The sequence below is a fragment of the Pseudoalteromonas sp. 0802 genome, from assembly GCF_013350085.1.
Taxonomy (GTDB): Bacteria; Pseudomonadota; Gammaproteobacteria; order Enterobacterales; family Alteromonadaceae; genus Pseudoalteromonas.
Genome location: NZ_JABVXE010000022.1, coordinates 1 through 46,987 on the forward strand (window position 1 = coordinate 1; position 46,987 = coordinate 46,987).

General features: G+C 41.7%; 43 protein-coding genes, 5 tRNA genes and 1 pseudogene. 32 read left to right on the plus strand and 17 right to left on the minus strand.

The window, feature by feature from the left end; translation table 11 throughout:
- Positions 1-138 precede the first annotated feature (138 nt).
- The 6 genes from HUS61_RS18800 to HUS61_RS18825 all read left to right on the plus strand — a co-directional run bounded on the left by HUS61_RS18800 (position 139) and on the right by HUS61_RS18825 (position 11,100).
- Positions 139-215, plus strand: a tRNA-Met gene (locus HUS61_RS18800).
- Positions 216-653: 438 nt separating this feature from the next.
- Positions 654-4,640 carry a two-component regulator propeller domain-containing protein gene (locus HUS61_RS18805; RefSeq protein WP_175083386.1) on the plus strand — a complete coding sequence of 1,329 codons (3,987 nt, stop codon included), beginning with the start codon at positions 654-656 and terminating at the stop codon, positions 4,638-4,640.
- 296 nt (positions 4,641-4,936) lie between these two features.
- Positions 4,937-8,440: a PKD domain-containing protein gene (locus tag HUS61_RS18810; RefSeq protein WP_175083387.1), complete on the plus strand. Its 3,504-nt coding sequence runs from the start codon at positions 4,937-4,939 to the stop codon at positions 8,438-8,440.
- Positions 8,441-8,493: 53 nt separating this feature from the next.
- Positions 8,494-8,865, plus strand: coding sequence for a hypothetical protein (locus tag HUS61_RS18815; RefSeq protein WP_062564682.1), 372 nt, complete (start codon positions 8,494-8,496; stop codon positions 8,863-8,865).
- A gap of 70 nt (positions 8,866-8,935) precedes the next feature.
- Positions 8,936-9,550, plus strand: coding sequence for a trimeric intracellular cation channel family protein (locus HUS61_RS18820; protein ID WP_175083388.1), 615 nt, complete (start codon positions 8,936-8,938; stop codon positions 9,548-9,550).
- 38 nt (positions 9,551-9,588) lie between these two features.
- On the plus strand, positions 9,589-11,100 hold the full coding sequence (locus tag HUS61_RS18825; protein ID WP_175083389.1) for a YifB family Mg chelatase-like AAA ATPase: 1,512 nt from the start codon (positions 9,589-9,591) through the stop codon (positions 11,098-11,100).
- 8 nt (positions 11,101-11,108) lie between these two features.
- On the opposite strand, the gene HUS61_RS18830 is transcribed toward HUS61_RS18825, so the two are convergent.
- Together HUS61_RS18830 and HUS61_RS18835 are read right to left on the minus strand one after the other, a co-directional pair.
- Positions 11,109-11,813, minus strand: coding sequence for a response regulator transcription factor (locus HUS61_RS18830; RefSeq protein WP_062564684.1), 705 nt, complete (start codon positions 11,811-11,813; stop codon positions 11,109-11,111).
- 165 nt (positions 11,814-11,978) lie between these two features.
- The gene (locus tag HUS61_RS18835) at positions 11,979-14,474 is read right to left on the minus strand and encodes a S9 family peptidase (RefSeq protein ID WP_175083390.1); all 2,496 of its coding nucleotides are present in this window, start codon (positions 14,472-14,474) and stop codon (positions 11,979-11,981) included.
- 144 nt (positions 14,475-14,618) lie between these two features.
- Here HUS61_RS18835 and HUS61_RS18840 point away from each other — a divergent pair, with 144 nt between their 5' ends.
- Positions 14,619-15,683 carry a hemolysin family protein gene (locus HUS61_RS18840; protein ID WP_054563948.1) on the plus strand — a complete coding sequence of 355 codons (1,065 nt, stop codon included), beginning with the start codon at positions 14,619-14,621 and terminating at the stop codon, positions 15,681-15,683.
- On the opposite strand, the gene HUS61_RS18845 is transcribed toward HUS61_RS18840, so the two are convergent.
- The gene (locus HUS61_RS18845; RefSeq protein ID WP_062564686.1) at positions 15,680-16,900 is read right to left on the minus strand and encodes an EAL domain-containing protein; all 1,221 of its coding nucleotides are present in this window, start codon (positions 16,898-16,900) and stop codon (positions 15,680-15,682) included. The genes HUS61_RS18840 and HUS61_RS18845 overlap by 4 nt on opposite strands.
- Before the next feature lie 175 nt (positions 16,901-17,075).
- Here HUS61_RS18845 and HUS61_RS18850 point away from each other — a divergent pair, with 175 nt between their 5' ends.
- Positions 17,076-18,092 (plus strand): metalloprotease, encoded by a 1,017-nt coding sequence (locus tag HUS61_RS18850; RefSeq protein ID WP_058583707.1) that lies wholly within the window; start codon positions 17,076-17,078, stop codon positions 18,090-18,092.
- 50 nt (positions 18,093-18,142) lie between these two features.
- On the opposite strand, the gene HUS61_RS18855 is transcribed toward HUS61_RS18850, so the two are convergent.
- Both HUS61_RS18855 and HUS61_RS18860 read right to left on the minus strand, forming a co-directional pair.
- Positions 18,143-19,456, minus strand: coding sequence for a short-chain fatty acid transporter (locus HUS61_RS18855; RefSeq protein WP_175083391.1), 1,314 nt, complete (start codon positions 19,454-19,456; stop codon positions 18,143-18,145).
- Between the two features lie 115 nt (positions 19,457-19,571).
- Positions 19,572-20,525, minus strand: coding sequence for a chemotaxis protein CheV (locus tag HUS61_RS18860; protein ID WP_062564690.1), 954 nt, complete (start codon positions 20,523-20,525; stop codon positions 19,572-19,574).
- A gap of 145 nt (positions 20,526-20,670) precedes the next feature.
- Between HUS61_RS18860 and HUS61_RS18865 the strand changes: the two genes are divergently transcribed.
- The 3 genes from HUS61_RS18865 to HUS61_RS18875 are packed head-to-tail and all read left to right on the plus strand — an operon-like array spanning position 20,671 to position 22,616.
- Positions 20,671-21,735 (plus strand): potassium channel family protein, encoded by a 1,065-nt coding sequence (locus tag HUS61_RS18865; protein WP_063529762.1) that lies wholly within the window; start codon positions 20,671-20,673, stop codon positions 21,733-21,735.
- A gap of 43 nt (positions 21,736-21,778) precedes the next feature.
- Positions 21,779-21,991 carry a hypothetical protein gene (locus HUS61_RS18870; protein ID WP_054554498.1) on the plus strand — a complete coding sequence of 71 codons (213 nt, stop codon included), beginning with the start codon at positions 21,779-21,781 and terminating at the stop codon, positions 21,989-21,991.
- 19 nt (positions 21,992-22,010) lie between these two features.
- Positions 22,011-22,616, plus strand: a complete 606-nt coding sequence (locus HUS61_RS18875) for a hypothetical protein (RefSeq protein WP_175083392.1) — start codon at positions 22,011-22,013, stop codon at positions 22,614-22,616.
- Positions 22,617-22,687: 71 nt separating this feature from the next.
- Here HUS61_RS18875 and HUS61_RS18880 read toward each other — a convergent pair whose 3' ends face one another.
- Complete coding sequence (locus tag HUS61_RS18880) at positions 22,688-23,719, minus strand: cytosolic protein (protein WP_175078864.1); 1,032 nt, start codon at positions 23,717-23,719, stop codon at positions 22,688-22,690.
- 79 nt (positions 23,720-23,798) lie between these two features.
- Positions 23,799-24,260, minus strand: coding sequence for an EVE domain-containing protein (locus HUS61_RS18885; RefSeq protein ID WP_175083393.1), 462 nt, complete (start codon positions 24,258-24,260; stop codon positions 23,799-23,801).
- 79 nt (positions 24,261-24,339) lie between these two features.
- Here HUS61_RS18885 and tesB point away from each other — a divergent pair, with 79 nt between their 5' ends.
- On the plus strand, positions 24,340-25,197 hold the full coding sequence (gene tesB, locus HUS61_RS18890) for an acyl-CoA thioesterase II (protein ID WP_054552365.1): 858 nt from the start codon (positions 24,340-24,342) through the stop codon (positions 25,195-25,197).
- Here tesB and plsB read toward each other — a convergent pair.
- Positions 25,194-27,644: a glycerol-3-phosphate 1-O-acyltransferase PlsB gene (plsB, locus tag HUS61_RS18895; protein WP_175083394.1), complete on the minus strand. Its 2,451-nt coding sequence runs from the start codon at positions 27,642-27,644 to the stop codon at positions 25,194-25,196. The two genes, tesB and plsB, sit on opposite strands and share 4 nt — an antisense overlap.
- Positions 27,645-28,075: 431 nt before the next feature.
- Between plsB and rpsJ the strand changes: the two genes are divergently transcribed.
- The 11 genes from rpsJ to rpsQ are packed head-to-tail and all read left to right on the plus strand — an operon-like array spanning position 28,076 to position 33,043.
- A complete protein-coding gene (rpsJ, locus tag HUS61_RS18900) occupies positions 28,076-28,387 on the plus strand; it encodes a 30S ribosomal protein S10 (protein ID WP_002957900.1) in 312 nt (103 codons plus the stop codon).
- A 27-nt stretch (positions 28,388-28,414) separates the two neighbouring features.
- Entirely contained in the window at positions 28,415-29,050 is a 636-nt protein-coding gene (gene rplC / locus HUS61_RS18905; protein WP_036974218.1) for a 50S ribosomal protein L3, read from the plus strand.
- Positions 29,051-29,067: 17 nt separating this feature from the next.
- Positions 29,068-29,673, plus strand: coding sequence for a 50S ribosomal protein L4 (gene rplD, locus HUS61_RS18910; RefSeq protein ID WP_054552367.1), 606 nt, complete (start codon positions 29,068-29,070; stop codon positions 29,671-29,673).
- Positions 29,670-29,972 (plus strand): 50S ribosomal protein L23, encoded by a 303-nt coding sequence (gene rplW, locus HUS61_RS18915; protein ID WP_054552368.1) that lies wholly within the window; start codon positions 29,670-29,672, stop codon positions 29,970-29,972. The genes rplD and rplW overlap by 4 nt, the downstream gene beginning before the upstream one ends.
- A 17-nt stretch (positions 29,973-29,989) precedes the next feature.
- On the plus strand, positions 29,990-30,814 hold the full coding sequence (gene rplB / locus HUS61_RS18920) for a 50S ribosomal protein L2 (RefSeq protein ID WP_058583716.1): 825 nt from the start codon (positions 29,990-29,992) through the stop codon (positions 30,812-30,814).
- A gap of 16 nt (positions 30,815-30,830) precedes the next feature.
- Complete coding sequence (rpsS, locus tag HUS61_RS18925) at positions 30,831-31,109, plus strand: 30S ribosomal protein S19 (protein ID WP_010376377.1); 279 nt, start codon at positions 30,831-30,833, stop codon at positions 31,107-31,109.
- A gap of 14 nt (positions 31,110-31,123) precedes the next feature.
- The gene (gene rplV / locus HUS61_RS18930) at positions 31,124-31,456 is read left to right on the plus strand and encodes a 50S ribosomal protein L22 (protein ID WP_004588690.1); all 333 of its coding nucleotides are present in this window, start codon (positions 31,124-31,126) and stop codon (positions 31,454-31,456) included.
- A gap of 11 nt (positions 31,457-31,467) precedes the next feature.
- Positions 31,468-32,169: a 30S ribosomal protein S3 gene (rpsC, locus tag HUS61_RS18935; RefSeq protein ID WP_054552370.1), complete on the plus strand. Its 702-nt coding sequence runs from the start codon at positions 31,468-31,470 to the stop codon at positions 32,167-32,169.
- A 12-nt stretch (positions 32,170-32,181) separates the two neighbouring features.
- Complete coding sequence (gene rplP, locus HUS61_RS18940; protein ID WP_036974208.1) at positions 32,182-32,595, plus strand: 50S ribosomal protein L16; 414 nt, start codon at positions 32,182-32,184, stop codon at positions 32,593-32,595.
- Positions 32,595-32,786 carry a 50S ribosomal protein L29 gene (rpmC, locus tag HUS61_RS18945; RefSeq protein ID WP_054552371.1) on the plus strand — a complete coding sequence of 64 codons (192 nt, stop codon included), beginning with the start codon at positions 32,595-32,597 and terminating at the stop codon, positions 32,784-32,786. Before rplP ends, rpmC begins: the two co-directional genes overlap by 1 nt.
- Positions 32,786-33,043: a 30S ribosomal protein S17 gene (gene rpsQ, locus HUS61_RS18950; protein WP_054552372.1), complete on the plus strand. Its 258-nt coding sequence runs from the start codon at positions 32,786-32,788 to the stop codon at positions 33,041-33,043. The genes rpmC and rpsQ overlap by 1 nt, the downstream gene beginning before the upstream one ends.
- A 178-nt stretch (positions 33,044-33,221) precedes the next feature.
- Here the strand turns inward: rpsQ and HUS61_RS18955 are convergent, their stop codons facing one another.
- The 8 genes from HUS61_RS18955 to HUS61_RS18990 form a co-directional block, all read right to left on the minus strand.
- The gene (locus HUS61_RS18955) at positions 33,222-34,106 is read right to left on the minus strand and encodes a hypothetical protein (protein WP_175083395.1); all 885 of its coding nucleotides are present in this window, start codon (positions 34,104-34,106) and stop codon (positions 33,222-33,224) included.
- A 129-nt stretch (positions 34,107-34,235) separates the two neighbouring features.
- Positions 34,236-35,429 carry a dipeptidase gene (locus tag HUS61_RS18960; protein WP_054563921.1) on the minus strand — a complete coding sequence of 398 codons (1,194 nt, stop codon included), beginning with the start codon at positions 35,427-35,429 and terminating at the stop codon, positions 34,236-34,238.
- A 60-nt stretch (positions 35,430-35,489) separates the two neighbouring features.
- A complete protein-coding gene (locus HUS61_RS18965; RefSeq protein WP_054554495.1) occupies positions 35,490-35,747 on the minus strand; it encodes a YheU family protein in 258 nt (85 codons plus the stop codon).
- Positions 35,744-36,724, minus strand: coding sequence for a hydrolase (locus tag HUS61_RS18970; protein WP_054563919.1), 981 nt, complete (start codon positions 36,722-36,724; stop codon positions 35,744-35,746). The genes HUS61_RS18965 and HUS61_RS18970 overlap by 4 nt, the downstream gene beginning before the upstream one ends.
- A 142-nt stretch (positions 36,725-36,866) precedes the next feature.
- Positions 36,867-37,007 carry a DUF3149 domain-containing protein gene (locus HUS61_RS18975; RefSeq protein WP_119852677.1) on the minus strand — a complete coding sequence of 47 codons (141 nt, stop codon included), beginning with the start codon at positions 37,005-37,007 and terminating at the stop codon, positions 36,867-36,869.
- 236 nt (positions 37,008-37,243) lie between these two features.
- A complete protein-coding gene (locus HUS61_RS18980; RefSeq protein ID WP_175083396.1) occupies positions 37,244-39,400 on the minus strand; it encodes an ATP-binding protein in 2,157 nt (718 codons plus the stop codon).
- A gap of 117 nt (positions 39,401-39,517) precedes the next feature.
- Positions 39,518-40,174, minus strand: a complete 657-nt coding sequence (locus HUS61_RS18985) for a response regulator transcription factor (protein ID WP_054563917.1) — start codon at positions 40,172-40,174, stop codon at positions 39,518-39,520.
- A 230-nt stretch (positions 40,175-40,404) separates the two neighbouring features.
- A complete protein-coding gene (locus HUS61_RS18990) occupies positions 40,405-40,776 on the minus strand; it encodes a histidine triad nucleotide-binding protein (RefSeq protein WP_054563916.1) in 372 nt (123 codons plus the stop codon).
- Positions 40,777-40,881: 105 nt separating this feature from the next.
- Here HUS61_RS18990 and HUS61_RS18995 point away from each other — a divergent pair, with 105 nt between their 5' ends.
- The gene (locus HUS61_RS18995) at positions 40,882-41,511 is read left to right on the plus strand and encodes a DUF2057 domain-containing protein (RefSeq protein ID WP_055199355.1); all 630 of its coding nucleotides are present in this window, start codon (positions 40,882-40,884) and stop codon (positions 41,509-41,511) included.
- A gap of 52 nt (positions 41,512-41,563) precedes the next feature.
- Here HUS61_RS18995 and HUS61_RS19000 read toward each other — a convergent pair whose 3' ends face one another.
- A complete protein-coding gene (locus HUS61_RS19000) occupies positions 41,564-43,408 on the minus strand; it encodes a M1 family metallopeptidase (RefSeq protein ID WP_175083397.1) in 1,845 nt (614 codons plus the stop codon).
- Positions 43,409-43,553: 145 nt separating this feature from the next.
- Between HUS61_RS19000 and murB the strand changes: the two genes are divergently transcribed.
- From murB to HUS61_RS19040, 8 genes and pseudogenes are all read left to right on the plus strand, one after another.
- A complete protein-coding gene (gene murB / locus HUS61_RS19005; RefSeq protein WP_175083398.1) occupies positions 43,554-44,561 on the plus strand; it encodes a UDP-N-acetylmuramate dehydrogenase in 1,008 nt (335 codons plus the stop codon).
- Positions 44,561-45,553 (plus strand): bifunctional biotin--[acetyl-CoA-carboxylase] ligase/biotin operon repressor BirA, encoded by a 993-nt coding sequence (birA, locus tag HUS61_RS19010; RefSeq protein WP_175083399.1) that lies wholly within the window; start codon positions 44,561-44,563, stop codon positions 45,551-45,553. The genes murB and birA overlap by 1 nt, the downstream gene beginning before the upstream one ends.
- Entirely contained in the window at positions 45,550-46,248 is a 699-nt protein-coding gene (locus tag HUS61_RS19015; RefSeq protein ID WP_175083400.1) for a type III pantothenate kinase, read from the plus strand. The genes birA and HUS61_RS19015 overlap by 4 nt, the downstream gene beginning before the upstream one ends.
- A gap of 117 nt (positions 46,249-46,365) precedes the next feature.
- Positions 46,366-46,441 (plus strand) — tRNA-Thr (locus HUS61_RS19020).
- Positions 46,442-46,481: 40 nt separating this feature from the next.
- Positions 46,482-46,566, plus strand: a tRNA-Tyr gene (locus tag HUS61_RS19025).
- A 44-nt stretch (positions 46,567-46,610) separates the two neighbouring features.
- Positions 46,611-46,685, plus strand: a tRNA-Gly gene (locus HUS61_RS19030).
- Between the two features lie 13 nt (positions 46,686-46,698).
- A tRNA-Thr gene (locus tag HUS61_RS19035) sits at positions 46,699-46,774 on the plus strand.
- A 136-nt stretch (positions 46,775-46,910) separates the two neighbouring features.
- A pseudogene (locus HUS61_RS19040) lies at positions 46,911-46,987 on the plus strand (elongation factor Tu); the annotation flags it as partial.

The window sequence follows — 46,987 nt, forward strand, 5'->3', positions numbered from 1 at the left end:
CGGGATGGAGCAGCCTGGTAGCTCGTCGGGCTCATAACCCGAAGGTCGTCGGTTCAAATCCGGCTCCCGCAACCAATTCTTTGAATTGGCTGACTTCTTAAATTAAGTGAGAAGTAAAATAAACTTAATAATTTCAGGCGCGGGATGGAGCAGCCTGGTAGCTCGTCGGGCTCATAACCCGAAGGTCGTCGGTTCAAATCCGGCTCCCGCAACCAACTGAAATTAAAGATTAAAATTAAATGAGTTTGACAAGCAGGCACGCGAAAGCGTGTTTTTTTATGCCTGAAAAAGCTGGAAGCTTTAAGCTTTAAGCTATAAGTTTTAAGTAGAATGAGAGTGTTGTTTAGTGCAGTGTTTTCACTCGGGTTCACCCAGTTCATTCTTTGGGTAGGTTGGTTTGAGCGTAGCGAAACCCAACATAAACAGAGCTATCAGCTTTCAGCCGTCAGACGTCAGTTGATCAGAGCGATAGGCTTGACTTAGAACGTTTAAACTTTACCATCGCTAACTCGCTAACTCGCTAACTCGCACCTAAATCCAACTCCTTGATATCTATCCAAGTTATTCATCCCTAAATTGGGAAATGATTATGAATGTTAGCTGAACTGAACTACGCTTGATTAATAACTAATAATAAATGTGTAGATTTAGGGATGATCCGTTTTTTAATAGCGCTGTTAGCACTTCTGTTCTTACCTTCAGCTTTGTGTGCATTTCAAAACTACGATATTGATGATGGTCTATCGCAAAGTGTTGTGTTTGATATTGTACAAGACCAGCAAGGTTTTATCTGGATTTCAACACAGGCAGGTTTAAACCGTTTTGATGGTAATGAGTTTACTGTATTCACTGCCTCTGATGAGACGAATAGTCTAGCGAATAACTATATTTACCCATTGGCAATAGACAACGAGTCAACGCTGTTTATAGGCACTCGAAATAGTGGTGTAAACCAACTCGCATTACATAATTATCAATTTTCTGAGCCGCTTTTAAAAGAGCGCCGAATAACCAGCTTATTAGTAGCGCAGCAGCAAGTTTATATTGGCACTTACGACGGCAGCCTGTTTCGTTACGATAAGCGAGCAGAGCAGCTTGAAACGTTAATAACAGGGTTAAAAAAACCTATTTATGCGCTATCAAAAATCGCTGACATCCTTTGGATAGGAACGCATGGAGCTGGGTTACTTCATTATGATCTTATTAATAATCAACAAATCAATTCGGTTTTTTCTGGCTTTGCTGAGCCTGTAGATATTCATGCTAGTATCTTTGCTATCAAACAGTCTGCTGATGGCAGTATTTGGTTGGCAAGCCAGGGCGGCGGCTTATATAAAATTGCGTTAAGCACCCAAACAATGACGCAGTGGTTGACTTCTAATGATGATAATTCTGGGCTTAGTAGTAATGAAATTCGTGATATTGAGTTTGATAGCCAAGGCCGAGTTTGGCTAGCAACGCGAGGCGGCGGAATTAATGTTTACGACCCTATTGATGCAAGCTTCACCGTTTTAGCGCATGACCCGTTTGATAAATATAGTCTTGCTCATGACCGGGTATATAGTATCTACCGAGACAGTAGCGACATTATGTGGTTTGGTACTGCACATGGGATCAGTAAGCTCGACCCAGCATCATTGCAATTTAGTAAGTTAAAAAAGCCAACGCCACTTTCAAGTAATGATGCGTGGGCGTTATTTGAAGACTCAAAGCAACGTATTTGGTATGGCAGCTGGGGTGGCGGTATCGATATTCTTGATCAGCAATTAAATCGTTTAGAACGCATAACCACGGAAAGTTCACCGTATTCAATCAGTAGCAATGCAATTAAAGCCATCGCCGAAGATCGTAATGGCGATATATGGATTGGTAGCTGGCAGCAAGGGATTGATGTTTTGCATACCGATGGCAGCATCAGTCACTTTCGAGCAGATGAAGGCGAGCATGGCTTAACTGAAAACAGTATATATGCCCTTTTAGTCGATGAGAAAAATAATGTTTGGGTCGGCACTAATGGAGGGGGGTTGTTTTGCTTTGATAGGCAGCGCGGCAAATTTATTAGTTTTGCACAGCCTGTAGCGAATACACAACTTGTAATTCCAACGGCGCGGGTGACGAGTTTACACAAAACCTCGCAAGCAGAACTGTGGATAGGCACTGATGGTGATGGGGCTTATCACTACAACGCAGCAACCGATACCCTCACTAATTATCGAAAAGGCGACTTGGCTTTATCTGATAATACAGTGCGAGCGTTTTTAAAAATTGATCAGCAAATGTGGCTCGCAACATCGAACGGCTTAAATATTATTGATATGAGCAACCAGCAAGTTCATCAGCTTAATGTCGCTCAAGGCCTTCCTAATCAAGTCGTTTATGCGTTGCTAAAAGACAATGAAGATAGGGTCTGGCTAAGTACCAACAATGGCCTCGCTAAAATAGACCCTGTAACCATGAGCATAAAAAATTATAAAGCTCGACATGGCTTACAAGGTAATGAATTTAATGCCGGTGCTTATTTAAAAACCCGTGATGGCCGCTTGATGTTTGGTGGCACTCAAGGGGTTAGTGTCATTAATCCTGCTGATCTTGAAGTTAATACTATTGGCGGGCAATTAGCACTCACTAGTTTGCAGTTTGATGATGAGGATGTGGTAAATCAGGGAGTCAGCCGTTTAGGCAGTTTATACCAAATAGAAAAAAGCCGTTCAGTGACTATTCCTGCGGGAATTAAACGGGTTCATTTTCAGGTTAGTTACCTACACTACTCTGAGCCACAGACTAACCAGTACTCCTATCAGTTAGCTGGCTTTGAACAGCAATGGCGAAAAGCTACAGGGTCGTTTTTATCTGTTGACTACACTAATCTTCCTGCTGGTAAATATCAGTTGAAAGTTAATGCTAGTAGTGAAAGTGGGGCGAATGCGCTCACCCCATTACTATTAAACATAACGGTTCTTGCGCCTTGGTGGCAAACAAGTGAGTTTTATTTGCTAGCAGCTATGCTGATTTTGGCGATGGTGTGGTTATTCACAGTGCTTTGGACTCGCCGTATACGCAAACAAAAATATTATCTAGAGCAAATTGTTAGCGAACGCACTGACGAAATCGCAGAGCAAAAAATGCTAATCGAACAGCAAGCTGATGCTCTGAGTGACTCACTCGAAAATAAAGTGCGTTTTTTCACACATGCATCCCATGAATTACGTACTCCTTTGAGTTTGTTAATTGCGCCGTTGCAAAAGCTCATAGCAGATGAGCGAAATACTGAAAAGCGTGAGCAACTGAATTTGGTATTGCGTAATAGTAGGCGTTTAGAAAACTTGGTCGATAAGCTACTAACCTTGACACGCTATGATGAGCGCCATGAAGAGATTATTAAAGTTGTATCATTATCGGCAATAGCCAGAGAGGTCGCGGGGCAGTTTGCTGTGTTAGGTGAAAAGCCTATCGACTTTAAGGTTGATATTGAAGAGGCTGTCTTTATTGAAAGCACCCGAGAAGGGGTGATCACGATTCTTACTAATCTATTAAGCAATGCTTTTAAATATACTCAGCAAGGCCAAGTCAGCTTAATCGTAAGCGCATCAGGTGAGCTTGCCTACATAGAAGTAACAGACACAGGTAAAGGCATCGCAGACGCTGAAAAAGACAAGGTGTTTGATACTTTCTACAGAGTAAGTAGTCATGCAAATGTTGAAGGCAGTGGCGTAGGTTTAGCTATCGTTAAACGTCTGGTCGATAAATACAAAGGCAATATTGTGTTGGCAAGTCGTTTAGGAGAAGGAACCAACTTTAAACTCGCATTTAAAACAGCACAATTTGCAGAGCAAGTTCCTGTTGATAGTACAAGCCTAAAATCAAAAGTGAGTCATGACAAAGCGAGTGTATTAATTATTGAAGATAATGACGAGCTACGTCATTACCTAAAAACAGAGTTACAGCACCGCTATCAAGTATTATTAGCTGAAGATGGTCAGATCGGTTTGCAAATAGCGCTGAGCCAAGTACCAGATTTAATTATTACTGATTTAATGATGCCAAAAGTCGATGGCTTTACTGTTTTAGATTCATTACATAATTCGCCCGTTACTTGTCATATTCCGGTGATTATTTTGACCGCCAAGGGAGACTATGAAACCCGAGTAAGTAGTTTGCAACAGCATGCGCTAGATGTGATCACTAAACCATTTGATAGAGAAGAGCTCTTTTTAAAGGTTGAGAATTGGATACATTGGGTCAATTTATATTCTCAACAGCAAACTATGGATGCACCTGATCATATTGAGACAAAGCAACCGGTTGTGGTTGATCCTCGTGACAAACAGCTGCTTGAAAAGCTTGAGTTGTATGTTGCTGAGCATTACCAGCAACAAGGTTTCTCTATGGTGAATTGTGCGAAAGAATTAGCGCTTAGTGAGCGTCAATTACAACGTAAGTTAAAAGTTCTATTAAACATTACTCCTAGTGAATATTTGCGTAATTATCGACTGAGTAAAGCAGCTGAATTACTAAGACAAGGGCGACAAATAAGCTTAGTAATAGATGATGTGGGCTTTTCGTCACGCTCGTATTTTTCTAAATTTTTTAAAGCAAAATATGGCATGACAGCGAAAGAGTACCAATGTCATTACATATAACATGCTGTTTATATAGGAAATGTCGCATTTGAGTACATTTTTGTCGGCATTCAGCATACTTATTTCTTATAACTAATCTACCCTTGAACCTTAACGTAAAATGAACCGCTTTGATGGGATCTCGGGTGTTCATATTTGACGGGCAAACATGACTGAATTCAGATTATGGTTAAGGACGAAACTGAGATCCCGCCTTTATTCATGTTCAAAATAGGTTTTGCTTCCCTTGAGTTATGGCAACTGTGCATGCAGTTGCCTCTTTTTAAGGGAATACAACACACAATGTAAGGATTAGCATGATGAGCCCCCCTAATTTTCATTCCATAAAGTATCTAAAGCAATTATTACTAGCGACAAGTTTGGTCGCTTTAACCGCTTGTGGTGGAGGCGGTGGAGGTGGTGATGACGATGATGATACCCCTCCTGTCGTTACAAACAAAAATCCCACGGTATCTATTAGTAGTGATAGCAGCGTAACAGAAGGTGGCGATTTAGTCCTACAAGCGACGGCAACAGACAGTGATGGCACAATTGCAAGTTACGCATGGCAGCAAACATCAGGTCCAGATCTAACACTTACCGGCAGCGATACAAGTACACTTACGATCACCGCGCCTGAGATCGAAGATGATGCAGATGTCGTTGTTTCACTGACAGTCACCGATGATGATGGTGCAACCGCCACAGCAACAGTAACTATTGAGCTTAAACGTAAAGTTCTCAGCGTAACGATCACCGGTATTGTAACCGATGAGCCGATTATCAACTCAAGTATTGTGGTGCAGATTGGTGATGAACAATTTGAGATTACCGCTGATGCACAAGGCCGCTATAGCGTAAACATTGAGGTTGATGACTCAGATGCTGATGAACTGGTTAAGCTGGTGGCGTTGGGTAATAACTCCATTGATCCGGGCGTTGAATTTGTATCCCAACTGAAGTCTATCGCAACGCTTGTTTCACAAGCAGGAGCCGATGGTACATTAAGCAAAGATGAAAACTTTGGCGTAAACATTACTAATGTCAGTACTGCAGAGTTTGCGCTTTTAAGCCGCGACGGTACAAACATCGATTCTGAACAAGCATTAGATGAAGCTTTACTCGCTGTTGATGCTGACGAAAAACTGCTACTTGCAGCGTTAATCAAGATCATTGTAGATAATGATGACTACGAACTACCTGAGGGTGTCGATTCGACCCTTGATTTAATATCTAGCGCTGAACAAATTGATGACTTTATAAATACAGTTGAAAGCCAAGACCCAGGATTAATCGACTCTACAAAAGAAGAGATTAAAGATGATGATGAACTAGTTGATCAAACAATCAATAATCTGACCGGCAACTATTTATTAATGCAGCCGCAATATTATCGAACTTCAGTTGGGCAGTTTGAGTTTAATAATGATGGTACCGGGTATGTCAGTTTACTGGATGTTGATACTGACTTTAGTTGGTCGCAACAAGAGCAAGACATCACAATTACTTTGGCTGAGCCAGCATTAATGAGTTGCTTTGTGGTTACTGATGGAAACGATGAACAGCTAGATGTTTGTGAGTACTTAGTTGAGTTAGACCTAACTATTCTTCTTGAAAACGATGCAAACAGAACGGTTGAGTTTTTCCGTAAAAGCGAAACACGCATAACCAGTTCAGATGTTGTATATAGAACTACAGAATCGAACTATAACGCCACCCTTATTGAACAACAGCAAACACTTGCTGTGACAGCTGATGAACTTATTGGTAATTGGGTTATTGATAACCTAAGCGAGTTTGGTGGATATAGTAGTGCAGTAAGTGTTGAGTTGCTTTCTGGTGGAACAGGAACGCTCATTGATAACGATAACGCGCCTGTTAGTGTGACTTGGCAAGTTGATGGGAATCGACTGCTTATAAGCAATAGTGCAGAAACTATTAGTTATGACATCGCTATTTGGCTCGTTAAAAATGTACAAGTGGGGTATCAATTTGCGGCATCACTCGAAGCTAAAGCGGACGATAGCTCACGTACGGTAACTGGTTTAATGGTGAGAGATAATCAGCTTTCATTTACTAAGCCAGACCTATTGGGTAAATGGACTGTTTACCAAGGCTATAACTCACCTCAAACAGACCTCCACTATGATGTGTATGATGATGGTTTAATGAACTTTAACTTGAATCAAAACTTCCGTTCTTGGCAAGTAAACAGTGAGGGAGTGTTCTTAAGATATAACTATTTTACGAGCAATGGTGTTCAGCCAATTTGTCCTGAAGGGGAAGTTTGCCAAGTATACAGTGAGTTCTCGCAGCGATTATTAGCCACTAACAATGGTCAAAACTTTACCTATCGTAAATATCGCTTTTTTAACTATGATGGTTCGGAGCGTGTCGAAGATTATTCATCTCATCTACGTAACTTCTCTGTGTCAGATGAGTATGGGGTAACTAAATTCGCACCTTATTGGTTAGAAGAAAACGCAAGTTTTGATAATAATGGCTACCCAATTACAACTAACTACATTGAACTTTATTCACCAAGAGAGTTAGGTGTAGAAACCATTAAAATAGCGACTATTTATGATGAGATGACGGCTGAGTATAGCCATCAAATCACCTTCACTTACCTTGGAGTGGTCAATCAATACGACTACAGTTTAGCGTCAGGGAAATTACTATTTGATAGCATGAAGGCTGAAGTGAGTGACTTTGATCGAAACTTCTTAACTATTTGCGTGTATGAGCAAGCAGGTAGTTGTACTGAAGATGCTAAACAAGCGTGGTACTTTGATAAGGCAATGGCTGAAGAGCAAGTTGTTGTAGAGCGTCCAGCAACGGATCATCCATTAGATGGGGCTTGGCAGCTTGCTGATGAGCCTGATGTCGCGGTAATTATTCGTGATGGAAAATGGTTACAAATTCAAGGAATGGACGACCCTGATGATGATACCGCATTCCCTGGTTTTGAAATTGGTGACTTTACTTGGGATGAAACAACAGGCGCTTTTGATGTCACTATTACGGAAGATACCAATGGTAGTTTCGGTATAGATGATGCTGGCAGTATTGTTGCCAGTGTTGATGGAGATACGCTGACATTCGATATCGAAGGTGAGGGTATTATTACGCTAAGTAGAATCTACAGTGAATCAAACCCGCTAATAGGGGGTTATACATATGGCTCTTACGATGGAGATTTCTTCATTGCTGTATTTAAAGAGGATGGCACTTTCTTAGAGCTTGCTCATGATACTGAGTTTGATGAGTTAGGTATATCAGGTGGTTACTACACCTATGATGCAGAAACTCAAAAGGTAGTGGTTGATTTCTATGTAAAAACCTATGGTGACCCAATTGAATTTGCTGACCCTTACTTTATTGTGAAGCCACAAGGTAACTTTATACAGTTCAAAGACGGCGATGATTTTGGCCTCTTCGAACGCGTTACACGAGTTATTGATCAAGCAGCTTTCACTGAAGCAGATCTTATTGGCTCACATGTATTTACCTTTATGGCTGATGATGGCAGTGGTTTAGAAACCTCTAATGTCGTTATAAGTAATGATGGTACTGCAACATTTGAGTTAGATGGTGAAGTACGCTCAGCAGAGTGGGCATTAGATCTTGGATCGTTGATGATGTATAGCGAACCAACAGCTACGCAAAATTATGGCTATGGTGTGACTATGACACCCGTAATAACCATTGAAGGTGGTTTTAGTGTAGCAACGCTAGGTTTCGAAGTACCTGAAACCTACGATGATAATGATGATCCCGAGTTACACACTTTTGTATCGGGCAGTTTAATTAAGCAGTAATTTTCTGAGCCCAGTAGCAGCAATGCTACTGGGCTTTTTTGAGGAGTTAGTTTATGAAAGCGTTATATTTCTCAGTATTACTTCTTACCCTTAGTGGGTGCCAAACGATGGATGCAATGCAAGAAGACATTAGTGATTTAAGTAATAGCTTGTTTTCAAGTGAAGATATGAGCGAAGAATCACAAGATGCATTCTTAAAAGCACAAGAGGCATTTTATGAAGCCGACAATGTTCGTAAGAAACATGCGCAATTAAATGCTCAAGAACGAAGCTTATGGGTTGAGTTAGAAGATGATTACAACATCTTATTAGCTGCGCCAAGTAAAGCCACTGAGAAGGAATCTTACTTTTCAGACTCCACACTTGCAGACAGCGTTATGATGCAGAGTTTAAAATTTATTGAGCTGGTCGAAAAAGGCGAGTAATCGAAACTTCGCTTAAAAGATTGAAAAGTTTATGTTACAACGGCACTAACATTACTTTTTAGTTACAAACATGACTGAACTTTACCATTGGTTTGATTTATTCGGCGTAGCCGTGTTTGCAGTTTCTGGAACGCTACTGGCGTACAACAAAAAAATGGATGGCTTTGGGGTTGTTGTGTTAGCCACAGTCACTGCTATTGGCGGTGGGACTGTGCGCGACGTTATTTTAGATGTTCCTGTATTCTGGCTACATGATCAAAGCTATTTCTGGGCTATATTACTTTCTGTATTTGTTACCACCCGTTTAATCAATAAACAGCGATCGATTTCACTCAATGCACTACAAGTGGCAGATGCTTTTGGTTTAGCATTTTTTGCTGTGATGGGGGCACAAAAAGCCATGCTCGCAGGGATGCCTGATACCACCGCAATTATTATGGGGGTGATCACAGGCTGCTTTGGTGGCGTTATCCGTGATGTGCTCGCTGGAAATATGCCGATGCTATTAAAGGGCGAGCTCTATGCAATTGCTTGTATCGCTGGTGGCATTGTTTATACATTAAGTATTTCGCTGGGTTTAGTGACCGAAGTAGCTATGATATTAGCCATGCTAATGACCTTATCACTGCGTTTAGCTGCAATGAAATGGAAACTGACATTACACGTTTTTAAATATCCCGACTAAACTTAATTTAAGGATGAATGATAGGGACATCATGGATCGTGTCTTTAGCTAGAATATTTTCACGTGCACAAGTGGGTGTGCAAGCTCCTGAAGTGATAGTAGAAGTACACTTAGGAAATGGCTTGCCAGCTTTTCATATCGTTGGCTTGCCTAAAGCGTCAGTCAAAGAATCAAAAGATAGAGTGCGTAGCGCACTCGAAAACTCTCAGTTTGGTTTTCCAGATCAACGAATAACCGTCAACCTTGCGCCTGCTGATTTACCTAAAGAAGGTGGCCGTTTTGATCTGGCTATTGCTGTGGGGATTTTAGTCGCCTCTGGGCAAATAAACTGCCCTGATATTCATCGTTATGAGTTTTACGGAGAGTTGGCTTTAAATGGTGAGGTAAGAGGGGTTAATGCTATTTTACCTTCGGTGTTAGGAGCGAAAGAGCAGGGTCGCTGTTGTTTCTTACCCGCTGAAAACGATAATCTCGCAAGCCTTGTTTCGGGCGTCGCTCGAAAAGCTGTTTACTCCTTACAAGATGTTTGGAATGACTTATTAAATCAGCAACCCCTGCCACTTAATATTTGTTATCCAGAGCAGCAGTCGCAGCGTGACACGCTACTCGATTTAAGTGATGTGAAAGGCCAACCTGGCGCGAAAAGGGTACTCGAAATAGCAGCCGCTGGTGGCCATAATTTACTGTTTCTTGGCCCTCCAGGTACAGGCAAGTCAATGCTTGCCCAGCGTATGCCTACGATTATGCCAACCATGTCGGATGATGAAGCAATTAGCACTGCCGCGTTATATTCGATAATTGGTCAATCGGTTGATTTATCGAATTGGCGTGAACGACCCTTCAGAAATCCACATCATACTTGCTCTGCTGTTGCCCTTGTCGGTGGCTCTTCGAACCCTAAGCCGGGAGAAATCTCTCTTGCTCATAATGGCGTATTGTTTTTAGACGAGCTGCCCGAGTTTGAAAGAAAAGTGCTCGATTCACTGCGTGAACCAATGGAAACGGGTGTGGTGACTATATCGCGAGCGGCTCGACAAATGGAATTTCCATCGCAATTCCAGCTGATCGCCGCATTAAATCCAAGCCCTACAGGAAGTCATACTGATAAGCGTGCAACGCCTGATCAAGTATTGCGCTATTTATCTCGAGTATCTGGACCATTTATCGATAGGATTGATTTACAAATTGAGCTGCCTAGACTCACCAGTAGCCAATTACAGAGCACGCAAGTAGAAGAAAGCAGTGAACAAGTAAGAGCCAGAGTTGAAAGAGCTTATGCAATTCAACTTAACCGGCAAGGCAAAGTGAATGCGCGCTTGAATAATAAAGAAATGAGCATTCATTGTGAGTTGGCAGCTGCTGAGCTGCAGTTTTTAGCAAAAGCCAGCGAAAAACTGGCTTTATCACCACGCTCATATCATCGTGTTATTAAAGTTGCGCGTACCATTAGCGACTTGAAAGTACAGCCCGCAATTACCTTAAATGAATTAAAAGAGGCGCTGAATTATCGCGCCTTTGAGCGGTTAATTAGTCAATTAACGCAGTATTAGATAACTTGCTAAATAGACAGCATGTAACCTTTGCCGCGAACGGTAACGATACGTTTTTGGTCTTTTTCATCGCTTAATTTTTTACGTAAGCGGCCAATAAGTACATCAACGGTACGATCGCTTGGGCTCCAGTCAGGTTGACCAATTTCTTCGGAAATTTTTTCACGCGATGTCGCTTTACCTGCATTTGCAATAAGGCAAATAAGTACCTTGTGCTCTGCTTCGGTAAGACGAGACTCTTCACCATTAGGGGTCACTAATGTGCGGTTATCTGGGTGCAGTTTAAAGTCGGCATATTCAATAAACTCTTCACTCTCATCATCTTGCTGAGAGCCTTTTATGCGCTTAAAAAGAGCGCGCATTCTTAGTTCAAGTTCAAGTAAGTCAACCGGCTTGCAAATATAGTCATCGGCACCTTGTGCAAGACCTGCAATACGGTCAGCTTGCGAGTCACGACTAGACAGCACAATAACGCCAATATCAGTCAGTGCATTAAGTTCTTTGGCAAGCAAAAGCCCATCGCGTTTTGGTAACACAATGTCGATAACGGCTAGAGAAACTGCTTCTTTAGTTGAAGCACGCGATTGCACAATGCTTAATGCATCGGCCCCCGTTGAATCTACCTCAATATTAAACTCAGTTTCTTTGAAATGATTAAGAATGCGTTTAACGAGTAGTTCGTCGTCTTCAACCAATAAAACTTGAATAGTCATTCGCTTTAATTTCACACTTGATTTGTTGTTATGTTAGCACTGTATGGCAAAGGCTGAGAAGTGTATTGGCGAGGTTTGTAACTATTTCTTACAATTTAATGGCTTAGCTATAGTTGAAAAGGGTGAAAGCTGAGCACTCGCACAGTACTCAGCCAAGTGATTAAACTACTTTTCAGGATAAAGATATTGCCACCATTGTGGCTGATCTTTTAAGTTTTTATCGAAATAAGCCAACATGGTATTCCACCAGTCGAAGCGTTTATCTCGAGCAAAAATTTGGTGATCTGCACCTTTGTACTCAATCAGGTCAACATCTTTACCTAATAACTTTAATGCCGTGTACATATTGTGGCTTTCACCAACAGGTACGTTGGTATCTGAATCACCATGAAGGAGTAATAACGGCGTTGTTACTTTGTCAGCATGAAACACCGGGCTGTGTTGGCTATAAAGTGTAGGATTGTTCCACGGGTAGCTATTTTTAGATGCCTCTGCTGAGTATAAGTAACCCCACCAACCTTGACCCCAATACGAGGTGATATTTGAAATCCCTGCATGGGCAATTGATGCACTGAACATATCTGTTTTAGTTGCGAGTAGCATGGTCATAAAGCCACCGTAAGAGGCTCCTAAATTACCCACACGTTTACTATCTACAAAGCTATATTTATCTAAAAAGGCTTTTGTGCCGTCGATGATATCGTTGGCGGTGTATTCACCCCACGCGTTGACGTGTTTAGCTGAGAACTCTTGGCCAAAGCCGGTTGCGCCAGTAGGTTGTAAAACGTAAACAACATAGCCATGCTCAGCCCATAGGTTAAATGGGTAGCGACCGGTAAAACCACGAGTTACTGGCGAAGTGCCACCATAATAATAAACCAGCGCAGGATATTGTTTATTGCTATCTAAATCATGGGGTAAATAAACGCGACCCTTAATTTCAATGCCATCTTTATTAGTAAAGTTAAACTCTTCCAATGAGGCTACTTGCGTATTTTCATAGCCAATTGGCTTAGAGTCCCACATTACTTTAGCGCGGCTCTTACCTAAGCTTAGTTGTTTTAACTGCTGAGGTGTTGACGCTGTGGTGCCGGTAACCAAAATGCGCGGGGTGCGTTCGTGTGAGTAGCTAACTTGCTCAACAACATCAAAACCCGTATTCACTTTATTAAAACGCTTTTTGCTTAAGTCGAATTGATAAAGTTGTACGGTATCTTGCTCGGTAACTTTAATAAGCGCATCACCGTTTTTAAGCACATTTAACTGGCCGATAGCCGGGTTAAACTCTTTACTTAAAGCGGTTGCTTTTTTACCGTCACGGCTGAGTAAATAAAGTTGACCGTCATAGTTATTAGCAAGCATCCCTTCAGGAAGGTTACGACCTAAGCCATTATTAAAATCTGGTCCGGCAGTGACATAAATTCCGTCGTCAGTATATTTAGCCTGATTAAATGTATTGTATTGACCAAGTACCGTAAGAGCCGATGTAGCTAGGTTTAACTCAACAAGTTCTGTTGCTGGCTGTGGTGATAGCTGCATTGCTTGTGCTGAGCGGCTCATTAAGACGCGACCGCTTTTAGCGTCAAAATCTTCAAGTGAATGGCTAAGTGGGCCTTGGCTTAAGATTTTGCTAAGACCTGTTGGTATATCGAGTAAATATACTTGCGATGTAGTACGAGCATAAGACCAACGGTCTTGCAGGCCTTGGTAATGCTTAGTGAGCTTGCCATTGTCTGTTGGAGACTTTGACCAACTAAAAATTAAGCTGTTGTTATCAAAAAACTGAAAGCCATTTGCACCAGCTAGATTTTTAGCAATGACGCTAAGTTGCATGGTTTTTAGGTTTAAACGCTTAAGCTCGCCATTTAATAAATACACTAAACTTTTGCTATCTGGGCTCCAAGTAATGTTACTTGGTTGGGCTGACTCAAAGCGATAAAGTGTATTGTTTTTTTCGTCTTTAAGTTCAGTAACATATTGTGCTTGATTAGCGGTTGTATCTTCGTAATGACGTTGGCTAGTAATGAAGTAATCACCATTTGGTGCCATTGAAATATAACTGACTGTTGGCGCATCAAATAATTGCTTAGCAGACAAACCGTGTTGTTGTTTAGCGCTAAATTGCACAGTATCTAGTTCTGACTTAGCCGTAAAATCAAGTTCAACCTCATTCCAGTTGGCTACTTGCTCAGTGATGATAACAAACTGATGATCGCCTTGGCTTAAAGCTAGCTCATAGCTTTTATTTTTTTCTGTTTGCTTTTCACCATCAATAAATAGCTGTGCGTTCTCAATGCCTTTAAGTGTTAATGAGCCTTGGCTAAAACGTTCAGTTGAGGCGGTAAATTTGAGTGCCTGTAAACCACCAAGTGTTAGCGCACTCACTTTGTCGAATGATTGCCAGTCAAGCTCATTACCAAAAACGCGTATGCTATCGGTGCTTTTTTGCAAGCTAGGTAATAGGTTAGCAATAATGGCATCGCGATGATCCGTTTGATATGGCTTAAGTTGCATATCTGCGCCAAGAGGGCCAATAAATTGCACCGCTGATTTATTAATGGCAGCGGCCATCGCTGTATTACTTAACGCACATAACGCTAAGGCACTGAATGTTGTTTTTAGCTTGGCTGATTGGCTTAGCCAAGTAGTTGAAAGTGTCATAGTTTCGCCTGTTGAAGGTAATTTAAACCAATATAGCACGCTGCAAATTACCCAAAAAGTGCTCTGCGTTAGATTGCAGTCGGGTTTGAGCTTGTGGTTTTCAATTGCTATGGTGAGCAGGTTAACTTTTTAAGAGGGCTTACAGTGACATTGTTACTTGTTTATATGTTTGTTGCCATTGCGGTTTCGTTTTTGTGCTCAGTGATGGAGGCAGTACTGTTAAGTATTACACCAAGTTATGTTGCCATGCTCAGAAAACAGCAACCACAATTGGCAAAACGTGTTGGTAAGCTTAAAGACAACATAGACCAACCGTTGGCGGCAATACTCACGTTAAATACCATAGCGCACACTGCTGGTGCCGCTGGCGTTGGCGCACAAGCTGCGGTGGTGTTTTCAGATGCTGCGGTTGGCGTTGCCTCTGCAATTATGACGTTATTGGTACTGGTGCTTTCTGAAATTATTCCTAAAACATTAGGAGCTAATTATTGGCGAGGATTAACACCCATTGTTAGTGTGAGCCTAATTTGGTTGGTGTTTATTCTAAAACCCTTTGTGTGGTTTGCAGACATTTTAACGCGCTTTTTGGGGCGTAATTACGATGAAGCCTATTATATTCGCCAAGAGATTGAAGCCATGGCTGATATTGGCACTGAATCAGGAGCCCTTGGGCAAGATGAATCTGAAATCATTCGTAGCCTGCTGCACTTTCGTCATGCCAAACTCGATACCTTAATGACACCACGTACGGTACTTTTTAAAGTGCATAAAGACTTAACCGTAAACCAATACTTGGCGGAGCACGGTTCTTCTTCGTTCTCTCGAGTATTGGTTTATGACAAAAATGGTGATGATATTATTGGTTTTGTGCATAAAAATGACATTATGCTGGCATATCATCGTTTAGGTGAAGACTATAAAATTAGCAAGCTCGTTAAGCCTATTTACACCGTACCAGAAACCTTGCATGTGCCGACCTTACTCGAAACCTTACTATCTGAGCGCACGCATATTTGTTTAGTCGTGGATGAATATGGTGATGTACAAGGTATTGTCACTCTTGAAGATTTAATTGAAGCATTAATGGGGCTCGAAATTGTTGATGAGCATGATCAATCAGCTAATATGCAAAAAGTCGCCAAACAGCGTTGGCGACAACGTTTAGCATCGAGTAATACCATCGTCAGTGACGATAAGCGTAAACCTTAGCGGCGATGTCCTGCTGCAGTTTTTACCATTTGCCGCCATGAAAGTGACCAATTTAAAAAGTCTTCTTTGGCTTTCGGGCGGCACAGCAAAAAGCCCTGCATTAAAATAAACTCTTTGTAGCGGTCGAGGTATTCAAGTTCTTCAACTCGTTCAATGCCCTCGGCCACAATAGCGAGATCTTCTTGTATCGCTATATTCACCAAGCTACTAACAATCACTTGAGAAAACTGATCGGTTTCAATATTACTGATCAGGGTGCGATCGATCTTAATTTCGGTAAATGGCAGCGTTTTTAGCTGCTGAACGTTAGTAAAGCCAGTACCAAAGTCATCAAGTGAAATACCAAAACCGCGCATTCGTAAACGGTTGAGTGTTTCGAGTTGTGCAGTGCTGCGAAGAGCATACTGTTCGGTAATTTCTAAAATCACTTCACTGGGTGTTAGGTTGTTAAGATGCAGTATTAAAGCCAGTTTATCTGGGCAGCTTAAGTCCTCGAGCTGCGAAGGGGATAAGTTAAACGCCAGTTTTAAATTAGGATCAAACTGCTCTTTGATTTCTGCAAAATCGTTAGTGGCTTTTTCAAACAATTGAAAAGTAATAAGGTTTATTAAATCTAGGTCTTCAGCGATACAAATGAAGCGCTCCGGTAAGATAATTTCCTCTTCTTGGCTTGTGTTGATACGGGCAAGCACCTCTATACTTTCAACCCGATTATCGTGGCGATTTATCTTAGGTTGATAAAACGGAATAATCTCATTATGACTGATGGCATGTAGTAGCAGTGACTCAGAAATAGGGGTTTTTGTGCGCTCAACATGAATGGCAAAGTGCTCAAGCTTTTGCAGTAGTAAATACACTTGATTAAGTTGCACGGGTTTAGTGACGTTACCAATTAAGTGAGCGTTATGCTTACGAGCAAGGTCTGCGGCAAGGTCTATAACTTTAGGATCCATCTCAGAAATAATGGCAATTGCACCTTGGTACTTCATAGCGCCTAAGTGGCGAATAAGCTCCATACCATCCATATCTGGCATATTGAGATCGGTAAAAATGGCATCAAAGAATCGAGGTGCTTTTTTAATTTTTTCTAAAGCTTCTTCTGCACTTAGGCAGGTTGTGATGTGCGGAACCTCAAGCTCATTCAAAATGGCATGCATAACAATCAGGATGGCTTTTGAGTCATCCACTACGAGAATGTGTCTGTTTGACTTCACCATATTCACTCCATGAACAAGAACGCTATAGTTAAAAGTAGTAGATAAACGGTATTTCGTCATGTTTTTTGCTTGTTTTGTGGGGCGAAAAATATACCTCCTTGTACCTAAAGGAAATTCGTAATTTTGTAAGGCCTCAGTATAATAGCCGCACTTTTTATTCGTATTTATAAGAACTATGGTCAGACTTCAGCTGAGCCTCGCAGACGAAACCTTTATTTTGCATTTAAACGGCTCACAGTTAATTCAGCTTTTTCATCAACAACAAGCAATTGCCTTCGATAATCCAGAGTCAGAACTTTATGAGTTTGATTTTCAGGGGCAGCGTATTGGCCTTGATACTAGTAAAGTGCACGAAAAAAGCTTAGCAATCTTTGTTAACCAGCAGCAGGTGAGCCAACTTGCTTTACCTGAGTTACAAGAAGCTGAACCAAAACGCGGCATTATTGGTTTGCTGGCACTGGGCTTTAAATTATTCAAAAGTGCAAAAGTCGTGAAAGCGGCTTTAGCGGGTGCTTCGGTGGCAGGCTATGCGTGGTTATTTTCCATTGAATTTGCCTTGATGCTAATTGCTTGCTTGGTGGTGCATGAATATGGTCATGTGCGCGCTATGAAATATTTTGGCATTAAAACTAAAGGTATTTACCTTATCCCCTTTGTCGGTGGTTTGGCTGTTTCTGATGATAAGATTACCACCAGATGGCAAGACGTGGTGATCTCACTCATGGGGCCCGCTTTTGGCTTAATTACCTCTGTGCTGGGAGTAGTGCTTTACTACGCCACTGAAATGGAAATATTCGCCGGGGTGGCGGTACTCAGTGCACTGTTAAACCTATTTAACTTGTTACCTATTTTGCCCTTAGATGGCGGCCATGTACTTAAAAGTATTAGTTTTTCGATGCGTTCATGGATAGGCCTTAGTGTGTGCTTATTAGGTGTGTTATTTGGCTTGTGGTTAAGTTACACCTTTGGCTTGATGCTACTGGTGTTCTTCTTATTTGTAGGGGCACTTGAGATTATCTTTGAGTGGCGCGGACGTCACTACTCACACCTCATCCCTCTCGATACTTATGGGCAAGGTTTTTCAGCGGTAATGTACGCACTGGTTGTTGCAGGTCACGTTGCAGTGATGATGCATTTTGCTGATTCAGAAAGCCCAATCCTCAGCTTACCAATGAAGATTTTAGCAAGCTAGCATGCACAGCCAGTTATTAGGAAGTGTTTTTAACACTTCCTAATTTCGTTTTAAGGATAAAAGCTCAGCATTAACGATATAAACACGCCGGTGATGATCAGCTGCACAAGGCAAAAGCCCATGATGTCTTTGGCTTTTAAGCCGGCAATAGCAAGTACGGGGAGTGCCCAGAACGGTTGAATAAGGTTAGTCCAAGCATCGCCCCATGCGACAGCCATAGCAACCCGTGGCATATCCGCGCCAAGTGTTTGTGCTGCAGGAATGACAATCGGCGCTTGCACTGCCCATTGGCCGCCGCCTGATGGCACAAATATATTTACAAACCCAGCACTCAAAAAACTCCAAAAAGGCAGCGTTTCGGCTGTTGCAATGGCAATAAATCCTTCAGAGATTTGTTGAGCAAGTCCTGTTTTTACCATAATAGCCATGATCCCGGCATAAAAGGGAAATTGAATCACAATACCAGCGCCACTAGGGATTGCTTGCTGTAAGCTGCTAAGTAAATTATGCGGTGTTTGATGCAGTAAAATTGCGCTAAATAAGAAAATAGCGATCACGCTATTTAAGTTTAAGCCGCCTCCGCTTAGCACAAAGTAATAAAATAAATAGGCAAGACCAAAGGCACCTATACCCATACCTAGCAAACGGCTATGTTCAATTACTTCGGCGGGGCGGGTAGGTGTATCTGCTTGCTTTGATTTATCTTCAAGCTTTGCGGGGTCAACATAAACGCTGTCTTTTTCGCTTGGCAACATATAGCGATTTACCAGCGGCATGATAATAAACAAGCCCACAACAATAGCGATGTTAAATGCCGAAAAAATCGTGTTTTCGGTGCCTATTACCCCAATACTTTGCTCTGCAAAGTGGCCATCGGTTGCGATTGTCAGCGGCACTGAACCGGCTAAGCCGCCATGCCAAACAATAAAGCCCGAATAGGCACTGGCCACTAACAAACGGTAATCAACGCGGGTTTGCTTCGCAATTGCTTTGGCGAACAAAGCGCCAATCACTAAACCAAAGCCCCAATTTAGCCAACTTGCTAATAAAGACACGAGCGTAACGAGTATGATCGCTTTAGCAGGGCTGTTGGCAAGAGTCGCGAGTTTGTTGAGTATACTGCGCATCACCGGGGTACTTGCTAGCATGTAGCCCGTTAGCAGTACTAGCAGCATTTGCATGGCAAATTGTAATAGGTTCCAAAATCCACCACCCCAAGCCGCGAGCACTTGCGTGGGCGTTGAGGGCGTAAAGAGGCTCGCAACGATAAAGCTCAGCAAGGTGAGTAATATAACAAATACAAACGGGTCGGGTAGATAACGCTCTACTAGTTTAGTGAATGGCTTAGCAACGCGATTTAGCATAGTTTTTATTGTTGTCGTCGAATCGATAATGCCAATAAATCATGAATAACGATGATTGGCAAATTGCGACGTCGTTGCTTTAGCTTATGCCTTTAAAAACTGATGCTAAATGCGCTTACTGTGAATCTTGCTCTAGCACTGCTTTTAAGCGGGCTTGAACTTCTTCTACTAACAGTATTGGCTGGAATTTTGATAAGAAGGCATTACAACCAACCTTCTCAACTAAAGCTTGGTTAAAGCTACCACTCAAAGATGTATTAAGCACAATATGTAGGTTCTTCATGCGGCTATCGTTACGAATTTCGTGTGTTAAACGGTAGCCATCCATTGCTGGCATTTCAGCATCGGTGATCACCATGAGTAGCTCTTTCTCAACATCTTTGCCTTGATCAGCCCAGCCTTTTAGCATTTCGAGTGCTTCAAGTCCGTTACGAGCAGGTATGATTTCGATGCCAAGTTGCGACAAGGTATCGCTTACTTGCTTACGAGCAGTTGGCGAATCATCGGCGTGAAGAATTTTGCGGCCTGCAAACTCGTTCACGATGCTTTTATCTAGAATGTCTTCAGATATTTGGACTTCGTACTCAACGATTTCGGCGAGCACTTTTTCTACGTCGATAATTTCAACCAGCTGCTCTTGGCCATCGCGTTTTACTTTAGTTAAGGCTGTTAGATAGTGATTTTTACCAATTGCAGTTGGTGGCGGCATAATATCTGACCATGTCATATTAATGATTTGATCAACTTTACCAATTAAAAAGCCTTGCACGGTACGATTGTACTCGGTGATAACGAGGTTTGTATCTTCGATGTGTTTAGCTTCAGGCATGTTTATCGCTCTGCGCAAATCAATCACCGGAATTGATTCGCCACGAATATTTACAACCCCAGAAACTTTTGGGTGAGCGTGGGGAATTTTGCTAATTTGCGGTAACTTCACCACTTCTTTAACTTTAAACACATTGAGAGCGAATAAGTGGCGACTGTGTAGGTAAAATAGTAAAAGCTCTAAGCGGTTTTCACCGACCAGTTGCGTACGCTTATCGACGGAAGCAAGAACACCTGACATATTTCACCCTAAACACCTAATACAGAGATAGTATAGTCTACTATCATTTTTCATCGACATGCATTAGTAATTTTCCATCAGTTGCCAAAATGCAAGCATTACAGTACCGTATCGATAATTTCCTCCACTATAAATCGCAAGGATTATGCATCATATATTTAATCGTTTAGTGGTACTTATTCGCAGTCACATTGATCAAGTAAGTTGGCAGGCTGTGGTATTTACTACGCTTTTGCATATGCTACTTATTTGGTGGCTGCTTATGCTTGCAGGAGAGCAAGCGCTCACACCACTTAGTACTTATTTTTATTATTATGTAGTAACTACATCTACAGTTGGCTATGGCGATTTTAGCGCAAGCACCGAGCTTGGCCGTTGGATTGTCGCATTGCTGCAAATACCTTTTGGTTTAGCATTATTTGGCGTTCTGTTAGGAAAAACAGGGCAAACAGTAACTTATTTAATTAGGCGCGCTATGACGGGTGATAAAAGCTTCGCACATATAAACAATCACATTATTATCTTTGGTTGGCACGATACACGTACTAAAAAGATGGTTGACTATATCTTGGCCGATCATAAACGTTTAGACCGTCGTATTTTATTGGCGGTTACTGAGCAAATGGAACATCCGTTTTTAGCAAATCCTATGGTTGATTTTGCTCGTCTAAGTAGCTTTACTGACTTAGATGAGTTGAAAAGAATTGCCATTGATCGCGCCGATAAAATTATTATTGATGGCCAAGATGATGACCAAACGTTTACAACAGCCCTGCGTATTAGCAAGTTGGTCAATAAACAGTGCCACATTAGTGCACACTTCACTGATGAAACTAAAATCGAAATGCTACATGAACATTGCCACAATGTAGAATGTAGCAGTGCTAAGTCAGCCGAGATCTTAGTGCGTTCAATGCAAGACCCAGGTTCAAGTCGTGTGCAAGAAGAGCTGTTATCGACACTACATGGGGATACTCAATTTAGTTTACCAATTCCAAAAGGCGTGCAAGCAATGGAGTTTGGCAAGCTGTTTCATCACTTTAAATATAGTCATGATGCTATATTACTGGGTGTCGCACATAATTTGAGTGCAAAAAATATGGACTTAAACCCGCCACTTGATTACGTGGTAAGTGAAGGAGATATTTTGCATTATATTGCTGCGGAGCGTGTTTTGAGTGACGAAGTTGATTGGTCTGCGTTGGTATAGTACCAATCCGCAATAATACTTTTAATTAAGCGAATTGGTATTTATGAACGAAGTTGTGTTTTTAATTATTGTACTCAGTGCCTACATTTTACCTGTGGTCATTGTGCTAAATAGTAAACGCACACAGGGCCACGAAAAGAATGCTTGGTTAATCGGCATCATCTTCTTTTCGTGGTTAGCTTTAGTAATGTACTTAACAATCATCCCAAAACATGGACGGGTCAAAAAGCACCGTAAAGTTAAACCTAAGAGCTAGTATTTAATAAGGAATTGTATTGTCAAAAAAACAGCACTTATTTATCGCGCTAACCTTATTATTTGCAGGTGCTTTATCGACAAGCCTAATAAGTAAACCTTTAATTGAAATTATTAATTTTATTTCCGCCCTTGGGGGAGGCATTAGCGGTGTCTGTGCACTATATGCTTTATTTATTTGGCGAAAGCAGATCAATTACTCAAAGAAGCTAGAGGTTTTAGAGGCTTTAGAAAAAGTTCATATTACTTGCGGGAGTCTCACATCTATTGGCAATGATGTTTATTCACTCCTTTATAGTTCTAATAATATAGAAAATGGTGAAACTAAAAAATATTACGCTAAGTTAAGTAGCTTGTATTTTGATAAGGTTGAAACTCTCAAAATGTTGAACGTAGAGTTTTTGACAAAAGCTCGTATGTTGGAAGTCATTATGAAAAGTAATGAACTTCGTACCTTGAAAAATGATGTAGTTTCTTCTACTAATCAGTACATAAACTTTAAACTCCCTATTGATTTGAAAAGAGAAAATAGTGTTTTTTTACTGATAAATGAGTTAACGCATAGTCTTAGCAACCGCAACAATGAAGTGTGTGCAAATTATAGAAATTATATAACTCCACAGTAAAATTTTGAGTTTACATATATAAGTGCTGTTTATATTTTGTGTGATCTGACGGCTGACGGCCTACTGCTGTATCACTTCAACTGTTTTAGTTTATGATCTATCACAGGATCATCGGGTGAGAGTTGCTGCGCTACTTCTAAGACCTTTATTGCATCGTTTGGGTGCTCATCTTGATGCTTGATTGCAACATCAATCAGCGGTTGCACATCAATCGCATCTTTTTGCTCTTGCATATGCTCAGCTTTTTCTTCAGCTAAAATTGTATGCGCGGTGCTCAGTAAGGCTAAACGATGTGGCGAACTCTTGTTTGCCTTATTTAGACGACGATAATAGTCTTCTTTAAAGCGCAGCGTTTTGGTTTGCTGGCGGAATTGGGCTACATCAACTTGCTGGTGGCTAATAAAATCAACAGCAACATCTTTATAAAAGCCAAACTTATTTAAATATGTTGCATGAACACTATGGCCCATACCAAACACGCGTAAGTGGGTTAGTTGTGGGTAACGTTTAGCATGAGCTCGGTCGATACGATTCGTTGGGTCGTAAATAATATAACCCTTTGCATGGCCTAAATCTAAATCGTGGTAGTCACCGTTCCAATCAAATTTTTGCGCGATGTCGGTACTTGAACGATCATCCCATGGCGCTTTTTCTTTATTTTTTGTGCTAACTGGGTGAAAGAGTAAAACCTTGTCTAGCTTTAATAGATTGGCAAAGGCGCCAACGGCAAAGCCTCCTCGACTCAATCCATAACCTAACCGCTCTTTGAACCCGCCAATCAGTGGTGCTAGCTGTTCAATAAAAAACAACAGGTTACGGTGCCTAAACCAGTTGCTAATGCCTAAATGTTGAAAGGCGATGATATTCACATCTTGCTTTTTCGCGAGCTTATAAGCCCAAGGCGAAAAATCATCAGTGATATCATGTTCTTGATAATTTGTTCCAGCAGGAGAGAAGGTAATTAGCAGGGGCTTATTGGCATCAATGATATGGTATTTCACATAAACATCACCGAGCAAATCACCACCAGTCATAGGCACAAGGCTTTGTTGCTCATCGCGTGGCAGGTTGGTCCATTCCTCTAACCAATACAATAATTTCATACATCCCCCACGCTACCTCTAAAATAAAGGTGCAAAATTATAGCAAAAATAGCAGCTAATTAAAAATGGCCGCATATGCTTATCGCTCGCTCATTGCGATGATCTGTTGCCAGTCATGTTCGGTGACAGGCATTACTGACAATCGGCCGCCTTTTTTAAGAGCGATTTCGGTAATTGACTCATTGGCTTTAATCGCCTGCAGGCTAACTAGTTTTTTAAGGTGTGCTTGATATTGCACATCGACTACAAACCAGCGCGGGTTATCAGCAGTGGCTTTAGCATCGTAGTAATCGCTATTTAAATCAAACTGTGTTGGGTCGGCATAAGCTTCGCGAGTCACCGTAGCGATACCTGCAACACCCACTTGTTTACAACTTGAATGATAAATCATTACCAAGTCACCATGCTTGATACCATCGCGAAGAAAGTTGCGGGCTTGATAATTACGCACGCCATCCCACATAGAGGTTTGCTCAGGTGCGTTTTTTAGATCATCAATTGAAAATGCATCGGGTTCGGTTTTAAAAAGCCAATAAGCCATAATGAGGTGCTCTTACAAAGATTTACTTCCAATTAGTCTATAGTATCATTAAACGCTTGTCGGGATTGAGGATAAATAAATGAGCCAAGTATTAGATGACCTACTGTCATTAATGTCGTTAGAAGAGATTGAGCAAGGCTTGTATCGCGGGCAAAGCCAAGATTTAGGATTTAGAGCTGTATTCGGTGGTCAAGTAATGGGCCAAGCTCTATCTGCCGCAAAAGAAACATTACCACAAGGGCGTATTGTTCACTCTTTACACTCTTACTTTTTGCGCCCAGGTGATGCTGCAAAGCCGATTGTCTATGATGTAGAAAATATCCGTGATGGTAAAAGTTTTAGTACTCGCCGTGTAAAAGCAATTCAATATGGTAAGCCGATTTTTTACATGACAGCTTCTTTCCAAGGTGAAGAAGAGGGCTTATCACATCAAGCGCAGATGCCTGATGTACCACAGCCTGAAGAATTAAAGTCATCGCTTGAATTTTACCAAGCAAATGCAGAACTTATTCCTGAACCAATTCGAAATAAGTTCATCCGAGAAGTACCAATTGAAATGCGTCCTGTGACCTTTCATAACCCATTCAAACCACAAGTGATGGAGCCCGTTAAGCATATTTGGTTTAAAGCTAATGGTGAGATGCCTGACGATCAGCGTATTCATAATTACTTACTTGCGTACGCATCTGACTTTGAATTTTTACCAACTGCATTACAGCCGCACGGGGTATCGTTTATGCAGCCGAATATGCAGGTTGCAACAATTGACCATGCAATGTGGTTTCACCGCCCGTTTAGACTAGACGATTGGATTTTATATTCGATTGATAGCCCAAGTGCGAGCTCTGGTCGTGGTTTGGTGCGAGGTCAGTTCTTTGACCGTCAAGGCAATTTAGTTGCCTCAACGATCCAAGAAGGGGTCATGCGTCAGCGTTAATTTTTTGTGTGCTGAGCTTGGCTTTGCACTATATCGTCAATTGACTGCCAGACCCGTGCTGGCAGCAATGCTTTAAGGTATAAATACACTTCACATAGCTCATTGCTACCCGTTAAGCCTTGCTCTGTTTCGGTAATTAGCTTTTGCTCTCGCAAGCTTGAAATAAAACCAATAAGTACTTTTTTGTCGAAGAACTCTGGGGTTTTAATGCCGTGCAAGGTACCTAAGCGCTCTGCTAACACTTGGCTTTCGTGTTCAAGTTCTTCACGCTCAATACCACTGCTAGTTTGAATAAAACCAACCACGATAGCGTAGCGTTGTAGTGTTAAACTTAAGGCGCGACCGAGCATTTCGAGTTTCGCTAAACAGTCGTTGCTGTTTGTGATCTTGATATTATCGCCATCAATTTCAATCAGGTCTTGATCAACGAAGCTTGCGAGTACGCGAGTAATGTAGTTTTCATCTAACTCATGCAAAAACCACTCTTTGGCAAACAGTGGGTAAAAACGTGCGATCAAGGCTTGGCAATCAGCCATGGTAGTTTGATGTGCTTTGAATAAATGCAGCGCCAATAAGCTCGGTACTGCAAATAAGTGCAACACGTTATTACGGTAGTAGTTGAATAGTGTTTTTTCTTTATCGTTAATCGCGATAATTTCGCCAAACTCATCACTGATCACATCAAACTTATTAAGTTTTAGTGCATGCTCTAGCAGCTGCTCGGCGCTTTCGTCTGGTGTGGTCACCTTTTCGCTGTAGCTTGCGCTTCGCTGTAAATGTAAATAAAACTCAAGCTGAGCAATCAGCTTAGGTTTACTTAACGCGTGTTTATCATTTACCAGTAATATCATCGCAAGTAGATTCACTGCATTGAGTGCAGCGGCGCTATTAATATTAACCATTACCTTATCAGCGAGGTTAGCGACTTGTGGTCCAAGCCATTGTGGTTTCTGAACATCAGTTGGGTGAATCGACTCTCGCCAATCAGGTTGTTGATCATTGAGATATTGGTTTATCGATATAGGGTCGCCAAAGTTTAAATAACCACGACCATAGTTTTTAAGGTTTTTAATTGCCTTAAAGATACCTAATACCGACTCACCTTTTTTATCGTTACCGGCAAGCTCTTTTAAGTAAGTATTAATTTCCATTACGTGCTCATAACCAATGTATACAGGCACAATTGAAATAGGGCGGTCTATGCCACGTAACATAGCTTGTAATGTCATGGCGAGCATACCTGTTTTTGGCGGTAACAAGCGACCAGTACGGCTACGACCACCTTCAGTGTAAAACTTTACTGAATAGCCTTTGATAAATAACTGGCTCAGGTACTCTTTAAATACTGACGAATACAGTTTATTGCCCGCGAATGAGCGGCGAATAAAGAAAGCACCACTGCGACGGAAAATTCCCCCTGCCGGGAAGAAATTTAAGTTGATACCCGCAGCGATATGCGGCGGAACTAAGCCTAAGTGGTAAATAGAATAGGTCAGCAATAAGTAATCCATATGCGATCGGTGACATGGCATATAGATAATTTCGTGGCCTTTATCTGTAAGCTCATGCACTTGCTCAGAAAACTTAATATCAATCCCGTTATAAAGCTTATTCCACAGCCAAGTTAAAATACGGTCTGCAACACGAATGGTGGCATCGCTATAATTGGCAGCAATCTCATCAAGTAGCTTCAGCGCATTTTGGCGAGCTTGCTCTTGGCTGATGTTTTTTTCTTTCGCTTCTATTTGAATTGCTTTTTTTATTGTTGGTGAGGCAAGTAGCGAATTAAATAACTGCTCACGTGATGGCATTTTCGGGCCTGTCGCTGCCAATTTTTGGCGACGAAAGTGTACGCGGGCTACACGTAAAAGCTTATGTGGTAGTTCATCAACCTCAGCTTTTTCATTGACCAATAAAGATAAATCGAGTGGCTGACTAAAGCGAATAAAGTTATCGCGCCCAGAAAATAGCAACACAAAGAATTTACGAAACCAGCTGGGTGTTAATGAATGAGACACCAAAGTACCTAAACCAGGCTTTTCTTTACCAGGATTACGACCCCATAAAATCGTCACCGGGATCACTTGGACGTTTTTCTCACCTGATTGCATCAGGTGGTCAATAATTTGTTTGCCTTGCTGCAGGGCATTGCTTGGTTTGCTTTTATTACCAAATAGCGGTGGTGGGTTTTGAATACCGATAAAGCGATCAAGTTCTGCATTACCTAATAACTGCTCTTCGGTCGGGTTAGGTAAGCCGTATTTTTTACATACCCTCGCCAGTGCCGCTAAATCAGAGCGTGCATTTAGCCTAACAATATAAAAAGTAGGGTTGGCTGGGTTTAGGTTGTATTGTTCAATCGGATTTTCTGGCAGCACCTTACTTTTTACAAACAAGCGGTTCATACCGGCAGAAATGAAATTTAAACAACGATTAATGATACGCATCAACTCACCAAAGTTATTAGTAGATATTAAATAGACCGAGTCTGGTCAAAAATAAGCGACATAGAATAACAATTATTAACTGGACTGACCATTTAAAAGCGATTTTCTAGCCTCTTTACTCGCACAAGTATAATTTAAAGACGCTAATGTTATTGATAAAGTTCGAAAATTAAACAAAATTTAATTTAGACCTTTGAGATTTTCAAAATAGTTGTTGCATTTATCACCAATCTATCTATAATACGCAGGCTTTCAAAATTCCCTCGGGAACTTGGAAGGAAAGATTAAGCTTGGATTTCAAGCTAATAAACAGGAATTCCGATTTGGAATTCATCGTAGATATAAGAAAGCAGCCGACATCTTAGTTATTAAGATTGTTTCGGTCGTTTTTTTATGCTCTTTTTAAATGCTCTTTATATTGAGGTTTAAGAATGTCAAATCAACGCATTCGTATTCGCCTAAAAGCTTTTGACCACCGTTTGATTGACCAATCAACGGCGGAAATCGTGGAAACTGCGAAACGCACTGGCGCACAAGTACGTGGTCCAATCCCACTACCTACACGCTTTGAACGTTTTACTGTACTAACTTCACCGCACGTTAACAAAGACGCGCGTGATCAGTACGAAATCCGCACCCATAAACGTCTGATCGACATCGTAGAACCAACTGACAAGACTGTTGACGCTCTAATGCGTTTAGATCTTGCTGCTGGTGTTGATGTTCAAATCAGCCTGGGTTAATCGGAAGATTAGAGAGGTTTTAGGAAAATGGCATTAGGTCTAGTCGGTCGTAAAGTGGGTATGACACGTATCTTCACTGAAGATGGTGTATCTATCCCTGTGACAGTTATCGAAGCGACACCTAACCGCATTGCTCAGATCAAATCTGAAGCAACTGACGGTTATAACGCGCTTCAAGTAACCGCAGGCACTAAAAAAGCAAGCCGTGTAAACAAAGCAGCAGCGGGTCACTTCGCTAAAGCTGGTGTTGAAGCGGGTCGCGGTCTGTGGGAATTCCGCCTAAATGGTGGTGAAGGCGATTTTGAAGTAGGCGCTGAGCTTACTGTTGAATTATTCAACGAAATCAACAAAGTTGACGTAACCGGTACTTCTAAAGGTAAAGGTTTCCAAGGTGGTGTTAAGCGCTGGAACTTCAGCATGCAAGACGCTACTCACGGTAACTCTCTATCTCACCGTGCTCCTGGTTCAATCGGTCAAAACCAATCACCTGGTAAGGTGTTTAAAGGTAAGAAAATGGCCGGTCACATGGGTGCTGAGCGTGTAACGACTCAAAACTTAGAACTAGTTCGCGTTGACGCTGAGCGTAACTTGCTTTTAGTTAAAGGTGCAGTACCTGGCGCTATCGGCGGTGACGTTATCGTTAAACCAGCTGTTAAAGCATAAGTCCTGGAGATTTAGTGATGGAATTAGCAATTAAAGACGCTTCTGGCGCTCTTGAAGTTTCTGAAGCTACTTTTGGACGTGAGTTTAACGAAGCATTAGTACACCAAGTAGTTGTTGCTTACGCAGCAGGTGCTCGTCAAGGTACTCGTGCTCAGAAGACACGTTCTGAAGTTAGCGGTGGTGGTAAAAAACCATGGTCTCAAAAAGGTACTGGCCGTGCACGTGCTGGTACAATTCGTAGCCCAATTTGGCGTTCAGGTGGCGTTAGCTTCGCAGCTAAACCACAAGATCACAGCCAAAAAGTAAACCGTAAAATGTACCGCGGTGCGATCAAAAGCATCTTATCTGAATTAGTTCGTCAAGAGCGTTTAATCGTTGTTGAGCAGTTTGGTCTTGAAGCACCAAAAACTAAAGAACTAGTTTCTAAGCTTAAAGAACTTGAGCTTAAAGATGTTCTAATCGTGACTGAAGAAGTAGATGAGAATCTTTTCTTATCGGCACGTAACCTATACAAGGTTGACACGCGTGATGTAGCTGGTATCGATCCTGTAAGCCTAATCGCTTTCGATAAGGTACTTATTACAGCTGCTGCTGTTAAGCAACTTGAGGAGGCGCTAGCATGATCCGTGAAGAACGTCTTTTAAAAGTGATCCTTGCTCCACACATCTCTGAAAAAAGCACTATCGCTGCTGAAGAGAACAACACGATTGTTTTCAAAGTAGCTTCTGATGCAACTAAAGCTGAAATCAAAGCTGCAGCAGAAAAGCTTTTTGAAGTAGAAGTAACTGGTGTTCGCACACTAAACGTTAAGGGTAAAACAAAACGTACTGGCATGCGTTTCGGTCGTCGTTCAGACTGGAAGAAAGCTTACGTTACTCTTAAAGAAGGTAGCGAGCTAGACTTTGTCGGCGGCGCCGAGTAATAAGGGGAGTTAGAATTATGGCACTTCAAAAGTGTAAACCAACTTCTGCGGGTCGTCGTCACCTGGTTAAAGTGGTTAACCCAGATCTACATAAGGGTAAACCTTACGCACCACTACTAGAGAAAAACTCTAAGTCTGGTGGTCGTAATAACAAAGGTCGTATCACGGTTCGTCACATCGGTGGTGGTCATAAGCATCATTACCGTGTAATCGACTTTAAACGCACTAAAGATGGCATTCCAGCTGTTGTTGAGCGTCTAGAGTATGATCCAAACCGTAGCGCAAACATCGCTCTTGTATTATATGCAGACGGTGAGCGTCGTTACATTATTGCACCTAAAGGCTTAAAAGCTGGTGATTCAATCCAATCTGGTATTGATGCACCAATCAAAGCTGGTAACACGTTACCAATGCGTAACATGCCTGTAGGTTCGACTGTTCACAACGTAGAATTAAAACCAGGTAAAGGCGCGCAAATCGCACGTTCTGCTGGTGCATACGTTCAAATCCTTGCTCGTGAAGGTCAATACGTAACTCTACGTCTTCGTTCTGGCGAAGTTCGTAAAGTTCCAGCTGACTGTCGCGCAACACTTGGTGAAGTAGGCAACTCTGAGCATATGCTTCGTTCACTAGGTAAAGCTGGTGCAAATCGCTGGCGTGGTATCCGTCCGACAGTTCGTGGTGTTGCCATGAACCCGGTAGATCACCCGCACGGTGGTGGTGAAGGTCGTACATCTGGTGGTCGTCATCCTGTGTCTCCATGGGGTAAGCCGACTAAAGGTGCTAAGACACGTAAGAACAAGCGTACTGATAAATTTATCGTACGTCGTCGTACTAAATAATAGTTGAGGAATAGCCATGCCACGTTCTCTCAAGAAAGGTCCTTTTATTGACCTACACTTGCTGAAGAAGGTAGAGAAAGCGTTGGAAAGCGGTGACAAGAAGCCAATTAAAACTTGGAGCCGTCGTTCAATGATCATACCTAACATGATCGGATTGACCATCGCTGTCCATAATGGTCGTCAGCACGTTCCTGTGTTCATCACAGACGAAATGATCGGTCACAAACTAGGTGAATTTGCACCAACTCGTACTTACCGCGGTCACGCTGCGGATAAGAAAGCGAAGAAACGTTAAGAGGGGAATGATAAATGCAAGCATTAGCTAAACATAAATTCGCCTCTGGTTCGGCGCAAAAAGCACGTCTAGTTGCAGATCAGATCCGCGGACTTCCGGTTGATCGCGCTCTAGAAATCCTGGCGTACAGCCCTAAAAAAGCGGCTGTATTAGTTAAAAAAGTACTTGAGTCTGCTATTGCTAACGCAGAGCATAACGAAGGTGCTGACATTGATGAGCTTCGTGTAACTACGATCTTTGTGGACGATGGTCCAACAATGAAGCGTATTATGCCACGTGCTAAAGGACGCGCAGACCGCATCCTTAAGCGTACAAGCCACATCACTGTTGTGGTTTCAGATAGCTAGGAGTATAAGTAATGGGACAAAAAGTTCATCCTACTGGTATTCGCCTAGGTATCTCTAAACCTTGGGTTTCTACCTGGTACGCGAATTCAAAAGATTTCTCTGATCAGCTTTTTGGCGATCACAAAGTACGTACTTTCCTTACTAAGGAATTAAAAGCGGCTTCTGTGTCTAAAATCGTTATCGAGCGTCCAGCTAAATCTATCCGTGTAACAATTCACACAGCTCGTCCTGGTGTTGTTATCGGTAAAAAAGGCGAAGACGTTGAAAAACTACGTCAAGCAGTAACTAAGATTGCAGGTGTTCCGGCTCAGATTAATATCGCTGAAGTTCGTAAGCCTGAACTTGATGCACAACTAGTAGCTGACGGTATTGCGTCACAGCTAGAGCGTCGTGTTATGTTCCGTCGCGCTATGAAGCGTTCGGTACAAAATGCAATGCGCATTGGTGCAAAGGGTATCAAAGTTGAAGTTAGCGGTCGTCTTGGCGGTGCTGAGATCGCACGTTCAGAATGGTATCGTGAAGGTCGTGTACCTCTACATACTCTTCGTGCTGATATCGACTACGCAACTTCTGAAGCCTTAACCACTTATGGTATCATTGGTGTTAAAGTTTGGATCTTCAAAGGCGAAGTTATTGGTGGTTTACCACTAGTACAAGAGCAAGAGAAGCCAGCTAAACGCGCGCCAAAGAAAGCCAAAAAAAGTGCTAAGTAGAGGTAGCGAGTAATGTTACAGCCAAAACGTACAAAATTCCGTAAAATGCACAAAGGCCGCAACCGCGGTTTAGCGCAAAACGGTAACAAAGTAAGCTTCGGTACTTTCGGTTTGAAAGCTACTGGCCGTGGCCGTATGACTGCTCGTCAAATCGAAGCAGCTCGTCGTGCTATGACACGTCACGTAAAGCGTCAAGGTAAAATCTGGATTCGTGTATTCCCAGATAAGCCAATTACGAACAAACCATTAGAAGTTCGTATGGGTAAAGGTAAAGGTTCTGTTGAATATTGGGTTGCTGAAATTCAACCTGGTAAAGTACTTTACGAAATGGAAGGTGTTTCTGAAGAGCTTGCTCGTGAAGCATTTAACCTTGCAGCGCGTAAATTACCATTCACAACAACTTTCGTAACTCGGACGGTGATGTAATGAAAGCTAGCGAACTAAAAGACAAAAGCGTAGAAGAGCTAAATGCTGAACTTCTAGGACTTCTTCGTGAGCAGTTCAACCTGCGCATGCAAGCAAGCACTGGTCAGTTAGCTCAGACACACACGCTAAGAACAGTACGTCGCGATATCGCGCGTGTAAAAACAGTTATTAACCAGAAGGCAGGTCAATAATGAGCGATAAAATCCGTACTCTTCAAGGCCGTGTAATCAGCGACAAGATGGATAAATCTTTCACTGTTGCTATCGCACGTTACGTGAAGCATCCAGTATATGGTAAATTCATCAAACGTACGACTAAACTACACGTACATGACGAAAACAACACAGCTCAAACTGGTGACGTAGTTACTATTTCTGAGTGTGCTCCTATTTCTAAGACTAAGTCTTGGACTTTAGTAGACGTTGTTGAGCGTCCAAAGAAAGCTTAATTTTTAATTAAGTTTCCTTACTAAAAAGCCCCGGCATCTGCTGGGGCTTTTTGTTATAAAAAATAGCTGGAAGCTTTCAGCTGTCAGACGTCAGATTAGATCGAGAAGGGGCTTTCATTTCAGTGTAAGAAAAGTTACTTCAGGTTAAACTGGATTTAGTTTGTCCTAGCACCTTCAATCATTTCCCCAGCGCTTTATCTATTTCTTCTCTTAACCGTGGGCCTTTTAGGTTTTCAGCCATGATTTCGGCAACTTTTGCATTACTGCTATTTTCAAGAGTGGTAATTCGTTCTGCTAAATCACTGGCATAACTATTATTGCCGTCTCTTGTGGCACGAAAAAATTGGCCGATGAGGGCTGTGGCAGAAATATTGCGAACATAATCATTATCGTCAGTTTGTAACAGTTTTTGAAAATGCTCAGCGAGCTTAGGTGAGACGTTATTTTGGCGAGATAAATTCTCTAAAGTACTGACACGAATCTTAGGATCATTAGTGTATTCGCTAATGCTTATCATGGCATCGATTACTGCATTTGCTTGGCTGTCGTCCAAGTCGCGTCTGAGCATGCTGAGGGTCATTTTTAGTTGCCCGTAGGCAGCTAAGCGCTCATTTTCGGACTTACTCAAATTGAGTAAGGTGGCAAGAGCTTCATTTATTGAGCTGTCGGCATATTGTGGGTCTGCTTTGATGCGTTCGCGGTAGTCATCAGGTAAATTACTTAGCCAGCCAAGCGCCGGATTTCTTTTTTCGATTTCGACTCGTCGCTCTTTTTCTTGCTGTTCCATTGCTTGTTTAACTAATGAGGCAAGTCGCTCAGGATCAATTGTAGGCGCTTTATTTTCAAGCTCGTGAATGCGTGTTTCGAGATCTAAAATATAGCCATGTAAGGCGACTAGATTTTCTCTGTCTTGCTCTGGAATGGCCAACTCTTTTAAGTTAGGTTTTGCTTGCTGAATAACTACAGGCTTGTCAGTCGGGTTTGATGTTGTATAGCTATAAATTGATAAGCCAAGTGCAATGCTTGCAAATGCCAGCGCAGTATTCCCTTGCCAAGTCGACATATCACATCATCCAAGTTGCTTTGTAATATCAGCAGATTAAAACAAGCTATTTGTATTATCAAATACTTATGATGATAAAAATAAAAAGCGCAGCTAGTTAGCTGCGCTTTTAAATAGAGTTTATGCCGATTAATGGGCTTTTGCGTATGCTTCAGCTTGTTGCCATACACGTAGCATATTGCCACTTAAAATCTTTTTGATGTCTTTATCACTATAACCACGGTCCATTAGACCTTGCACAAGGTTAGGATAGCTAGATACATCTTTTAAGCCAGTAGGTAGAGAGTCGCCTACACCATCGTAATCTGAGCCAATCCCCACATAATCGATACCAATTAGCTCAACTACATGGTCAATGTGATCAAGTACTTGTTCTAAGCTAGCAAATGGAAACGGGTTTTTAGCGCGATAAGCAGCATCAAAATCTTTGCTTAGCTTAGTACCGTCTTTTTTCTTTTCAGCCTTTGCTGATTTAAGTTGATCGTACCAAGAGCCTGCTTTTGCTGTAACAAAGCTTGAACCGAAGTTAATTTGAATAACACCACCATTCTTTTTAAGAGCTAACAGCATGTCGTCATTCATATTACGCTCAAAGCCAGGAGTGTATTTACGCAGTGACGAGTGTGAAGCAATCACGGGTACTTTCGATATTTCCATCACTTGGTAAAACGCATCATCAGAAATATGCGATACATCAACCAGCATACCAATGTTGTTCATTTCTTTTACTAGCTCTTTACCGAATGGGCTAAGGCCTTTCCACTTACGACGAATATCATAAGATGAATCAGAAATGTGGTTACTCTGCGAGTGAGCTAGCGTGATGTAACGTACGCCACGCTCATAAAAGTGCTTAAGGTTTTTAATGTCGCCTTCGATAGGTGAGCCGTTTTCCATGCCCATAGCAATCGACATTTTACCTTGTTTAAACTGCTCTTTAATATCGGCAGTTGAGTCAGCAATAGCGAATTTACTTGGTGCGCGTTGCACAATCGCTTCCATAGAATCGATTAGCTGATTTGCTAATTGATAGCTTTTACCTTTGCCTTCAAATTCTAGGTTTGCAGGAATGTAAATTGACATGAAAGGAGCGTTCAAACCACCTTGCACAGCACGCGGATAATCAAAATCACCGTCGCTTGTCGCTTTGGTTACGTCAGCCCACTTGTTATGAATACGGTAAGGCACATCGATATGGGTATCGATTAAAATAGTGTCTTTTGCTAGTTTAATGGCTTTATCTGATGCAGTAACCTGATCTGCATTTGCTTGACCAATTAAGGCCAAAGAAACTGCGGCAACCAGTGAGCTTAGTTTTTTCATTTTTTAATGGCTCTTTAAGTTAAAAAGCCATTGTGAAGGGTTACAGTGTAACTTACAAGTTTAGTCGTTGAACGACGCTTGGTACTCTGGGTCAGCTTGTAGAGCAATGAATTCAGCTTTAGATATAATCGTAACTGACTCATGTAACTCAGAAAAAAACACCATGGCTTCACCATTTTTAAGCTGTTGATGAACCTGCGCTACTTTGCTTTCAATGCTAAATTCTTGTTCGCCGTAATCAGTGCCCTCACGTAAAACATAACTTTCGATTAAATTATACAGAGTCTCTTTATCGAGGCGTTCGTGGGGAATGATCATAACTGCTCTTTTTTAACTAATTGTTGAAAATACTCAGGCACAATTCGTTCAAGCCAATATTCGGGCTTAAAAGGGTTTTTACCGCTAATAAATCCGACATGGCCCCCTTGTTCTGAGATGCGCAGCGTAACATGTTCACTCACATCTAAGCTATCTGGCACGGCTTTTATTGATAACATCGGGTCATCTTTGGCGTGCACAATCAGCGTAGGTGTTGCAATGCTTTTTAAAAATGGTTTTGCACTCGCTTGCTGATAGTAATCTTCAGCACCGGCAAAGCCATGCAATGGTGCCGTGAGCATATTATCGAATTGCCATAAATCATCAATCGCCATGAGCTTTTCTGGCGTTAGGCTAATTTGCTGTTCGATTTGTGGTAGCTTTCTTTGCATCGACTTTTTCATACGGTCGAGTAAATACTTTTGATAAATCTTACCTAAGCTTTTACGAATAACTTCGCAAGATGATGACAAGTCAAATGGTGCAGACACAACGGCTGCGCCAGTTAAGTTTGATTTAGTACCTTGCTCACCTAAATACTTTGCCAGTACATTACCACCTAACGAAAAGCCCACGGCAAATAACGGGCGTTTTGGAAACTTGCTCTTCAGGTGGTTGATGAAAAAGCGCAGGTCTTCTGTTTCGCCGCTGTGATAAGCACGTGCCAAACGGTTAACTTCGCGAGAGCAGTTTCGAAAATGCATTAATACCACCGCAAAGCCTTGCTGCTTAAGCTTTTTCATCATGCCTTTAGCATAAAAGCTGTTTATATTGCCTTCTAAACCATGCAATACAATAGCGAGGGGTGCTTGCTCGTTATGAGGTGTTGCCCAAGCCAGTTCTAAAAAGTCGCCATCTGGAGTATCGATTGTCGATAAGTCGTAGCGGGTATTATGAAAAGGGCGAAAAAAGCGCGGCATTATGGTTTGTAAATGGCGATTGCGCATCCACCACGCAGGCTTAAACTCAGGTAACATAGCTGACACTTTCGAAACAAAATAAGCGCCTATTGTAGCAAGTTTTTGCTTTTTGAGAACCGCTACAAGATTTTAGCTAGCTGCAAATAAAAAGCCCCTAAACAATAAATTGGATAGGGGCTTTGTGCGTCGTGCTTAATTCTTACTTAGGAACTTCTGCGTCGTGTATTTTCTTAATAAAGAAACCAACATAGAAAAGGCATAAAACGATAACAACTGCCAAAATGCCGAATGACATAAATAAAACTGGGTCGCTAAAAAAATCTCTGAAGAATACGTTCATGGTTGTGCCTCCTAATGTCTATGAGTTAATCATAGGCTGGCTTGAGGGCGGCTGATATGATCCAGATCAAGCTATTTTCCTGATGCTAAATAAGGCGATTCAATAGTTGATTTGGATCAAGTTTGTTAGGGGAGTTCGGAGCTTTCAGGCATGGGAGAGGGAGAATTTCTAGGCATATGACAAATGTCGCTTGCTTGAGGCTAATAGGGATTAGTCTCGCTAGGAGCTAGGAGCTCCTATGCTAACTCACTTCTAACATGCTTTAAGTAGGCTTGTAGGCTTTCTTGCCATAGGACTAATGCGTCGGTTAGTGATTCCTTTAAAGGCTTGTTGTCGAGCAGTTTACGCTCGATTTTCTTAAGCTCTAAACCATAGCGGTTAAAGCCTAGTTGTAAAGCCGTGCTGGCTTGGCGGTGCAGTAGCTTGATGCACTGCTCTTTATCGTCCTCGACGAGCTGTTGACAGCGGATCAGTTTGTTTCTGGCTGACAATACAAACTCGTTGTAAATCGATGACACTTCATCTTCACTGAATGAGCTGACAAGAGTCGCTGCGGCTGTTTCATCATAGAGTGTATCGCGCAGCTCAACAGCAATGCTTGCTGCTTGATTACTTTGTGAATCACTGAGTGCTTGACGTAGTTTTTGTTGCTTAATGGGTTTGCCAACAATGTCTTTGATACCAAGTGCTAAGTATTCTTTTATTTCATCAGGACTAAGGCTCGCGGTAAACGCTAATACCGGGGTTCGCTGGTTCAGATGGTCGATATTTTTTAGCTTTTTCAGCACTTCTTGGCCTGTTAAATCAGGCAAATTCATATCGAGTAATACCACATCAAAGTGATGTTTCTGCATTAGTTCAATGGCACTCGTACCATCTTTTGCCAGCTTAATTTTGTGCTCATCATCAGCCATAAATTCAATGGCAATTTTTTGGTTTAAGTCGAGGTCTTCAACTAATAACACGTCTAGGCCAGTAACATAATCTTTTGATTGGTGGCGCTGCTCAACAAGACTAAGCTCGCCAATGGCAAGCGGAATATCAAAGCTGAAAGTACTGCCTTTATTAAGTTCACTCTCAATATTGAGCTTGCTGCCTAACTTTTCCAGTAAACGGCTGGTGATTGCTAAGCCAAGGCCTGTACCACCTTTTTCTTTACCTGCGCTGCTTTGAACATAAGGTTCTGTTAGGTATGCAATTTCTTCATCTTCAATACCAGGCCCAGAATCTATGACGCTGATACGAACAAGGTGATCTAATTGCCCTTCATTGAGCAGTTTTACTTGGATTTTGACTGCACCTTGGTCGGTAAATTTAATCGCATTACCTACTAAGTTAATAATAACTTGTCTGAGTTTTTGTTGGTCGCAGTAATAACATGCTTGATCGGGCAAGTTGTATATAAGTTCAAACTTTAAATGTTTTTGCTCTGCTAAAGGGCTGAGTAAAAGGCACAGGTTATTGAGCCAGGTTTTAAACTCGACGTCTTCTTCGTAGAGCGCTTCATCACGCTGATCAAGGCTGGCGTAATCGAGTACTTTATCTACCAGTAAGTTTAGCGACTCAGCTGAGTTAATTATTGCTTCACAATAAGGTTTGTCACGTGGGTCACTCGACTGGTTCATGATTAACTGTGCACTACCCAAAATGCCATTTAACGGCGTACGTATTTCATGGCTGATAGTTGATAGGAATAAACCACGAATTTCTAAGTCTTTATGAGCTTTTTCAGCTAACTGATTGAGGTTTTGTTCGCGGCGTTCATTACATAATAGTGCCATACCAGTTGCATAAAACATCGGCGCAATAACACCATTAATAAATAAAGTGATACTAAACCAATCCGCTGACAATAAGCTTGCTGTTGTGACATCTCCCATCATTAAGGTTCGGCTTGTAAATATAGCCAGGATGATGCTGAGAATTAAAATGTAGACAATACTGCCATTAGGGTAACTTTTACGGCCATTTCGAATAAATAATGCCAGTAAAAACAAGGCTTCAACTATATGCTGAAGATCTGAAACTAAAATTCGACTTCGTAACTCTGTGCTATCAGTGGCAAGGTAAATCATGGTAATCGCGAGCGCCACCGTTATCGCAACAAAGGTTTTAAAGCCAACGCATTTGGCATTTAAAAATTGGCAAATCGCAAGTACATGAATAATGGAAGCACTAAAGAGTAGGGTGTTTGCGATAGCAACACTGGCAATATTATTGATATGACCATGCAGTGCAAAACTCATTACCGATGCAAACATCACTAGAGGGTAGAAAATATAGAGTAAGGTGCCCGGAGTATTATTATTGGTTCGCCATGTAAGGTAATTAAGAAGAGTCATCACTGCCATCATGGCAGCACTGGCGTAATATAAAGTGGCTGAGTCGAGCATTGTATTTCCGGTGTTTTGCAATCAGTTTGAGCATAAAGTCAATTACAGTGTTTAGCAACCAGAAACAAAAACAGACGCGGCTGCGTCTGTTTTAACTTGTAGGATGTTTTGTTTAGTTTAGCGAATTTCGTCTGGAATATTCTGCTGTGCCCAAGACAATAGCTCGATACGGTTACGACATTTAGTTTTTCTAAATGCACTATATAAGTGAGTTTTAACTGTATGTGGGCTGATGCTTAAGTCTTCAGCAATTTCTTTATTTTTCGAACCTTTACTCATTAGTGAGATAATTGCTTTTTCACGTTTAGTAAGTTTAACCGGTTCGATGTCACCATCTGTCAATTTGTGGAGTGCGTCTTTATTGAACTGCAACATACGATTTAGTGCATTACACATGATGTCGCGGCGATACCATAGTTGATCTTCAAGTAATAAACGAATGCCTTTCATTAACACATCAGCATTATCTGTTGTGTAAAACACACCACGAATACCACTTAATAGAGCACGGTTTGCAAGTTCAGGGTTTTCATCTAGGTTAAACAGCACGATATCGCATTTTAATCGTAAATTAACTAGCTGCTCTTTTAACTTGCCCCACGGATCTGTGCTTGACGTTTCAATAAATAACAAGCGTGTTCCTTCTGGTACTTCAGAGATATCAGTACCAGATGTCACTGCTAGTCCTTGTGTTTTTAACAATGGCTCTAATACGTTAATGCCAATAGTGTTAATTGGCTCTGGATCTAATAATAAAAAGGCTGAACTACTCATATATATACACTCTTGAATAAAGTTGACAGTTAAATCCTATCACGCAATCCACCCCTTTCGTATTAGAAATTTCTGAGAGTTGTGCAGGAAAAGTACAGTTTGTGTCTGTTTTGTGTCAAAAATTACAGTTAGTTAACTAATCGCAATATGTTAACTAACTGATATATATTTATTATAGCCAAAAATAATATGTTTGTGCTACTTTTTACATTTGTTTACATATTAAAGTATTAGATTGCTGTTTTTTTCTTGTCCTGATATGGAGGCCAGCCCATTTCTTTACCTGCTAACATGTGTAGGTGTATATGGTACACAGTTTGTCCGCCGTGGTCATTACAGTTCATTACGACGCGAAATCCGTCTTCACTAAAGCCAAATTGTTTAGCGAGTTTTGCAGCAACTACATATAAGTGACCGACTAAAGCTGAGTTTTCTTCCGTAACATCATTAATCGTCGCTATTGGCGTTTTTGGGATGATCAGCACATGAAATGGGGCTTGTGGGTTAATATCTTTAAAAGCTAAAGATAGATCGTCCTCATAAACAATATCAGCTGGGATCTCTCGGTTAATAATCTTTGTAAAAATAGTCTCTTGGCTCATACTTAGCTCTCTTATAAATGTGGTTAAATGACCGCCCACTAATGACAAACTTTATTTGCAGTGTCAAACTGAAACTGCCGCAAGTTGAACAACCAAGGAGTGAACATGCGTAAGTTAGTATTACTGAGTAGTGCGTTAATGCTATTTAATAGTTTCAGCAGTGTAGCTGAGACTATTCACTTTCCCGAAGAGTTTGTACCCTTACAAGTTGGAGAGCGCCTAATTGAACAGTCGTTTTTCAGTCGTGTTGACGATGTTGAGCTTGCCCCTGGTACTTACCAAGTGAAGATGAAATATACCGATCTTTACGAGCAAGGTTATGATGACCATCAAGTTGTTGAGTCAGAGCCATTTTGGGTTGAGCTTACGGTAGAGAGTGGCAAAGACTATGACCTAGTGTTTAATCGTGCCAGTAATGCTGTTGCGGCAGAAGTGTTTGCTGAATCACCGCAAGTGAGCTTAAAAGCCAAGGGCAGTGAACTTGCTGTGCCGCTATCGATAGTGAGCTATCGTGCAGCTAGCGCGCCTGTACAAGCTGTAGCCAGTGCCCCAGTTGCTGCTACAAGTACAAGCAACAAGCCTGCGACTGCAATCCCTGTCACATTGCCTGCAAAAGTACCCGGCGGACAAGCGGGTTTGAAAAATACGCCAAGTGCGGCTGCGATGCTTGAGTTTTGGTGGCAACAAGCAAGCCCTGAAGAGCGCCGTGCGTTCTTACAAAAAGTAAGTAACTAATAAAATAATTAAAAAAGGCGCTGATTGCAGCGCCTTTTTTGTGTTTGATGACTTACTTTGCAAATAAGTCGTCAACAGTACCTTGTGCAAGTGGGTGGTAACCCGGACGTGCTTTTAAGTACACATCATGCGCCCAGTCTTTTTTACCGTTTTTAATAAGTGCTTTATAGAGTGGCACAATTAATTTACGACGACCGATGCCTGATAGGTGTTCATCAAGCGCTGGGTAAATTGGTTGATAACCATTACCTACCGCTAGCATAAACCATGCGAAAGCACGCTCTGCATTAGTTGACTGTGTTAGGTTGAATTGATTATCAAGCTCAGTCATTTTTTCGATGCTTAAATCGCGAGGTAGGTTATTCAAAAAGTGTAGCCACTCGTGAACTGACCAATCCGCTGTTGGTAACTGGGCTGCACTGATCTCACCGTTTAACCATGTTTTGGTTACAGCATCAACTTTATCGAAGGCATCAGACGTTGGGTTAGGAGCATCGCTTGGTAAACCAGGTTCAAAGATCCACTCATTAACTTTATCCATGCTCACAACGCCTGGATATTTTTCGATCAAGTTAGCTTTTAAGTAAGTAACAAATTGCGCTGTTGTAAGAGACTTAAACGCAAATTGGTCAAAGTAAGCTTTTACGAATGGGTCAAACTTATCACGACCAAATTTGTTTTCTAAATAAATTAAGAAAAGTTGACCTTTAGTGTAAGGCACCGAGCTAAATGCATCATCAGGATCGCGGCCATTAAGTTTTAAGTTAAGACGCGTATCTGGTGCTGGCAGAGTTTTAAGTAATGCACGTAAGCCGGCTGCATCAAGCGCTTGCTCCATAACTGCACGGTCACGGCCAAACACTTCTTCCATAATGCGGTTTTCAACGTAAGACGTGAAACCTTCGTTTAGCCATAAGTCTTCCCAAGTCGCATTGGTTACTAAGTTACCAGACCAAGAGTGAGCAAGCTCGTGAGCAATTAGGTTTACTAAGCTTTTATCGCCAGCAACAACCGTTGGTGTGATGAATGATAAACGTGGGTTTTCCATGCCACCAAATGGGAAGCTTGGCGGTAGCATTAATAAGTCATAACGACCCCATGCGTATTCGCCATACATCGCGTTAGTTTTATCGATCATCGCTTGTGTGTCGTTAAACTCAGCAACTGATGCATCTAAAATTGTTGGCTCAGCAAAGATACCCGTTTGCTTAGACATGGCTTTAAATTCTAAATTACCTGCACCAATTGCGATTAAGTATGGCGAAATTGGTTGTGGCATATTAAATAGATAATCGCCATCTTTATAAAGTGCATCTTTGTTATCAGCACTCATTACCGCACGAATGTCTTTAGGAGTGTGAATACGTGCCGAGTAGGTTACGCGCATTGCTGGCGTATCTTGTACTGGGATCCAACTACGAGCATGAATTGCTTGTGATTGGCTGTACATAAATGGGTGTGATTTACTGGCTGTTTGCTCTGGCGTTAACCACTGTAAACCTGAAGCTTCTGGGCGGCTGTTGTAGTAAATACGTGCTTTAACCGCTTGGCTTTTAAATTTAATTGTTAATTTTGAGCCCTTCACGTCATCACGTGCAGCAAGGGTGAAGTCAGCTTTGTGCCAGCTGCCTTTTTGATCTTGATACATTACTTTGTCGATATCTAAATCGCGAGTATCAAGCACCAGTGTTTTGCTTGTTGCATTGTGCCAATCTAGCGTGTGCTCAACAAAACCTTCTAGTTGTTTGTCATCAAAATCAACATCTAAATCTAGTAGTAGGTGAGTGGTTGTTACGTCATCTAAGTTTGCGTAAGTGTGCTGGCTGATTGCATCTGCAGTTGCTTGAGAGCAAGCACCGGCCATAGCAAGACTTAAAAGTAATGGTTTAAACTTCATAATAACCCTGGAACGGAAATGAAAAAGAGCCCGTTTTATAACATGATTAGTGCAGTGGGTTGAGTGATTTTTACAATCTAATGCGTATTTTGCGACGATAGGTTACACTAATGCGATTAGTTACCGGTAACCTTTGAGGCGTTTTGTGGCTCAGTCCCTGCAATCTTTTCATACCTTTTCTTTGCCAAGCCAATGCCAGCATTTTTATCAAATTGATGAAGTGAATCAGCTTTTAAGCACAGACTTTTCTGGGCCATTTTGTATTTTAGGTGAAGGCAGTAATACGGTGTTTTTATCTGACTACCAAGGTTCTGTGATCCACATGAATACGAAGGGCATAGATATAGAGCAGCAAAGCGATGGCTTTTTATTGCACATTGCAGCCGGAGAAAACTGGCACCAATTAGTTGCTATGACTATTGCTAATGACATGCCTGGGCTTGAAAACCTTGCTTTAATACCTGGGACTGTTGGTGCTGCACCAGTGCAAAATATAGGTGCTTACGGTGTAGAGCTTGAAAAGTTTATGAGTTATGTCGAATACTTTGATATTGCCACCAAAACCATAAAGCGCTTAACTAAAGGCGAATGCCAATTTGGCTATCGTGACTCTATCTTCAAGCATGCACTGAAGAATAAAGCTGTAATCACCCAAGTAGGGTTACTGCTACCTAAAAAATGGCAGCCATTACTGAGTTATGGACCATTGCAACAGCTTTCAGAACCCTCTCCACAACAGGTGTTTGAGCAAATCATCACAACCAGAAATAGCAAACTACCAAACCCCAGTGAACTTGCTAATGCGGGCAGTTTTTTCAAAAACCCAGTGATCAGTAATGAGCAACTTGCGTTACTTTTAAAACAGTACCCAGAACTACCTCATTACTTTGTGGATGCTGAGCATCATAAAGTTGCGGCGGGGTGGTTGATTGAGCAAGCTGGGTTAAAAGGCTTTAAGGTCGCAGGTATTGAAGTGCATCAGCAGCAAGCTTTAGTGCTAGTAAACCACGGTAATAGTACAGGTGATGACTTAATTGCCATGGTAAAGCATGTACAACAACAGGTTTGGCATAAATATCAGATTGCTTTACAGCATGAAGTACGCCTGATAAATGCTGAACATGAATGCCACATTGAATTGGGAGCTTCATAATGAAAGCGCCAGATGGAAATAAGCTCGCTATTCTACAAGCTCTAAATACCGGTGGTTTTATTTCTGGTCAGCAATTGGGCGAGCAGCTCGGTATTAGCCGTGCAGCAGTGGGTAAACATATTCACTCTTTGCAGGAGATGGGGCTCGATATATTTAAGGTTACGGGTAAAGGGTATTGTCTAAATAATAGTGCAGGCTTACTGAACAAAGAAAAGATCGGTCTGCATTATAATGAGTTAGGTGGCAGCACCGCTAATGTTGAAGTGCAGCCTATTATTGACTCAACCAACAGTGAGTTAATGCGCCGTTTGCAAACAGGAGTATCACTGCCATCTGGAAGCGTATTAGTTGCAGAAATGCAGCAAGCGGGAAGAGGGCGCCGTGGGCGCGTTTGGCAATCTCCGTTTGGTGCAAACTTATACTTTAGTTACTTTTGGCGTTTGGATGATGGTTTGCAAGCTGCTATGGGGGTATCTATTGCAGTTGGGCTTGCTGTTTACGATACGCTTAAAGCCTTATATCAATTAGATGTAGAGCTTAAGTGGCCAAATGATATCTACTTAAACCGTGAAAAATTAGCGGGCGTATTAGTTGAACTTGACGGCCAACCACAAGGTCCTTGTCAGCTTGTAATAGGTATAGGTATCAATTTACATATGCCAGAAAGTGTTAGCCAGCACATAGATCAAGCATGGACTGACTTAAGTCAGCATGTGCAGGGGTTAGATAAAAACAAGCTGGTGGCCTATTTATGCTTTTATTTAGAAAAACGTTTAGCTCAGTATCAGCAATCAGGTTTAAACGATATGTATCTACAGTGGAATCAATTAAATGCATTTGCTGGCGAGTGTGTTGAGCTCAATACGGGTCATCGTAGCTGGCGTGGTATTTGCGAAGGGATTGATAACCAAGGTGGCGTACGTATTCGTCAAGATGGCGAAGTGAAAAGTTATTATGGTGGTGAAATTTCATTACGTAAGGCTGAGCTATGAAACTATTAGTGGATGTTGGCAATACCGCAATTAAAGCCGTTTTATTTGATGGCAAGGATTACCAAACCTGTGAACTCAGCACTTTACCTTGGTCACAAATAACAGAGCTGGTCTATGCCTGCGTAGGTAGCACAGAGCTACTTAAACCGTTATTAGCACAGGCGCAGCAACATGCTGTTCCTTACTTTGAAGCAGAGGTGACCGCTAAACTCGCTACGTTAACTTGTGCCTATCAGCAGTTTAAAAACCTAGGAATTGATCGCTGGCTCGCTGTGATCGCTGCGTATGTAGAATATCCCGAGCAAAACTGCATTATTATCGATGCCGGTACAGCAACGACAATTGATGTGCTTAATAAAGAAGGCGCGCATCTAGGAGGCTGGATCTTACCTGGCCTTGATTTAATGACCTCATCACTTACCCAAAATACGCAACGTGTGTTTGATGATGAGCAAACTCCATTCACTACTGAGTTAGGGCGTAATACGCCAAACGGCCTAAAAAATGGTGCTATGGTTGCTACTCTCGGTGCAATCGAGCAAGCAAAACAACATCTTAACCAACAAGGTTGTCAGTTATTATTTGCTGGTGGTTATGGCAAATTGTTAGCAGACACATATATAGATGCTAAGTTTGACAGCTTGCTCGTGTTTAAAGGACTGAATTATTGGCGTGAATTAGCTATAAAGCAGTAAAAATACGGGTTTTTGCCTGAATAGTGAGCGTTTAACACATAAATTCACATTTTTTTTAATTTTATGGTTGCATCACAATAAACCTTACCTTAGAATCTCGCCCCGTACTAAAGCAGTGCCGACTTAGCTCAGTTGGTAGAGCAACTGACTTGTAATCAGTAGGTCATCCGTTCAACTCGGATAGTCGGCACCACTTTCCTTTTACCGGAAGTGACTTAGTAAAGAATTTTCGTGGAGGGGTTCCCGAGCGGCCAAAGGGATCAGACTGTAAATCTGACGGCTCAGCCTTCGCTGGTTCGAATCCAGCTCCCTCCACCACTTTATTCTTGACGGTTAGAGGTAGTTTAAGAACAGGTTCCTATGCGGGCATCGTATAATGGCTATTACCTCAGCCTTCCAAGCTGATGATGCGGGTTCGATTCCCGCTGCCCGCTCCAGACTTCTGGTGTTGCTGATATAGCTCAGTTGGTAGAGCGCACCCTTGGTAAGGGTGAGGTCGGCAGTTCAAATCTGCCTATCAGCACCAGTATCGAGAACTCATCTTAATTTCTTCCTTTATCTGTCAGAAAAAACTATTTGAAATTTGAAAAAATTAAATTAATCTACCCTCGGTGGATTATTTTCATATGTAATCTAGATACACAAAACTGATAGGTTCCGTCATGGCAAAAGAAAAGTTTGAACGCGTAAAACCGCACGTAAACGTTGGTACAATCGGCCACGTTGACCACGGTAAAAC

What these genes read in the sequence shown, in the direction of transcription:
- HUS61_RS18805 (WP_175083386.1), top strand. Translation starts at nt 654, where the DNA reads ATGATCCGTTTTTTAATAGCGCTGTTAGCACTTCTGTTCTTACCTTCA.
- HUS61_RS18810 (WP_175083387.1), top strand. Translation starts at nt 4,937, where the DNA reads ATGATGAGCCCCCCTAATTTTCATTCCATAAAGTATCTAAAGCAATTA.
- HUS61_RS18815 (WP_062564682.1), top strand. Translation starts at nt 8,494, where the DNA reads ATGAAAGCGTTATATTTCTCAGTATTACTTCTTACCCTTAGTGGGTGC.
- HUS61_RS18820 (WP_175083388.1), top strand. Translation starts at nt 8,936, where the DNA reads ATGACTGAACTTTACCATTGGTTTGATTTATTCGGCGTAGCCGTGTTT.
- HUS61_RS18830 (WP_062564684.1), bottom strand. Translation starts at nt 11,813, where the DNA reads ATGACTATTCAAGTTTTATTGGTTGAAGACGACGAACTACTCGTTAAA.
- HUS61_RS18835 (WP_175083390.1), bottom strand. Translation starts at nt 14,474, where the DNA reads ATGACACTTTCAACTACTTGGCTAAGCCAATCAGCCAAGCTAAAAACA.
- HUS61_RS18845 (WP_062564686.1), bottom strand. Translation starts at nt 16,900, where the DNA reads ATGGTGAAGTCAAACAGACACATTCTCGTAGTGGATGACTCAAAAGCC.
- HUS61_RS18850 (WP_058583707.1), top strand. Translation starts at nt 17,076, where the DNA reads ATGGTCAGACTTCAGCTGAGCCTCGCAGACGAAACCTTTATTTTGCAT.
- HUS61_RS18855 (WP_175083391.1), bottom strand. Translation starts at nt 19,456, where the DNA reads ATGCTAAATCGCGTTGCTAAGCCATTCACTAAACTAGTAGAGCGTTAT.
- HUS61_RS18860 (WP_062564690.1), bottom strand. Translation starts at nt 20,525, where the DNA reads ATGTCAGGTGTTCTTGCTTCCGTCGATAAGCGTACGCAACTGGTCGGT.
- HUS61_RS18865 (WP_063529762.1), top strand. Translation starts at nt 20,671, where the DNA reads ATGCATCATATATTTAATCGTTTAGTGGTACTTATTCGCAGTCACATT.
- HUS61_RS18870 (WP_054554498.1), top strand. Translation starts at nt 21,779, where the DNA reads ATGAACGAAGTTGTGTTTTTAATTATTGTACTCAGTGCCTACATTTTA.
- HUS61_RS18880 (WP_175078864.1), bottom strand. Translation starts at nt 23,719, where the DNA reads ATGAAATTATTGTATTGGTTAGAGGAATGGACCAACCTGCCACGCGAT.
- HUS61_RS18885 (WP_175083393.1), bottom strand. Translation starts at nt 24,260, where the DNA reads ATGGCTTATTGGCTTTTTAAAACCGAACCCGATGCATTTTCAATTGAT.
- tesB (WP_054552365.1), top strand. Translation starts at nt 24,340, where the DNA reads ATGAGCCAAGTATTAGATGACCTACTGTCATTAATGTCGTTAGAAGAG.
- plsB (WP_175083394.1), bottom strand. Translation starts at nt 27,644, where the DNA reads ATGCGTATCATTAATCGTTGTTTAAATTTCATTTCTGCCGGTATGAAC.
- rpsJ (WP_002957900.1), top strand. Translation starts at nt 28,076, where the DNA reads ATGTCAAATCAACGCATTCGTATTCGCCTAAAAGCTTTTGACCACCGT.
- rplC (WP_036974218.1), top strand. Translation starts at nt 28,415, where the DNA reads ATGGCATTAGGTCTAGTCGGTCGTAAAGTGGGTATGACACGTATCTTC.
- rplD (WP_054552367.1), top strand. Translation starts at nt 29,068, where the DNA reads ATGGAATTAGCAATTAAAGACGCTTCTGGCGCTCTTGAAGTTTCTGAA.
- rplW (WP_054552368.1), top strand. Translation starts at nt 29,670, where the DNA reads ATGATCCGTGAAGAACGTCTTTTAAAAGTGATCCTTGCTCCACACATC.
- rplB (WP_058583716.1), top strand. Translation starts at nt 29,990, where the DNA reads ATGGCACTTCAAAAGTGTAAACCAACTTCTGCGGGTCGTCGTCACCTG.
- rpsS (WP_010376377.1), top strand. Translation starts at nt 30,831, where the DNA reads ATGCCACGTTCTCTCAAGAAAGGTCCTTTTATTGACCTACACTTGCTG.
- rplV (WP_004588690.1), top strand. Translation starts at nt 31,124, where the DNA reads ATGCAAGCATTAGCTAAACATAAATTCGCCTCTGGTTCGGCGCAAAAA.
- rpsC (WP_054552370.1), top strand. Translation starts at nt 31,468, where the DNA reads ATGGGACAAAAAGTTCATCCTACTGGTATTCGCCTAGGTATCTCTAAA.
- rplP (WP_036974208.1), top strand. Translation starts at nt 32,182, where the DNA reads ATGTTACAGCCAAAACGTACAAAATTCCGTAAAATGCACAAAGGCCGC.
- rpmC (WP_054552371.1), top strand. Translation starts at nt 32,595, where the DNA reads ATGAAAGCTAGCGAACTAAAAGACAAAAGCGTAGAAGAGCTAAATGCT.
- rpsQ (WP_054552372.1), top strand. Translation starts at nt 32,786, where the DNA reads ATGAGCGATAAAATCCGTACTCTTCAAGGCCGTGTAATCAGCGACAAG.
- HUS61_RS18955 (WP_175083395.1), bottom strand. Translation starts at nt 34,106, where the DNA reads ATGTCGACTTGGCAAGGGAATACTGCGCTGGCATTTGCAAGCATTGCA.
- HUS61_RS18960 (WP_054563921.1), bottom strand. Translation starts at nt 35,429, where the DNA reads ATGAAAAAACTAAGCTCACTGGTTGCCGCAGTTTCTTTGGCCTTAATT.
- HUS61_RS18965 (WP_054554495.1), bottom strand. Translation starts at nt 35,747, where the DNA reads ATGATCATTCCCCACGAACGCCTCGATAAAGAGACTCTGTATAATTTA.
- HUS61_RS18970 (WP_054563919.1), bottom strand. Translation starts at nt 36,724, where the DNA reads ATGTTACCTGAGTTTAAGCCTGCGTGGTGGATGCGCAATCGCCATTTA.
- HUS61_RS18975 (WP_119852677.1), bottom strand. Translation starts at nt 37,007, where the DNA reads ATGAACGTATTCTTCAGAGATTTTTTTAGCGACCCAGTTTTATTTATG.
- HUS61_RS18980 (WP_175083396.1), bottom strand. Translation starts at nt 39,400, where the DNA reads ATGCTCGACTCAGCCACTTTATATTACGCCAGTGCTGCCATGATGGCA.
- HUS61_RS18985 (WP_054563917.1), bottom strand. Translation starts at nt 40,174, where the DNA reads ATGAGTAGTTCAGCCTTTTTATTATTAGATCCAGAGCCAATTAACACT.
- HUS61_RS18990 (WP_054563916.1), bottom strand. Translation starts at nt 40,776, where the DNA reads ATGAGCCAAGAGACTATTTTTACAAAGATTATTAACCGAGAGATCCCA.
- HUS61_RS18995 (WP_055199355.1), top strand. Translation starts at nt 40,882, where the DNA reads ATGCGTAAGTTAGTATTACTGAGTAGTGCGTTAATGCTATTTAATAGT.
- HUS61_RS19000 (WP_175083397.1), bottom strand. Translation starts at nt 43,408, where the DNA reads ATGAAGTTTAAACCATTACTTTTAAGTCTTGCTATGGCCGGTGCTTGC.
- birA (WP_175083399.1), top strand. Translation starts at nt 44,561, where the DNA reads ATGAAAGCGCCAGATGGAAATAAGCTCGCTATTCTACAAGCTCTAAAT.
- HUS61_RS19015 (WP_175083400.1), top strand. Translation starts at nt 45,550, where the DNA reads ATGAAACTATTAGTGGATGTTGGCAATACCGCAATTAAAGCCGTTTTA.